This window comes from Blautia sp. DFI.9.10 (genome assembly GCF_024461705.1).
GTDB lineage: Bacteria > Bacillota > Clostridia > Lachnospirales > Lachnospiraceae > Blautia_A > Blautia_A fusiformis.
Genome location: NZ_JANGAA010000006.1, coordinates 57,672 through 115,342 on the forward strand (window position 1 = coordinate 57,672; position 57,671 = coordinate 115,342).

At 46.1% G+C, this 57,671-nt stretch carries 50 protein-coding genes (2 of these 50 cut by a window edge); 6 read left to right on the forward strand and 44 right to left on the reverse strand.

Annotated features, from left to right (window positions below; all coding sequences use genetic code 11):
- The 9 genes from NE671_RS05440 to NE671_RS05480 all read right to left on the reverse strand — a co-directional run.
- A protein-coding gene (locus tag NE671_RS05440; protein WP_256163755.1) for a glycosyltransferase crosses the window boundary here: on the reverse strand, positions 1 to 1,646 show its start. 3,994 nt of this gene lie to the left of the window's left edge; 1,646 of the gene's 5,640 nt are visible here — the first part of the coding sequence; it begins with the start codon at positions 1,644 to 1,646; its stop codon lies beyond the left edge, outside the window.
- 14 nt (positions 1,647 to 1,660) lie between these two features.
- The gene (locus NE671_RS05445; RefSeq protein WP_021651905.1) at positions 1,661 to 2,983 is read right to left on the reverse strand and encodes an ABC transporter ATP-binding protein; all 1,323 of its coding nucleotides are present in this window, start codon (positions 2,981 to 2,983) and stop codon (positions 1,661 to 1,663) included.
- Positions 2,984 to 3,115: 132 nt separating this feature from the next.
- Positions 3,116 to 3,922 (reverse strand): ABC transporter permease, encoded by an 807-nt coding sequence (locus NE671_RS05450; protein WP_015527413.1) that lies wholly within the window; start codon positions 3,920 to 3,922, stop codon positions 3,116 to 3,118.
- A gap of 11 nt (positions 3,923 to 3,933) precedes the next feature.
- Positions 3,934 to 4,491 carry a dTDP-4-dehydrorhamnose 3,5-epimerase gene (gene rfbC / locus NE671_RS05455; RefSeq protein ID WP_015527414.1) on the reverse strand — a complete coding sequence of 186 codons (558 nt, stop codon included), beginning with the start codon at positions 4,489 to 4,491 and terminating at the stop codon, positions 3,934 to 3,936.
- Between the two features lie 27 nt (positions 4,492 to 4,518).
- On the reverse strand, positions 4,519 to 5,835 hold the full coding sequence (locus NE671_RS05460) for a D-alanyl-D-alanine carboxypeptidase family protein (protein WP_161209342.1): 1,317 nt from the start codon (positions 5,833 to 5,835) through the stop codon (positions 4,519 to 4,521).
- Between the two features lie 18 nt (positions 5,836 to 5,853).
- Positions 5,854 to 6,984 (reverse strand): dTDP-4-amino-4,6-dideoxygalactose transaminase, encoded by a 1,131-nt coding sequence (rffA, locus tag NE671_RS05465; protein ID WP_015527415.1) that lies wholly within the window; start codon positions 6,982 to 6,984, stop codon positions 5,854 to 5,856.
- A gap of 88 nt (positions 6,985 to 7,072) precedes the next feature.
- Positions 7,073 to 8,365: an ATP-grasp domain-containing protein gene (locus NE671_RS05470; RefSeq protein WP_015527416.1), complete on the reverse strand. Its 1,293-nt coding sequence runs from the start codon at positions 8,363 to 8,365 to the stop codon at positions 7,073 to 7,075.
- Positions 8,362 to 9,333: a hypothetical protein gene (locus NE671_RS05475; protein WP_021651900.1), complete on the reverse strand. Its 972-nt coding sequence runs from the start codon at positions 9,331 to 9,333 to the stop codon at positions 8,362 to 8,364. Before NE671_RS05475 ends, NE671_RS05470 begins: the two co-directional genes overlap by 4 nt.
- Positions 9,333 to 10,265 (reverse strand): glycosyltransferase family 2 protein, encoded by a 933-nt coding sequence (locus NE671_RS05480; protein WP_015527419.1) that lies wholly within the window; start codon positions 10,263 to 10,265, stop codon positions 9,333 to 9,335. The genes NE671_RS05475 and NE671_RS05480 overlap by 1 nt, the downstream gene beginning before the upstream one ends.
- A 168-nt stretch (positions 10,266 to 10,433) precedes the next feature.
- Between NE671_RS05480 and NE671_RS05485 the strand changes: the two genes are divergently transcribed.
- Both NE671_RS05485 and NE671_RS05490 read left to right on the forward strand, forming a co-directional pair.
- The gene (locus NE671_RS05485; protein WP_015527420.1) at positions 10,434 to 10,784 is read left to right on the forward strand and encodes an EamA family transporter; all 351 of its coding nucleotides are present in this window, start codon (positions 10,434 to 10,436) and stop codon (positions 10,782 to 10,784) included.
- On the forward strand, positions 10,777 to 11,115 hold the full coding sequence (locus tag NE671_RS05490) for an EamA family transporter (RefSeq protein WP_015527421.1): 339 nt from the start codon (positions 10,777 to 10,779) through the stop codon (positions 11,113 to 11,115). Before NE671_RS05485 ends, NE671_RS05490 begins: the two co-directional genes overlap by 8 nt.
- A gap of 43 nt (positions 11,116 to 11,158) precedes the next feature.
- Here the strand turns inward: NE671_RS05490 and NE671_RS05495 are convergent, their stop codons facing one another.
- The 16 genes from NE671_RS05495 to gpr form a co-directional block, all read right to left on the reverse strand.
- Positions 11,159 to 12,706: a GH25 family lysozyme gene (locus NE671_RS05495; protein WP_021651897.1), complete on the reverse strand. Its 1,548-nt coding sequence runs from the start codon at positions 12,704 to 12,706 to the stop codon at positions 11,159 to 11,161.
- Between the two features lie 171 nt (positions 12,707 to 12,877).
- Entirely contained in the window at positions 12,878 to 15,799 is a 2,922-nt protein-coding gene (locus NE671_RS15920; protein WP_173740718.1) for a L,D-transpeptidase family protein, read from the reverse strand.
- Between the two features lie 52 nt (positions 15,800 to 15,851).
- Positions 15,852 to 16,115 carry an HPr family phosphocarrier protein gene (locus NE671_RS05505; protein WP_015527424.1) on the reverse strand — a complete coding sequence of 88 codons (264 nt, stop codon included), beginning with the start codon at positions 16,113 to 16,115 and terminating at the stop codon, positions 15,852 to 15,854.
- 58 nt (positions 16,116 to 16,173) lie between these two features.
- Positions 16,174 to 17,475, reverse strand: coding sequence for a CdaR family protein (locus NE671_RS05510; protein WP_015527425.1), 1,302 nt, complete (start codon positions 17,473 to 17,475; stop codon positions 16,174 to 16,176).
- Positions 17,456 to 18,340 (reverse strand): diadenylate cyclase CdaA, encoded by an 885-nt coding sequence (gene cdaA / locus NE671_RS05515; RefSeq protein ID WP_015527426.1) that lies wholly within the window; start codon positions 18,338 to 18,340, stop codon positions 17,456 to 17,458. Before cdaA ends, NE671_RS05510 begins: the two co-directional genes overlap by 20 nt.
- 42 nt (positions 18,341 to 18,382) lie before the next feature.
- On the reverse strand, positions 18,383 to 19,492 hold the full coding sequence (locus tag NE671_RS05520; RefSeq protein ID WP_092071964.1) for a hypothetical protein: 1,110 nt from the start codon (positions 19,490 to 19,492) through the stop codon (positions 18,383 to 18,385).
- A complete protein-coding gene (locus tag NE671_RS05525; protein ID WP_015527429.1) occupies positions 19,489 to 19,923 on the reverse strand; it encodes a hypothetical protein in 435 nt (144 codons plus the stop codon). The genes NE671_RS05520 and NE671_RS05525 overlap by 4 nt, the downstream gene beginning before the upstream one ends.
- Before the next feature lie 147 nt (positions 19,924 to 20,070).
- Positions 20,071 to 20,778 carry a ComF family protein gene (locus NE671_RS05530; RefSeq protein WP_021651891.1) on the reverse strand — a complete coding sequence of 236 codons (708 nt, stop codon included), beginning with the start codon at positions 20,776 to 20,778 and terminating at the stop codon, positions 20,071 to 20,073.
- Positions 20,775 to 23,048, reverse strand: coding sequence for an SF1B family DNA helicase RecD2 (recD2, locus tag NE671_RS05535; protein WP_015527431.1), 2,274 nt, complete (start codon positions 23,046 to 23,048; stop codon positions 20,775 to 20,777). The genes NE671_RS05530 and recD2 overlap by 4 nt, the downstream gene beginning before the upstream one ends.
- A 125-nt stretch (positions 23,049 to 23,173) precedes the next feature.
- Positions 23,174 to 24,157, reverse strand: a complete 984-nt coding sequence (locus NE671_RS05540) for a rod shape-determining protein (RefSeq protein WP_015527433.1) — start codon at positions 24,155 to 24,157, stop codon at positions 23,174 to 23,176.
- A 132-nt stretch (positions 24,158 to 24,289) separates the two neighbouring features.
- Positions 24,290 to 27,139 (reverse strand): excinuclease ABC subunit UvrA, encoded by a 2,850-nt coding sequence (gene uvrA / locus NE671_RS05545; protein ID WP_059086148.1) that lies wholly within the window; start codon positions 27,137 to 27,139, stop codon positions 24,290 to 24,292.
- Positions 27,140 to 27,293: 154 nt separating this feature from the next.
- Positions 27,294 to 28,430 carry a radical SAM family heme chaperone HemW gene (gene hemW, locus NE671_RS05550; RefSeq protein WP_118752912.1) on the reverse strand — a complete coding sequence of 379 codons (1,137 nt, stop codon included), beginning with the start codon at positions 28,428 to 28,430 and terminating at the stop codon, positions 27,294 to 27,296.
- On the reverse strand, positions 28,420 to 28,806 hold the full coding sequence (locus tag NE671_RS05555) for a hypothetical protein (protein WP_118752913.1): 387 nt from the start codon (positions 28,804 to 28,806) through the stop codon (positions 28,420 to 28,422). The genes hemW and NE671_RS05555 overlap by 11 nt, the downstream gene beginning before the upstream one ends.
- Positions 28,807 to 28,817: 11 nt before the next feature.
- Positions 28,818 to 30,626: a translation elongation factor 4 gene (gene lepA / locus NE671_RS05560; RefSeq protein WP_021651884.1), complete on the reverse strand. Its 1,809-nt coding sequence runs from the start codon at positions 30,624 to 30,626 to the stop codon at positions 28,818 to 28,820.
- A gap of 82 nt (positions 30,627 to 30,708) precedes the next feature.
- On the reverse strand, positions 30,709 to 32,070 hold the full coding sequence (locus NE671_RS05565) for a stage II sporulation protein P (RefSeq protein ID WP_256163758.1): 1,362 nt from the start codon (positions 32,068 to 32,070) through the stop codon (positions 30,709 to 30,711).
- 23 nt (positions 32,071 to 32,093) lie between these two features.
- Positions 32,094 to 33,023: a GPR endopeptidase gene (gpr, locus tag NE671_RS05570; RefSeq protein ID WP_015527438.1), complete on the reverse strand. Its 930-nt coding sequence runs from the start codon at positions 33,021 to 33,023 to the stop codon at positions 32,094 to 32,096.
- A gap of 292 nt (positions 33,024 to 33,315) precedes the next feature.
- Between gpr and rpsT the strand changes: the two genes are divergently transcribed.
- Positions 33,316 to 33,579 carry a 30S ribosomal protein S20 gene (rpsT, locus tag NE671_RS05575; protein ID WP_022426951.1) on the forward strand — a complete coding sequence of 88 codons (264 nt, stop codon included), beginning with the start codon at positions 33,316 to 33,318 and terminating at the stop codon, positions 33,577 to 33,579.
- 132 nt (positions 33,580 to 33,711) lie between these two features.
- Positions 33,712 to 34,284: a M48 family metallopeptidase gene (locus NE671_RS05580; RefSeq protein ID WP_256163759.1), complete on the forward strand. Its 573-nt coding sequence runs from the start codon at positions 33,712 to 33,714 to the stop codon at positions 34,282 to 34,284.
- A 3-nt stretch (positions 34,285 to 34,287) separates the two neighbouring features.
- Here the strand turns inward: NE671_RS05580 and holA are convergent, their stop codons facing one another.
- A complete protein-coding gene (holA, locus tag NE671_RS05585; RefSeq protein ID WP_022426949.1) occupies positions 34,288 to 35,283 on the reverse strand; it encodes a DNA polymerase III subunit delta in 996 nt (331 codons plus the stop codon).
- 171 nt (positions 35,284 to 35,454) lie between these two features.
- Between holA and NE671_RS05590 the strand changes: the two genes are divergently transcribed.
- Complete coding sequence (locus tag NE671_RS05590; protein WP_015527442.1) at positions 35,455 to 35,862, forward strand: DUF6465 family protein; 408 nt, start codon at positions 35,455 to 35,457, stop codon at positions 35,860 to 35,862.
- 126 nt (positions 35,863 to 35,988) lie between these two features.
- Here the strand turns inward: NE671_RS05590 and glpK are convergent, their stop codons facing one another.
- From glpK to NE671_RS05655, 13 genes are all read right to left on the reverse strand, one after another.
- Positions 35,989 to 37,488 (reverse strand): glycerol kinase GlpK, encoded by a 1,500-nt coding sequence (glpK, locus tag NE671_RS05595; RefSeq protein WP_022426947.1) that lies wholly within the window; start codon positions 37,486 to 37,488, stop codon positions 35,989 to 35,991.
- A 51-nt stretch (positions 37,489 to 37,539) separates the two neighbouring features.
- Complete coding sequence (locus NE671_RS05600) at positions 37,540 to 38,115, reverse strand: glycerol-3-phosphate responsive antiterminator (protein ID WP_015527444.1); 576 nt, start codon at positions 38,113 to 38,115, stop codon at positions 37,540 to 37,542.
- Between the two features lie 213 nt (positions 38,116 to 38,328).
- Positions 38,329 to 39,447 (reverse strand): Ldh family oxidoreductase, encoded by a 1,119-nt coding sequence (locus NE671_RS05605; protein ID WP_015527445.1) that lies wholly within the window; start codon positions 39,445 to 39,447, stop codon positions 38,329 to 38,331.
- Positions 39,448 to 39,587: 140 nt separating this feature from the next.
- Positions 39,588 to 40,319 (reverse strand): glycerophosphodiester phosphodiesterase, encoded by a 732-nt coding sequence (locus NE671_RS05610; RefSeq protein WP_021976755.1) that lies wholly within the window; start codon positions 40,317 to 40,319, stop codon positions 39,588 to 39,590.
- 296 nt (positions 40,320 to 40,615) lie between these two features.
- Positions 40,616 to 40,987: a DUF1667 domain-containing protein gene (locus tag NE671_RS05615; RefSeq protein WP_044961717.1), complete on the reverse strand. Its 372-nt coding sequence runs from the start codon at positions 40,985 to 40,987 to the stop codon at positions 40,616 to 40,618.
- A 5-nt stretch (positions 40,988 to 40,992) separates the two neighbouring features.
- The gene (locus NE671_RS05620) at positions 40,993 to 42,279 is read right to left on the reverse strand and encodes an NAD(P)/FAD-dependent oxidoreductase (RefSeq protein ID WP_118752936.1); all 1,287 of its coding nucleotides are present in this window, start codon (positions 42,277 to 42,279) and stop codon (positions 40,993 to 40,995) included.
- Between the two features lie 7 nt (positions 42,280 to 42,286).
- Entirely contained in the window at positions 42,287 to 43,744 is a 1,458-nt protein-coding gene (locus NE671_RS05625; protein WP_015527449.1) for an NAD(P)/FAD-dependent oxidoreductase, read from the reverse strand.
- A gap of 465 nt (positions 43,745 to 44,209) precedes the next feature.
- The gene (locus NE671_RS05630) at positions 44,210 to 44,926 is read right to left on the reverse strand and encodes an MgtC/SapB family protein (protein ID WP_022426944.1); all 717 of its coding nucleotides are present in this window, start codon (positions 44,924 to 44,926) and stop codon (positions 44,210 to 44,212) included.
- 288 nt (positions 44,927 to 45,214) lie between these two features.
- Positions 45,215 to 46,537 (reverse strand): ABC transporter substrate-binding protein, encoded by a 1,323-nt coding sequence (locus NE671_RS05635; protein ID WP_021651866.1) that lies wholly within the window; start codon positions 46,535 to 46,537, stop codon positions 45,215 to 45,217.
- 89 nt (positions 46,538 to 46,626) lie between these two features.
- The gene (locus tag NE671_RS05640; protein WP_021651865.1) at positions 46,627 to 47,445 is read right to left on the reverse strand and encodes a carbohydrate ABC transporter permease; all 819 of its coding nucleotides are present in this window, start codon (positions 47,443 to 47,445) and stop codon (positions 46,627 to 46,629) included.
- Entirely contained in the window at positions 47,445 to 48,311 is an 867-nt protein-coding gene (locus tag NE671_RS05645) for a carbohydrate ABC transporter permease (RefSeq protein WP_021651864.1), read from the reverse strand. The genes NE671_RS05640 and NE671_RS05645 overlap by 1 nt, the downstream gene beginning before the upstream one ends.
- Before the next feature lie 670 nt (positions 48,312 to 48,981).
- A complete protein-coding gene (locus NE671_RS05650; protein ID WP_021651862.1) occupies positions 48,982 to 49,446 on the reverse strand; it encodes a DUF1700 domain-containing protein in 465 nt (154 codons plus the stop codon).
- 283 nt (positions 49,447 to 49,729) lie between these two features.
- Positions 49,730 to 50,965: a galactokinase gene (locus tag NE671_RS05655; RefSeq protein WP_129975794.1), complete on the reverse strand. Its 1,236-nt coding sequence runs from the start codon at positions 50,963 to 50,965 to the stop codon at positions 49,730 to 49,732.
- A 345-nt stretch (positions 50,966 to 51,310) separates the two neighbouring features.
- Between NE671_RS05655 and NE671_RS05660 the strand changes: the two genes are divergently transcribed.
- The gene (locus NE671_RS05660) at positions 51,311 to 52,201 is read left to right on the forward strand and encodes an AraC family transcriptional regulator (RefSeq protein WP_173740723.1); all 891 of its coding nucleotides are present in this window, start codon (positions 51,311 to 51,313) and stop codon (positions 52,199 to 52,201) included.
- A gap of 74 nt (positions 52,202 to 52,275) precedes the next feature.
- Here the strand turns inward: NE671_RS05660 and xylB are convergent, their stop codons facing one another.
- The 5 genes from xylB to NE671_RS05685 all read right to left on the reverse strand — a co-directional run.
- Entirely contained in the window at positions 52,276 to 53,736 is a 1,461-nt protein-coding gene (xylB, locus tag NE671_RS05665) for a xylulokinase (RefSeq protein ID WP_059086154.1), read from the reverse strand.
- A gap of 198 nt (positions 53,737 to 53,934) precedes the next feature.
- Positions 53,935 to 55,419 (reverse strand): L-fucose/L-arabinose isomerase family protein, encoded by a 1,485-nt coding sequence (locus NE671_RS05670; RefSeq protein WP_015527462.1) that lies wholly within the window; start codon positions 55,417 to 55,419, stop codon positions 53,935 to 53,937.
- An 83-nt stretch (positions 55,420 to 55,502) separates the two neighbouring features.
- Positions 55,503 to 56,120, reverse strand: coding sequence for a DUF4867 family protein (locus NE671_RS05675; RefSeq protein WP_021651856.1), 618 nt, complete (start codon positions 56,118 to 56,120; stop codon positions 55,503 to 55,505).
- 112 nt (positions 56,121 to 56,232) lie between these two features.
- Entirely contained in the window at positions 56,233 to 57,084 is an 852-nt protein-coding gene (locus tag NE671_RS05680) for an AraC family transcriptional regulator (RefSeq protein ID WP_059086155.1), read from the reverse strand.
- Positions 57,068 to 57,671 carry the 3' portion of a bile acid:sodium symporter family protein gene (locus NE671_RS05685; protein WP_059086156.1) on the reverse strand. It continues 371 nt past the right edge of the window, so only the last 604 of its 975 coding nucleotides appear in the window; its start codon lies beyond the right edge, outside the window; the stop codon is at positions 57,068 to 57,070. The genes NE671_RS05680 and NE671_RS05685 overlap by 17 nt, the downstream gene beginning before the upstream one ends.

Below are 57,671 nucleotides of genomic sequence, written 5' to 3' on the forward strand. Positions count from 1 at the left end.
CTGTTCACCAGCTCTGTTACGGAAACCGGCACTTTTTTCTGTTCAAACGGGATCAGAGAACCGCAGCCCACATACTCATAGACGAAATGCATGGTCCAATCCATAAATATCTCATAGTCTGTATAGCTGATGTCAAACTCCGCCATCATCTCATCCTCATGACATAACCGCGGCAGCTCAGAAACATGTGTATACAGTTCATGGATCAGGCGCCACATGATAAAATTCACAGGCACAGGGAAATCAAACATCCACTCATAATCTATGATCTGATTTTCCTTTTCTCCCATAAAGATGTTGCTGCAGATCAGGTCCACATTGGCCGGGCAGACACATTCGTAATCCTCTCTTCCCGGATGATCACCAAATACCTCACGGAACTCTCCGGTCCTGTAATCCACAGCCTGACGAGCCCCGAAAAATTCCTGATAGAATTTTTTAAGAAGGGCCTTGATCTCTTCAAGATCTTCTTTCTGGGCAAGCTCTGCGATTTCCTGGTGAAGAGTTTTTCCAGTAAGGAGCGGATAAGAAATCTTTCCGTTTTCTGCCCTGCAGGGAAGATTCTTGTATTTATCGGATCCGGTACTCTCTGTTCCGGTTTTTTCCAGTTTTTCCACAAATTTCTCAGCCTGGGGCACCATAGCTTCTTTTTCCGCACGGACCTCTCCGTTCTCCCGGACGATCCTGGTCAGAAGACGAAACTTTTCTTTTCGCTCCTGGTTCAGCTTCACATAAAGGATTTCCTCCGGGTCCTGATTCTTGGTACGTCCTGCCTCCACAAGAAAAGAATTCACAAAGCTGTCCAGGATCTTCTCTTTTTCGAAGGCCTTTACGCCTTCACTTTCTGCAAAAAGATCTGCTGTCTTATCTGTGTATACAGGATAGCTTCTTCCGTAGGAATTGGTATAAAGGCTCTCATCTGTAAAAATCTCTGTCGGAAATTTGTAATCCGGATACGGGTAGTAAAAGCGCAGAAAAGGAAAGCCGCTGTTTTCCAGCAGCTCTCCCAGTTCATTCTTGGAAAAGGTGCGCACAGACTGATTTCCCGGATATCCATTGATCCCGAAAAAGTGAAGATCTGTGTGATCCTCCGGTGCTCCGGCAAAGTACTTCAATCCCAGTCTGTTCTCAATGGCGATCAGAAGTCTTCCCTCCGGCTTCAGATAAGCGCCCATACGCTGAAGAAATGTCTCGTAAGGAGTTTTTCCCTCGGTAAAGCTCATGGCATACTCCAGCACACCGTTTACTACCACATAGTCGAATTTTTCCGGAAAAGTCATGTCATTCAGGTTTCCAACCATGATCGTCAGATTTTCCTTATCCCTGTTTCTCGCATAATTGATATCTGCCCGACGTTTGGAAAGCTCCACGGAAGTCACATGACCGGCCTTGCGGCAAAGCATTCCGGTAATGGCTCCGCATCCGGCTCCGATCTCCAGAACGGAATCCGCCTTTTTCAGAGGATACCAGCTTAAGATATTCTCCCGCAGCCCTGAAAAATGGTAGACCATTGGAAAACTCACCTCTTCCTCCGGCAGGTCTTCAAAAGATTTGCCTTCCTGTGCCATTTTCAGAAGTGTTTCCTCGATATCCCCATCGGAATAATGATCCTTCGCCGTATAATAATCTAAATTCAACTCCGCCATAGTCGTTCCTCCACTTATTTCACAGATACTTTGGAAAACAGATCAAAATATCCCACTGCTTTCTTATCTGTGATCACGGTCAGGTTACACACATCGTAAAGACGATGAAATACGGTAAAATCGCCGTCTTTATATCCGGTGCAGCCCAGACACAGCATATATTCCCCTGCCTCCAGAGGCATCACCTGTTTGAAGGTGATCTCACGGACATCGCCTGCCTTCTGCGGTTTCAGAGGCGTATGTTCATACATGGTATTGGTTCCTGTGATCTCAGTGCCTTTCAGATCTTTCAGAGTAAATGCAAAGATCGGATCGCTGACATCTGCCTGGAACTTCACTTTCATCTGAACGGAAAATTCCTTGCCTTTTTCGATCACATTGGTGATCATACCTGTATCATCCCGGATGGCAAAATCCACGATCTCGCCAAGCTTACTGCCGTATTCCAGGACCTTGGGATTCAGGTTCAGGCTGTCCTTCATAGCTTTACCGCTTCCGGTATGTGCTTTCAGTGAAACGTCTGCTCCGGCTGCCTGGTTCTCCGTCGTCTGTCCCTCTTCTGCATCGTCTGTGTTTTCTTCCAGATCTGCATCGTCATACTGATTGACCAGCACACGACGGTAAAGATTGACCATCTCCTTGGCACCACCCTCTGCAAGCTTCTCACCTTTGTTTAGAAGTACAACACGGTCACAGTATTTTCCGATGCTGCTCAGGTCATGGCTTACAAACAGAATGGTCTTCCCCATTTCCTTGAACTCTTCGAACTTCCGGTAACATTTTGCCTGGAAAAATACATCTCCTACGGAAAGAGCCTCATCAACGATCAGGATCTCCGGATCGATATTGATAGCTACCGCAAAAGCCAGACGCACGAACATACCACTGGAATATGTTTTTACCGGCTGATAGATAAAATCACCGATATCTGCAAAATCCAGAATAGACTGCAGCTTGGCATCGATCTCTTCCCTAGAAAAACCGATCATGCTTCCGTTGAGATATACATTTTCAAGTCCGGAATATTCTCCGTTAAATCCGGCTCCCAGCTCCAGAAGCGCTGAGATCCTTCCGTTTACGGCTATTTCTCCGGCCGTAGGCGAAAGTACGCCGGTGATGATCTTCAGGATCGTGGATTTACCGGAACCATTTGTTCCGATAATTCCCACTGTTTCTCCCTTATGCACCTGAAAGGATACATGGTTGAGCGCATAATGCTCTTTATATTTCTTTTTTCTGGATAATCCCAGGGACTCCTTAAGACGATCCATAGGATTATCGTAAAGCTTGTACATCTTACTGACATCATTTACTGAAATCGCAATATCTTCTGCCATTTTCAACCTCACTTTTGTGTAAATCGTTCACTCTCACAATCTGCCGCCGTTCTGCTTTTTATCCTTACAGAGCAAATCCCCCGTGGGAACTGTCCGGTCCGGATCAAGCGGATATCCGCCATCCACATTCAATTAAAGCACATCTGCAAAATGCGGCTTCAGACGTTTGAATATCACAGATCCCAGTCCGAAAAGCAGGATCGTAACTACCCAGAAATAGATCGTCCATGAAGCATGGTTCCAGATCCCGATATGACCAAGCATGGAATCACGGTAGCCCGTAACTACATAGTACATCGGATTCAGCTTAAACAGCTTGATCAGCCATGGATGTGAAGAAAGCATATTGATATCCCACATGATCGGTGTAAGCCATACACCCACCTGAAGAAAAATACTGATGATCTGGGTCAGATCACGGAAAAAAATGACGATCGCACTTGTAGCATACACAAGTCCCAGTACAAAAAGGAAGGTGCAGACAGAGTAATAAATGATCTGCAGTGTATAAAGGCTTGGTGTATATCCGTAGCATGCACATAAGATCAGTGCAAAGGCCACAAAGAAAACATGCACGAAAAGTGCGGAGATGATCTTTACGATGGGAAGGATGCTGATCTTGAATACAACCTTCTTCACAAGATAATTGTATTCGATCAGGGCATTGGTTCCACCGTTTAATGCATCCTGGAAGAAAAACCACGGCACGATACCGGATACCAGATAGAGTACAAAAGGGTAATCCGATACCGTTCCGGCCTTCAGTCCTACGGAAAATACAAACCAGTAGACCAGGATCGTTACGATAGGCTGGATAAATGCCCAGACAATACCAAGATAGGATCCTGCATATTTTGTTTTGAAATCATTTTTTGCAAGGCTTAAAACCAGCTTTCGATTCTGGTACAGCTCCGCCGGCAAAGCTAATATTTTCTTCATTCTGCAATTCCTTATCGATTCTTATATTCCTCGAAGCTTCCCCACTTCTGGTCCTTGTCGGAGAAAATAAGCTCCATGCCTTCCGGGATCGGCCACTCAACGTTAATGTCCTTGTCATTCCAGATCAGTCCGCCCTCATCGTTTGGATGATAGAAATCAGAGCACTTGTAAGTGAACTCTGCATTCTCGGAAAGTACCAGGAAGCCATGAGCAAATCCCTTAGGAATAAAGAACTGTTTCTTGTTTTCTGCGGAAAGGACTACACCATACCATTTTCCAAAGGTCTTGGAGCCTTCACGAAGGTCAACCGCAACATCAAACACTTCTCCGTTTACCACACGTACCAGTTTATCCTGGGGATAGCTGATCTGGAAATGAAGTCCGCGGAGAACACCGTAACGGGAGCTGGACTGATTATCCTGAACGAATTCCACATCAATGCCTGCTTCCTTGAAATCGTTATAATTGTATGTTTCCATGAAATATCCTCTGGAATCACCAAATACAGTTGGCTCGATCACTTTCAGTCCTTCAATATCTCCGCACTGTGTTACTTTTATTTTTCCCATTTTTTCTTTCTCCTTTTCTGTTTTGATTTATTTGTGATGTTTCTTTTCTTTTATTCTGAGAGCCGCAAGAAGGGCGATCAGGATCAGGATCATCGCTGCCATGATCATAAGAAGGATCTTACGCAGGGCGGGAATGCTCTTTTTTTCGCTGGTGTCCTCTCCGGCTGTACTCTTCTCTGTTGTTTTGCTGTTATCTTCCTCTGCTACTTCTGTGGAAGCTTCCGATCCGGAGCTGTCCGCTTCCTGGCTGTCCTCTGCCGCAGCGGTCGGTTCCGGTACCGGTGTATCAGTTGCCTGTGCAACACTTGCGGTACCGATCAGATAATCTCCGAAATAGTAACCGGTTTCTGTTTTCCCATTGGTATTCTCTGACTTCTCGGTAAGGGAATTCAGCTCCACCCCTTTTGGAAGGAATACATAGCCGCCATTTACTTCTGTTTTTGTGAAATTCTCAAATGCGTAATTGAACATAGCTGTACTGTCCATGCAGGAATTAGAAAGCTCTGTTCCACGCATGGTCACTGCAATATATGTGGTATTATCTCTGGTCACTCCTGTGACAAGTGTATGCCCTGCCGCAACGGTAGTTCCGGTTTTTCCGCCAATGCAGCCTTCATAGTAAAATCCGCTTTCCGGTGCAAACATAGGATGATGGGTATGCAGGATTCTCTGCTGGCTGTTCATATTTGTAGGCTGGATGATATAGTCCGGTGTGCCCACAACCGTACGGAATGTTTCATTTTTCAAGCCTTCTCGGAAGATCAGCGCCATATCCCGTGCTGAAGAATAATGATTATCATCCGGAAGTCCACTGGAATTTGCAAAATGTGTATTGGTACATCCGATCTCACTGGCGCGCTGGTTCATCATATCGATAAATGCCTGCTCTGTCCCGCCGATATGCTCTGCGATCTGTGCCGCAACGTCATTGGCAGACTGGATGATCAGAGCATGAAGACAATCCTCCATAGTCAGGACTTCGCCCACCTGTGTGCCGATATTACTGGAATCTGCCGTAACATTACGCACCCCGGTCTCTGTAAAGGTCACCTTCTCATCCATGGTGGAGTTCTCCACTGCCACCAGCAAGGTCATGATCTTGGTAATGCTGGCCGGATATCTCTGTTCATCTCCGCCCTTGTTATAAAGAACAACTCCTGTGTCTGCATCCATCAGGATACCGGTATCTGAGGTAATATCCGGTCCTGCCGGCCATCCCTGGATCTGGTTGGTGCTGATATCATATTTCGCATTCAGATCCACTGCAGCCATGGTCTGTAACGGCAGCATCAGCGCCACACCGACTGCTGCGAAAACTGCCAATAATTTTTTTATTTTTTTCATAGCTCTCCCCTTCTTCTGTCAAAACCCGTCAAAGGAAGCAATCGCATCCACAACTCTCTTCGCATCCTCCATATCCAGATTATAGAACATGGGCAGTCGCATAAGACGCTCGCTTTCTTTTGTAGTATAAACATCTTCTCCGGAAAATCTTCCGAATTTTTTTCCTGCCGGTGCGGAATGAAGGGGTACATAATGGAACACACTGCAGATATCCTTTTCGCGGAGATATTTCAGAAGCCTTGTGCGTACCTGGATATCATGTACCTTAATGTAGTACATATGTGCATTATGTGTGCATTCTTCCGGTACATAAGGCTGCTGGATCTTTCCTTCCTCCGCCAGAAACCTGAGGTTCTCATTGTAAAAATCATAGATCTGCATCCGCTTATCGCTGATCTTCTTATGCTGCTCCAGCTGGGCATAAAGATATGCCGCATTCAATTCGCTCGGAAGATAGGATGATCCATAATCCATCCAGCGGTATTTATCTACCTGACCACGGAAAAACTTACTGCGGTCCGTTCCTTTTTCTCTCAGGATCTCTGCCTTCTCCAGGTACTGATCCCCGTTGAACAGGATCGCACCGCCCTCTCCCATGGTATAGTTCTTAGTCTCATGGAAGCTGTAGCAGCCAAAATCTCCAATGGTACCAAGGGCTTTTCCCTTATAGTAGGCATCCACACCCTGGGCCGCGTCTTCCACTACCTTCAGATCATGTCTTCCAGCAATCTCCATGATCGTATCCATCTCGCAGGCTACTCCTGCATAATGGACCGGAACGATTGCGCGGGTCTTATCTGTGATCGCCTGTTCGATCAGCTTCTCGTCAATATTCATGGTATCCGGCCGGATATCCACAAATACGATCCTTGCACCGCGAAGCACAAATGCATCTGCCGTTGATACAAAAGTATAAGACGGCATGATCACCTCATCGCCAGGCTGGATATCTGCCAGAAAAGCAGCCATCTCCAGTGCATGGGTACAGGAGGTTGTCAGCATCACATGACCCACATGAAAGCGCTCTTCCATCCATGCAGAACATTTCTTCGTGTAGATCCCGTCGCCGCAGAGCATTCCCCGTTCTACTGCGTCACGGATGTACTCAAATTCCTTACCTGTAAACGCAGGTCTGTTAAAATCAATCATGTATTTCCTCTTTATTTCTTATTCTTCATGGTTTTTCTACATTAACTGCACATTTCATTTTCTCACACTCATGTTGTAAATTCAATGCCTATTTTTCTGCCGGTGCATAATCCGGGATCTGATTATGGTATGCCACCTCCTGGCCGTTGGGATCCAGAATATGCATTTCCTCATAAAACTCTTCTGTGAGAAGATCCATTTCCTTACGATTCTCTGTTTTTACATAATATAATGCCAGATACGGATTAGGGCCATGCTCAATGACCTTCTCTCCTTCCTGATAAAAGATCCAGGGCTTTTCCACCTGTTCTTTCTCTCCCAGCCGGACTGCCGCAGACTGATCTTCGATGGTAAGAAGCCTTCCCTGAAAATAAATGACAGCTCCACAGCACTGTGGTTTATGAACATCGTGTTCTGCAAGCATTTTTTCCAGTTTATCCGGATCATAGAGAGATGCAAGAAGAAGCTCTTCCATATTAAAGCCATAGACCATATCGGTCAATTCATGCTCATATCCGAAAAATCGTGCGGCGATCTCGCAGACCTGGATACCTTCTCCCGGCTTCCAGAAAAACTGCATGGAAAGGGCTCCGTCTTTCTGACCGGTTCTGTCCGCATATGCCTGAAGAAGTTCTGTGGCAGGCTTTTCAACTTTTGACAATAATCTGGAAGGATACACATTTCTTGTGCTGATGGGGATCTCACCTTTGGCAACAAATGTCTTTTCACGGTCTGCAATACTGATCACATGGACTTTTCCATGCCGCACCCAGGTCATCATATTGAATTCATAGCCATCGTTATATTCTTCCACCAAAATCTCCGGCATATCAGAAAATCCTGCTGTTTTTTCTGCCCCGTTTATCAGCTCCTCCAGATCTTCGGATATATAGATCCCGCGGGAGCCGTATTTATCCAGTGGCTTGCTGACCACCGGATAGCGAAGTCCCTCAAGCAGCTCTTTCAGCTGAGTTCTTTTGGACCTGTCTTTAAAATATGCGATCGGGATTTTTCGAAAGCCCGGAGTGGGAAGTCCCAGTTCAGTAAGCAGTGCTCTGGTCGCTGATTTATCACGATACCAGGGAAGCTGCTCCGGTTTCAGATAACAGGGGATTCCTGCCCGGTCCGCGATCTTTACCATACATTCCAGAAGAAGGTCGGAAAAGGATGTGATGATCCCATCGATCTCTTTTTCTCGGCAGAGACAGGCGATCCGTTCCGTATCTGTTACCGGGATCTGAAATGCCTCATCTGCAAATTTTCTTGCCGGACCATCCGGATATCCGTCACAGACAATGGTGTAGTATCCTTTTTCGCGGGCCTTCTGCACCAGCTGCTCAAATTCTCCCAACGTTCCCAGTATCAGCAATCTGTGTTTCATGATTCCGTTTCCTCCCATTCTCTTATGGAATCCGCGATATACTGCATTTCTTCTGCCCCGTATCTCTGGTCACAGGGAAGCGGCAGCACATTGGCAGCCCAGTCATATTCCATGGTATCCCTGTCAAATTCTTCCAGGATATTGCGCCAGTTTGTCGGTACAAAAATCTTCCGGCCTGCCAGCCAGTGTCGAAGCTCCAATCCGTTCTTATGATAATACGGATAGGCAAACGGTCCCTCCGGCACCTCCCCTGTAAAAGCATTCCTTGAAGGAAGAAGCTGCGACAGCAGACGGTAGTTCTGTTCTCTTCTTGCTTTGATACCGGAATAATCCATAGTCCTGAGGAGGTTTCCGGTCAGACGGGACATTCGGCGGATCTCCATCTCATGATAATTTGCTGCATTATCCAGCATTTTCTGATAGAAGGTTCCGGCATCATATTCATAACGTCCCAGAATATGCTCCATTCTTCCCATGGAATGGTCCAGAGGCTTCTTTTCCGGTTCCAGTTCCGCATCGGTAGACAGATATGCTCCGTCACTGACTCCGAGAAATTTTCTGCAGGAGTACAGAGTGTCCACACCCGGCAGCGGCTTCTGAAAAAACGCATGCGTATGATCCACAATGATATTTCCATAGATTTTTTTATATTTCCGGATCTTATCATCGGTAAGCTGGCCATAATAATTTACCAGATACAGATATTCTCCTTCCGGAAGAGTTCTCTCCTCAAGAACCGGATGCAACCCTTCATCCATATGATAAAATTCGATTTCTGCCCCGGACCTCTCACAGGCACCGGTTACGGAATCGCAGAGAAAAAATGGCAGGTAGATCTTTTTGCACCTGCGTGCTTCCATCAGCCACAAAAGCGCTGTTCTTCCGAGATTCACGCCGCAGAGATCCGGATAGTATTCCTGTCCCGCCGGTTCTTCCAGTTCCAGATAGCCGCCGATCTCTTTTTTCATCAGTCTGTCTCCTCCTGACGGATCACATAGTGCGGCATCTTTTTGGCCTCATTGAGAATATTCATGAGATAAATACCGATGATCCCGATTGAAAGCAATGTCAGTCCGAAAAATGCCAGCATCACAAGCATCAGAGATGTCCAGCCTTCCACTGAGATCCCGCACAGAAAATATCTCACCAGATAATAGATCCCCAGTAAAAAGCTTACCAGAAAACTGGCAATGCCGATGTTTCGCACCATAAGCAACGGAAATGCCGTATGGGCAGTAATATCATAGATGAGATCCTTCACAAGACGGCGAAAAGAATATCCGCTCTTTCCATATGCACGTGCTGCATGCTGCACCGGAACATTGATGATACGGTTGGAGCTTAAAACCAGAAGATTTCCGATCTGCGGAAGATATGTATTGGTCTTCAGCATGGCTTCCACCAGAAACCGGCGGATCAGTCGATAACTGGTGATCTGAAGGTTCGGATCCTTGCCGAGCATTTTGGAAGTTGCCCATACAGACAGCTTTGTGCCCAGCTTCCGGATCAGATTATGCTTACGTCCTTCATAGCTTGCAATGATCACATCCACATCGTCACGTTCCTTCATTACATTGATCATTTTGGGGAGCTCCTCAGGCTGATGCTGAAGGTCATCATCCATAGTTACGATGAACTCTCCCTTTGCGTGGGCAAATCCGCACAGAAGCGCAGGATGCTGTCCGAAATTCCTTGCCATCTGGATGATCTTGACACGGGGATCTTTTTCCCGGAGTTCTTGCATAACCGCAAAAGACCGGTCCCTGGACCCGTCATCTACAAGGATCAGTTCAAATTCTTCTTTTATCGTTTCACGGAATACTTTTTCCAGACGGGTGTACAGTTCCTGCAGCGTATGTTCTGAATTGTATACAGGAACAACCACTGAATATAAACACATATCGTTTTTCCTCTCTTTTGTATCAATTGACACTTATCGTTTAATCTTATCATTTTCATTTCCTGTTGTAAACCGTTACATTGTTCAAACATTTTCTTGCATAAACCTGCCGGATGATATATATTGATTATCAGTCTATGATAATCGCATTTATGATATGGAGGAAACATGACAAAAATCAAAGATTATATTCAGCTTCATCTGAATATCCTGCTGTTTTCTCTTACCAGCGTTTTTTCCAAGCTTGCATCGGTTTATTACAATAAAGAAGGGCTTCATAGTCCTCTTCTCTATGTATTTCTTTTTCTTATGATCGCAAACTGTGGGATCTACGCCATTGCATGGCAGCAGGTGATCAAAAAATTTTCCCTTTCCACGGCCTACGCCAACAAAAGCGTCTATCTTCTGTGGTCCCAGGTATGGGCTGTGATCATTTTTCACGAAAATCTTTCGCTTCAGAACATCATCGGCATCCTGATCGTTCTGATCGGAGTCTGGATGGTGCAGAGATATGAATAGAACGTTTATGCTGATCATGCTGGCAGGAACCTTTTTTTCGGCAATTTCCCAGGTACTTCTGAAGCAGAGTGCCAATATGGAATACAAAAATCCCCTCCGGGAATATCTGAACTGGAGGGTGATCCTGGCCTATGGTATCTTTTTTGGAGTGTTGCTCCTGAATACCTGGTGCTACACCAAAGTGGATATGAAATTCGGACCGGTGATTGATACTGCCGCCTATGTTTTTGTCCTGCTGTTTTCCTGGCGGATCCTGAAAGAAAAGATTTCCCGCGGAAAGATCATCGGAAATCTGATCATCATCCTGGGAATCCTTGTTTATACCTTATGATCATAAAAATGCCGGCAGCTTTATGTTCGCTGCCGGCATTTTTTTATTTTTTCTTATTTGCTGCGGATACAGTTGTGTATACACCATCTTCATCGAATGTATAGCTCTTTCCGTTTTTCTCAATAGTACAGTTTTTGTACATGATTCCTGTTTCCGGATCAAAATAATATCTCTTTCCGTCCAGTTTGAGCCAGCCTCTCTGCATCTTTCCATTGGAGCCAAAATAATAGGTATGGCTTTCATTGTTTCCGCTCCATGTATAGAATACCTTTTTGACCATAACGCCGTCACCGCCAAAATAATATACATCATTCCTGCTGTTCATGTACCGCACATGTCTCATCATGTATCCGTATTTGGCCTGAAAATAATAATAGTTCTTTCCAACCTTTTTCATGCCTTTTAATGCATGTCCGTTTTTGTCAAAATAATATTTTTTCTCCTTATAGGTGATCCAAGTATTTTTCACAAGGACTCCATTTTTGTCTACATATCTGGAAATATTCTTGGAATCCCTGATCAGCTTTGAACGGCACATTCCTGCGGTCTTATGGATATAATATTTCTTATTTTTCACCTGAACCCAGCCGTATTTTTTGACACCATTGACATAATAAAATTTCTTTCCGTTCTCTGTTGCCCAGCCGGTTTTTCCTTTATAGTTGCTGGTATCCGGTCTGGTGGATGCCTTGTATCCGGTCTGTGCATGCCATCTGGATGTGATGATCTTGGTATAATCAACATAACCGAAGTCAATATCTACAGTAGAATAAGACGGGATTCCCGCAACCAGACCCTTGGTGGTATTCAGATATCCGCCACCGTCACCATCGGTGGACTGCCAGATGGTATATTTGTACTTTTTCTTGTCAGGAGCCGGAATCGTATCACCATACCGCGCAAGCCATACATCATAACCTGTCATCTTGCTCCAGTCAAGCTTGTTGTCATACCAGTCTGTATTGCAGTAGATCATTGGATGATATCCGGCTTTTTTTACCTCATTGCAGAAGGTCTTTGCCAGATCTGCGATCTGTGATGCGGAAAGATTGCGCATCTGATCATATTCAATGTCATAAACCACCGGATAGGATACTTTATATCCATCCATTTTACGGATAGCAAGCTGCGCTTCCTTCAGTGCCTGCTGTGTGTTCAGCGCAAGGCTGTACACATAGGTTCCTGTCGGAACTCCTGCCTTCTCTGCCTGTTTCATGTTGTAATCATATGTCTTATCCAGATGATTCAGACCATAGGAGATCCTGACAAAAGCAAAATCTACATTAGATTTTTTGACCTGGCTCCAGTTGATGGTATCCTGCCACTCAGAAACATCGATTCCACGTGTGACAGCACCTTCCAGCTTCTGGCCGCTTCCGTTATAGCAGACACCGTTGATCTTCTTCCAGGCCTTTGAACTTACCCTGGAATTCTGTGTTGCCTTCCCGCTGGGGACCTTTTCTTCCTCAGCAACTGCCTCGCTTCGGTCTACGCCTCCGCCGCCCATGGCCATCGCTGTAGTTCCCATTGTTCCTATTCCCAGCAGTGCTGCCATACAGCCTGCCACCAGCCATTTCTTCCAGTTTTTCATTTTAGTTTCCTTCCATAAATTATGTTGTTTATTTGTGCATGACTTTTATTATACATATGAAAAAATGGAAAGTAAAGCCATATATGGAAAAAGACCGATGTCAGCTTCATACAGCTGAACATCGGTCTTCAGTTATTCTATATATTTCTTTCTGGTACTGTTCGGTAAAGATCACGGAACTTCCGGGTCTGTAGGATCAAAGTTTCCGGCTCCACGGAAGGTTGCCAGCGGTCTGCGGCCTAACGGTCCCTTGAAGGATTCATTGTTAACGTAATTTCCGCTGCTGTAAATGTGGATCGTAGAACCGTTACAGTTCTCAAATACCCACTTCGCATCAGCCACACAGGTACGGATACATCCGTGAGATGCAGGCTGACCAAGCTTCAGGTACTCGCCTGCCGGAAGATTATAAACACTCCTGGTCGATCCGGCTACGGAATGGATAAAGATTCCTCCCTGTCCGCATCCGTCAACATGTGTTCCATACTGTCCCCAGGACGGTCCCATCAGTGGCTGCCATCTCAGACTGCGGGTCAGTCTGTATGTACCATCCCATGTAGGTGTTCCGGAGAGACCTACAGAAACACGGATTGTCTTAACAGGAATCGTCTTGCTACTATTTGTGTATACAGTCATAACACCGTTGGTCTTATCAACCTCCAGGTAATATGGTCCTCCGTAAATACTGGAAACATCATTGCGGCGGTAACCATCCTTATCAAAGTAATACAGTTTTCCATCGATCCATCTGCTTGTATTGGTCAGATACTTGGAACCGCTGTCCGGATCGATATATTTGACCTGATCATAGTAATCGCTGACGATCACCCAGCCGGTGGAAAAACGTCCCTGGCTGTCCAGATAACCATTTACGGAACCACGCTTCATGGATTTATTTGTCACAACGGTATAGTTCTGCAGATAGTACCAGTATTTACCTACCTTCTGCCAGCCTGACTTTTTCAGAACACCGTTGCCGCCTGCATAATACCACTTATTCTGGTAACGGATCAATGTACTCTTGTACATCCAGCCTCTGTGCGCATTGGCATCTGATGTTGCAAAGAAATAGTATTTTTTGCCGATCTTTGTTTTTCCTGTTGCAAGCTGTCCTGTGCTATTAAAGTAATAGCTCTTTTTGGAGGACTTGTTTGTTATCATCTGGCTCTTATAATGGTTTCCGTTTTTGTCAAAGTAAAACCATCCGAAGAACTGGCCTTTTGCGTCGGTCACCTTCTGCCAGCCATATTTTTCAACAACTTTTCCTGCTGTGCTTCCGAAATAATAAATCTTGTTGGATGCACCCGGGCAGCCATGCCAGCAGTTCTTCCAGGAAACTCTCTGGCCATTGCCTCCGAAATAATATCTGCTGCCTTTATACTTCACAAGTTTTTTTGTAATGATGCGGCCCTTGCTGTCTGAAACATAATATGCGTTATTCTGCGCCTTCGCCATTGTATTCGTCATAACATAGCCGCTGGCATTCAGCATATATCGATATTTCTTGGACATTACAGGTGATACATAAACTCCATGTTTCATGATCTGTCCACGTGTGGCAGCCTTCGGACTACAATAGATAAAACGTTTTTGATTTTTGCTGTTTAAAACATATGTCCATCCGCCATAAAAAAGCTTTCCTGGAATCTCTCCTGCCTTTGATGCCGGCTGGAAGTAATACTGATATGTTGTGGAACCGGTTGTCAGCTTCAGGATTCCTGTTCGCGGTTTTCCGTTACGCATCAGTGTATAATAAGCATTTCCGATCTTTTTGATCTTGCCTACAAGGTTCTGAGCCTCTATGGATTTGTAATCACCCTGGGAATTATAATAGCGGAAAACAGTTCCTGTCCATAACCAGTAATTTCTCTTCTGCTGGCCAAGATTGGATGTCCACGGTGTGATTGCTTTTCCGGTGGAATCCGAATACAGGGAAGCTTTGGAGTTTTCGAGGAAATACCATTCTGTCTTCTGTGTTCCGGTATAACCTGCTGCACCTGGCTCACGGGTCATACGGCCGGTTACCAGATATCCGTCTTCATTAAAAAGATAATATCCCACATGTCCGTTGGTATTGATCTTAAGAAGACCATCCTGCGCAGTAAAATAATTATCTTCGATGGAACCTGTTTCTGATACCTGAGAAGCGTTCCCTTCATCCTGGGCAAGAGTCTCTGCGTTATCTACGCTCTCTGATGTTTCGACTGCCGTCTCTGTTTCTGCGGGTGCTGTCTCTTCGGATGTCTCCTCTGCAGACACTACATCTGCGGATGCTGTCTCTGCAGAAGCTTCTGCTGCGGATACTTCCTCTGTAGAAACTTCTTCTGCTGCAGTCTCCTGCTCTCCTTCTGCTGACTCATTCTGGAGTACCTGAGCCTGCTCACTCTCTGCTGCACCTTCCGGAAGCTCTTCAGTCTGCTGTACCTCCTGTGCTGCTGCAGCTGTTTCATCAACTGTTGTTTTCTGCTCTTCTTCGCTGCTTTCTGCAGGATCCTCAGAAGCTTTTCCCTCCGGAGCTGCAGATGCAGCAACCTTCTTTTTGCGGAGTCTGTAAAAACCGTTTGCAGAAACCCAGTCACTTGTCTTGGCAACGACTACACCGTTTACCAGTGATGCTCCGGTAGCAGAAATTTCCTCTGCCTTGTTGTTCTCTACTTTGTTCTGTACTGCGGTATCTGCTGACGGTGCATCCAGCTCCTGTGCATCACCTGCACTGAAATCATCGCCCGGATCTGTACTGTCTTCTGTTGTCGCATCCGGTGCTTCTGTAGCCTCCGGTGCTTCTGTAGTTTCCGGTGTCTCTGTAATCTCCGGTGTTTCTATAACATCCGGTGTCTCTGCGGGGTTCTCCGGTGCAACAGGTGTTTCTTCTGAACTGTCTGTACTGTCAGTACTACCTGTCTGATCCTCTTCTGTCTCCGGCTGCTGTACAGTCGTTTCCGCTTCATCACTGAATACATCCTCAGCCGGATTGCCGGCTGTCTCTGCTGCCATCTGCACGTCTGTACTTCCCAAAGCCGCAGCGCCGGCTTCCAGAGTTCCGCCCATGCATAATGTCAGACTGAGAAAAATTGCCACAACTCTTCTCTTCACAATAATCCCTCCTGATCATGCTGCTGTAAATAATTATTGTATCTGTTACGTATCATTCGCCCAGTCCGCCTTCGATAAGAGCCACAAGCGCATCTATCGCAGCCTGTTCATCCTCACCCTCGCAGACCAGTGTGATCTCATCCCCGCTTTTAACACATGCACCCAGAACACTCAGAACACTTTTGGCATTCGCTGTACCTCCGGCATACTGAAATGTTATGGACGATTTGTATTTTATTGCCTCGCCGCATAAAAGCCCTGCGGGACGAAGATGAAGCCCTGACGGGTTCCTGACCGTTACCTTATAACTTAACATTGCTGCTGTCTCCCTTTATATTACTTATCCTTCAAGCCTTGTCCAAAGCTGTGATTACTTACTGACTACTGCTGTCTACATTGGAAACCTTGGAGATTTTGATCTCGGCGGTTACATCCTCCAGCAGCTTGTAGCCTTCCGGAAGGCTGATTTTGATCGGTACTTCGTAGCTGCCCTCCTCCCAGTCATCCATGGAAAGTGCTGCTCCTACCGACTTCAGATCAAATTGGGAAAGATCTCCGTCTTCCGCCTGCACCTTCAGTTCAATATCCGCAACTTCAAATGCCAGCTGCAGATCATCAGGCAGACCCTTTACTTTGATATCCTCTGTCGGGAAGCTGTATATCTTACTGCCCTCCGGCAGGATATTGACTGTGATCCAGAGGTCCGTACTGGATCCGGATGTCAGCTTAAGGCCATCCGGAAGAAGTTCTGACAGGTTTACTTTCTTTTCCACGTCATTGCTCTTTCCTGAAATATCCACATTCTCATTGTCTAGATAAATGGTATTTCCCTGAAGTTTCAGATTGTTCAGTGCTTCCTCACTTCCGGCTACGCTGAAAGTCTCCGGTACTGTTGTGACACTATCCACAACATAGCCTTCTGCTGGTTCCCCTGTATATCCCGCACTGATCCGTATATCAGAACGCACCTTCCAGAGCTTTGCCGTGACATTAACCTTTCCGTTGTTGTCAAATTTCAGATAGCTCATGGAATTTGATGAAAGAGTGTCCTGATTCTTATCTGTGATAGTCAGTTCTGCGTCCGTGATCATCGTATCCTGATCGATCCCGTCAAGTTTTGAACTTACATCCACACTCACACTATCTATTTTACCAACCAGAGATTCCGGTCCTGTAATACGGACTTTTTCCGGATTTGCGGTGAGCGAAGCAATCTCCAGCCCCTGTGCCGGCTTGCTGTCATCACTGGTAACATTGATCGCAAATTCTTTGGTCACCTTTTTTTCCAGATGGACACTCAGATTCTGCGGTGATACACTAATGTTTTCCGGCAGTATCCCGGAGCAGGTCGCTGTAATGGGAATCATTACAGGATCTGTATCGGTAGACTGGGCCTGCTGCAGATCCGCAACTGCCTTAATATCACTTGAGGTGAGACGGTTGACTGTCTTCCGATCACCTGTAATATAAACACGTACGGAATTTTCACGGTCATCCTGCATGACCATCTCACCCAGCTGATCCACATAAGCTTCGTTGATGATCTGCACATCTGAGATCACAAAGCCTTTCGTAATGATAGGGTCATCAACATTTACTACGATCAGCCACACCAGGATTCCCACAATAATCGACATGATCTTCAAAGGGATGTTCTTAGTCAGATTTTTCTTCATGTTTCACTCTCCCTTTCAGCAGATTTCTCAGCTTACCGTTGTCAACAACCTTTTTATTCTGAGCAGAAACAAGTACTTCACGAAGCTGCTTGCTGTTAAGCCCTCTGGACAGTTCTCCGCCTCTGGCCACTGAAACCTGTCCTGTCTCTTCCGAAACAATGATCGTAAGAGAATCCGTAGCTTCGCTGATACCCACACCTGCTCTGTGTCTTGTTCCCAGCTGTTTGCTCAGTTCCATATTATCTGAAAGAGGCAGATAGCAGGTTGCTGCTACTACACGGTTCCCACGCACGATCACCGCTCCGTCATGAAGAGGTGTATTATGCTCAAAAATATTGATCAGCAGCTGACTGGTAAGGATACCGTCAATATTGATACCGGTTCTCACATATTCGTCAAGCCGGATCTCTTCCTCGATCACGATCAGTGCTCCGGTCTTAACTTCACCCATATCAAAACAGGCCTTTACCAGTTCGTTGATAGTCTTGTCATTGAAACGCTCCTGCACTTCCCTGCCGGAATCAAAGGGAATAATGTTGGAAACAAACTTCTTCTGTCCCAGCTGCTCCAGCGCCTTCCTCAGCTCCGGCTGAAAGATTACGATCACACCGATCACCAGCACATTAGCCAGGTTCCGGAAGATCCAGAGGATCGTATTCATTTTGAAGATATATGCGACCAGGATAAATCCAAGGACGATCAAAATGCCCTTCAGAAGGGTATATGCACGTGTAAATTTAATCCATGCCATAAACTGATATACAAAAAAGGAAATCAGTCCGATCTCAATGATATCTATCACGCCAAATCCCGGAAGGGAAATCTTCCCCAGATATCCGGCCACAACTGTCAGCACATTCTGCATAAGTCTCCTCCTTTCTTCCTGAGCTATTCCAATCGTTCCTGTTTAAAGATCCTTCAGCGATTCCTCCAGCTGTTTTTCGAAATCGATCTTGTCCAATCCCTGCGGTTTCTCACTTACTGTATTTTCGGAAAACATATCCGGCATCTTTACTGTATGCATTTCGTTCTTCTCAGGAAATACATCATCACTGAAAGACACAACATTGTCTTCTTTTTTTTCTTCTTTTACCGGCTCCGCATTGATCTTTTTGATGCTTCTCTCAGAAGTGGCGACCGTTGCCTTCGGAACGGCTTTTACGTAGTAATAGTACTCATCATCCTCATATTCCAGACGTTCTGTTCTGCTGTAATCTCCGCCAAAAACAAAGAACTCCAGAACAAATCCTGCCAGTACGGAGATCACTGTGGACAGGATCATCGGCACCATGGCTACCGTAATACTAATGCAGAAATCTCCGGCAAGGATAACCAGGATATAGATCACGCCGCCGGCAATGACAGCGATCCTCCATGCATAATCAAACGCCCGTGTTCTCAGAAGGTTCACAAACAGGATCACTACCACAAACGCGATCACTGTGATCCACATTGCCCAGTTGTGGACAAGTCCGTCAGAGATCAGCTTCAGTTTTTCTGTGATCTCTGCGGCAGGATCACTGAGTGCCGCCGACTGTGCATGTACAAACCGTATAAAATAATAGATCACAACACCGCATCCGGCCGGAAGCGCTGACAATGCACTACCCAGCAGGCCTGCTCCGATCGGCATAAGTGCAGGAACACCAAATCCGAAGGAAAGTGGTGTAAGGATCATTGCAAGATTCTGTGACCTGCTGAATCTTAGGAACAGGATCAGCATAAACAGAATAAGAAGCAGCATAAATCCTGCCGTTTCGATCCCGACTGCATAACAGTGCCCGATCATCAACGCAAATCCCATAAACATCATCACGGAAACCGGAAGGATCGAACATACAAGCGCCAGGATCAGGACAACAAAAATATTATCCAGCTGTTTCATGTAGCCCATATTGCTGTTGATCCAGAGAAAATAGGCAAATGCCAGAACAAACTTCAGGACCGGCAGTATATATACTTCATATTGTCCGTAAAATCTTTTGATATTCTGTTTGATCTCAAGTAAAGCTGTCATTTTCTATGTCCTCCTGCATTTCTCCGGACCGGATTTCTTTTTTCCTCCCGCCCGTAGATTTTTTCCAGTCTTGTAAGATCCTGATAATATTCCCTGACACTTTTTTTTGCCCGGAAATATTTCACAGAATACTGGATGTAGGTCAGTATCGAATATACAACAAGCACGATCAGATAACCGACGATGATATAGATCCCAACCTCGACCAGATTAATCTTATTCACATTATCCATAAGATATTCGCTGAAATATGCGGCAACGCCTGCAAGTCCCAATATATATCCGATCGTTACCAGAAAAAAGTTTCTGATCAGTGCAAGTCCAATATAATCACTTCGATAATATCTGCTCACCGGAAGATACTTCCTGCCTTCTCCATGCTCATACATGGCCAGACGGTTCATGATCTTCACTTTTTCTTCATTTACCATAAAAATAACTCCTCATAAGCTTTCTTTATCAGGAAAATCCCCGATATATGATCTGCATTACGCTTTCCATACAGTTATACTGTTTAACTGCAATCAAATTTATTGTAGCATAGTTCCATACCTATGAAAAGTGTTTTTTCGGCTGTTTCATGCCCTTCCTGCGCATATTGTCAGAAAATAAACTTTCTCTGCACCGGCCTCAAGAAGACACATTGCCATGGCATCTGCCGTACTTCCTGTTGTGTATACATCATCCACCACAAGTACAGAAAAACCCGGGATCTTTTCGGTTACCTGATATGCATTTTTCAGGTTCTGACGCCTCTGTATGGCATTAAGTTTTTTCTGAGATCTTGTGCTTCGTATCTTCTTTACCAGATGCTCATTCCATGGGATCCCCGTAAGAACACTGAGCCTTTCTGCCAGATATGCTGCCTGGTTAAAACCTCTCATCCTTTTTTTTCTGGGATGCAGAGGAACGGGAACGATCAGATCAGGCTTCCACCGTTCCAGATATTTTTTTCCGAAGACGCTCATTGCCTTTGCATAAAAATCCCCATATTCCCGACATCCGTAATACTTAAATCGTACCAGAGACTGTCTCCAGACCTCTCCGTACCAGAAAATACTTCTGCCCTCCGTAAAATGATGGGCACCCTTGCGGCAATCTTCACAGTATTCCTCTTCCATTTTTACCGGTCTTCCGCATTTCATACACCTGGGACCGGATATAGGCCTGACCTTTCCGGAACACTCCGGACAGATCAGCCGGTCTTTTTCTTTCAGTATCTGATGACACAGCGGGCATTTTTTCGGGTAAAGCATGTCCAGTAAAAAATCTGCTGTTTTTTTCAAGAAAGTCCTTTCTCCCCGATGGCGCTCTCCTTCTGTTCAGATTCATCCAGCTCCCGGATCCGTCTGTCCAGAGAGCTGTATCTCTGCTGCTGTTTTTCATTACGGATCATCTCCGCAAAAGTGGTCTCGCTGCCTACTACGGTAACACATTTTCTGGCTCTGGTCACTGCTGTATACAGAAGATTCCGATTCATCAGCATCCTTGGTCCGGAAAGGATCGGAAGGATCACTGCCGGATATTCTGAGCCCTGGGACTTATGTATGGTCACTGCATAGGCAAGTTCCAGTTCCTCAAGCTGTTTGAAGGAATATTCTGCCTGTCTGCCATCCTCAAATTCCACGGTGGCCGTTTCCGCAAATTCATTGATCTCCGTCATAATACCGGTATCTCCATTAAACACGCCCACACCTTTATCCACAGGAATCTTGTATCGTCCAAGGATTTCCCACTCCAGCTGGTAATTGTTCTTCACCTGCATCACCTTATCCCCTTCACGGAAAAGGCGCTGTCCGATCTCTTTCTCCTTTTTCTTTTCATCCGGCGGGTTCAGATATCTCTGAAGTATCTGGTTCAGCCGCTCCACACCTAAAAGTCCCTTACGCATAGGCGTGAGCACCTGGATCTCATAGGGCTTTGCATCTACATAACGCGGAAGCTTCTCCTGGATCAGTGCGATCACCACACGGATAATGATGTCCGCGTCATATCTTTTCAGAAAAAAGAAATCCCGGCTCTTGTTATTGATGGTCACCTGCTCGCCCCGGTTGATCTTATGTGCATTCACCACAATATCACTTTCAGATGCCTGGCGGAAAATCTTTTTCAACTCTACTACCGGAAAACAGCCGCTGCGGATAATATCCCTCAGAACATTTCCCGGGCCTACACTGGGAAGCTGATTTTCATCACCTACCAGGATCAGTCTGGTCCCTGCTGTCACTGCAAGAAGCAATGAATGCATCAGTGCGATATCTACCATGGACATCTCATCAATGATGATCACATCCGCTTCCAGCGGATTCTCCGAATTCCTGTCAAAATGAACTGCACGGCCTTCCTGCTCTTCCTCCGGCATTCCATTCAGCTCCAGAAGTCTGTGGATCGTCTGAGCCTCGTATCCGGTAGCCTCTGTCATTCGCTTGGCTGCACGGCCGGTGGGAGCTGCAAGCCGCAGCTCAGCGCCTTCCTCTTCAAAATAACGGATAATCGCATTGATCGTTGTAGTCTTTCCGGTTCCCGGCCCGCCGGTCAGAATGAACAGACCATGACTGGCAGCTGCCGCCACTGCCTGTTTCTGCATTTCATCTAACCGGGTTCCTGTCTCCTTTTCGATCCTGTTGATCCGTTTCTCCATCATCTCCTCATCTTCCGGGCAGAGGATGTTCAGCTCACAGAGCATTCTGGCTGAATTCAGCTCAAGATAATAATATCGTGTGGGATAGACAACTGCACCGTCTTCTGTTTCTTTCAGGATCAGTTTCCGGTCTACTACCATATCCATGAGATGTTTTTCCATGTAGGAGGAATCTACTCCCAAAAGTCCGGATGCCCTGGAAAAAAGTTCCTCCTTCGGGAGATAGATATGGCCTTCTCCTGAAGCCTGTAGGAGAGTATACAACATTCCGCTTCTTATCCTGTAATCTGAATCTGTATGGATCCCGATCCGGGAAGCGATCTCATCTGCGATACGGAATCCCACACCACTGATATCCTCTGCAAGGCGATACGGATTCTCCTGCAGGACTCCATATACAGTCTGCCCATATTTCTGATAGATCTTTGCGCCGAGATTCAGTGATATCCCGTATTTCTGGAGAAAGATCATAGCGCGGCGCATATCTGCTTTCTCCGTCATCTGTTCTGCGATCTCCATGGCCTTTTTTTCGCTGATTCCCTTGATCTCAGCCAGCCGCTCCGGCTCTTCCTCTACAATACGCATAGTATCATCACCGAAACGACGTACGATCCTGGCTGCCAGTGCCGCTCCGATCCCCTTGATCGCACCGGAACCCAGATAACGCTCCATGGCCAGTGCATCCTCCGGCATTTTTTCTACGTAGGAGGCTATCTGAAACTGCTTGCCATACACCGGATGTGTTGTATAATTTCCGGAAGCTTCAATGGCAGCCCCCTGGGTGATCGCAGGAAATGTCCCCACACAGGTCAGTTCCCGTTCCTCTTCCATCCCTTTCAGTACCATGACCGTATATCCATTATCTTCATTTCGGAAGATCACATGATCTATATATCCTGTAACTGTCTCACTCATTTTTTTCTCCATCTGTAAACCTCTGATAACAGCAAAAGGCACTGCAGCTGCAGCGCCTTATCTGTATGAGTTTCCTGCGGCAGTCTCTTCTCTGACCCTGTGCCGTCCGGACGACTCATAACGGTTTACATCCTTGACATGATTTCCGCATATTTTCCTGTTCCTGCAGCCACTACAAGCATTGCATCCTGTACCGTCAGTGTGCTGACTCCTGTTTTCTGCTCGATCAATGCATCCATTCCATGCAGCATGGCACCTCCGCCTGTAAGAACGATTCCTCTGTCCATGATATCTGCCGCCAGCTCTGGCGGTGTTTTCTCAAGAACGCCATGGACTGTCTCCACAATCTGTCCGGTCGTTTCCCGCAAAGCGGTCCGGATCTCCTCAGATGTCAGTGTTGCCACCTTCGGAAGTCCTGTGATGATATTTCTGCCCTTGACCTCCATCGTGCGAAGATCCGCTTCTTCACTGGCTGTTCCGATCTTGATCTTGATATTCTCCGCTGCATCTTCCCCGATAAAGAGGCTGTGCTTCTCACGTACATAATTCATGATCGCATGATCAAAATTATCTCCTGCAACCTTCACAGAAGCGGAAACAACCACTCCCCCTACCGATATGACCGCAACATCCGTGGTCCCTGCACCGATATCCACGATCAGATTACCAAATGGCTTGGTGATATCTACACCTGCACCGATAGCAGCAGCGATGGGCTCGTCCACAAGAAAAACTTCCCTGGCTCCTGACTGATAGGCAGCTTCCTCAATTGCTTTACGCTCAATCTCCGTGATCCCACTCGGAACACTGATGCTGACTCTCGGTTTCCGGAACGCTCTCCGTCCCATAGCCTGTGAAATAAAATATTTCAGCATCTTTTCCATTACATTATAATCTACGATCACACCTCTTCGGATTGGCCAGATCACTTCCATATTGGAAGTCAGATGGCTTGCCATCTGTCTGGCTTCCTCACCGATTGCTCTGATCTTCTCTGTATCTTTATCATAAACAACCACAGAGGGCTCTCTTAAAACGATTCCCTTGCCTGTGGAAAACACCAGACTGTTTCTGGTTCCCAGATCGATTCCAATATCCTTTGCCGGCATAAATCCTCCCGCCTGCGTCATACACGTTCATATGCTGACGCATTTCTGACTTATTCTGTTCCGGTCTGTGCCGAAACGTTCCCGCACTTCATTATATACAAAACCACAGAAATTGAAAAGAACTTTTACCGGTTATTTCTGTTCCAGATATTTTTTCACATATTTACCGGTGTAGGAAACCGGATTCTCTGCTACTTCCTCCGGAGTTCCTCTGGCAATTACCGTTCCGCCTCTGTCACCGCCTTCCGGTCCGATATCAATAATATGATCCGCCGTCTTGATCACATCCAGATTGTGCTCAATGACCACAACGGTGTTTCCTCCTTCAGACAGACGGCGCAGGATCTCGATCAGCTTGTGGACATCCGCAAAGTGCAGTCCTGTGGTAGGCTCATCCAAGATATAGATCGTCTTTCCGGTACTGCGCTTGCTGAGTTCTGTGGCAAGCTTGATACGCTGTGCTTCTCCTCCGGAAAGAGTGGTGGAGGGCTGACCCAGACGGATATAGGAAAGCCCTACATCATACAGGGTCTCGATCTTTCTCCGGATCGACGGTACATTCTCAAAAAATGTCAGTGCTTCTTCCACAGTCATATTCAATACATCATAAATACTCTTGCCCTTATACTTCACTTCCAGAGTCTCACGATTGTAGCGTTTGCCCTTGCAGACTTCGCAAGGCACATATACATCCGGAAGAAAATGCATCTCGATCTTGATGATTCCGTCACCGCTGCAGGCCTCGCACCGTCCGCCCTTGACATTAAAACTGAAACGGCCTTTCTTGTAGCCCTTTGCCTTGGCATCTGCGGTGGCTGCAAAAAGATCACGGATCTGGTCAAAAACTCCGGTATATGTGGCAGGATTGGAACGGGGAGTTCTTCCGATCGGGGACTGGTCGATATTGATCACCTTATCCAGCTGATCGATACCCAGGATGTCATCATGTTTCCCGGGGATCACTCTGGCACGGTTCAGGTCTCTGGCAAGTCTCTTGTACAAGATTTCATTGATCAGAGAGCTCTTACCGGAGCCGGAAACACCTGTGATACAGGTCATCACTCCCAGAGGAATATCTACGTCGATATGCTTCAGGTTGTTCTCTGCCGCACCCTTTATATGAAGAAATCCGGTTGGTTCCTTCCTCACTTCCGGTACCGGGATCTTCAGCCTTCCGCTTAAATAAGCTCCTGTCACAGACTGCTCATTTTTCATCAGATCCTCAGCTGTCCCCATTGCGACCAGTTGTCCGCCATGTTCTCCGGCTCCGGGGCCGATATCGATGACACAGTCTGCAGCACGCATGGTATCTTCATCATGCTCCACCACGATCAGACTGTTGCCAAGATCACGGAGACGCATCAGTGCCCCCAGAAGCTTGTCATTATCTCTCTGGTGAAGCCCGATACTCGGCTCATCCAGGATATATGCAACCCCCACAAGCCCGGATCCGATCTGTGTGGCAAGACGGATCCTCTGAGCCTCTCCGCCGGAAAGGGTTCCGGTAGCTCTTCCAAGTGAAAGATACTCCAGGCCAACCTCTGCCAGAAATCCAACCCTGGCGCGGATTTCCTTCAGGATCTGCCTTCCAATAAGCTCCTGCTGCTTTGAAAGCTTCAGATCGCGGAGAAAGCCCTGCAGCTTCTGTACCGGCATATTGGTCACTTCATAAATATTCTTATCCGCCACGGTCACTGCCAGGGACTCCTTCTTCAGCCTCTGTCCCTTACATGTGGTGCACGGAGTAATCCGCATAAAGCTCTCGTATTCCTGCTTCATAGCCTCGGAACCGGTTTCACGGTATCTCTGCTCCACATTGCGGATCAGTCCCGGGAACGCCACATCGTAAACGCCCTCTCCCCGCTGTCCTTTATAATAAACCTTCACAGAATGACCGCCGGTACCATGGATGAGGATATCCTGGACCTTCTTCGGATACTCGCAGAAAGGTGTATCCAGAGAAAATTCATATTCCCTTGCCAGGGCATCCAGGATCGCTCTGGAAAAGCTTCCCTGCGTGGTACAGGACTGCCATCCGAGAACAGCGATAGCCCCTTCATTGATACTCCGTTTCTTATCCGGGATCATCAGATCGATATCAAATTCCATCTTATATCCAAGACCCAGACACTGCGGGCAGGCACCAAATGGATTATTAAAGGAAAAGCTCCTGGGTTCGATCTCATCAATGCTGATGCCGCAATCCGGACAGGAAAAACTCTGACTGAAATTCAGAAGCTTCCCGTCCATAGTGTCTACTACCAGCAGGCCATCCGCCAAATCCAGCACGGTTTCAATGGAATCGGAAAGACGCTTCTCTATTCCCGGTTTCACAATAAGTCGATCCACAACGATCTCAATGTTATGTTTGATATTCTTATCCAGCTTGATCTCCTCAGAAAGCTCATAGAGATTTCCGTCGATCTGCACTCTCACATATCCGCTTCTTCTGGCCTGATCCAGAAGTTTAACATGGGTTCCCTTGCGGCCCCGCACTACCGGTGCAAGAAGCTGGATCTTCTGGCGTTCCGGAAGCGTCATGATCTGATCCACCATCTGATCTACCGTCTGTTTGCGGATTTCCCTTCCACATTTGGGACAGTGCGGGATTCCCACACGGGCATACAGAAGTCGGAAATAATCGTAGATCTCCGTTACCGTACCCACTGTAGAACGGGGATTCCGGTTCGTTGACTTCTGATCAATGGAGATTGCCGGCGGAAGGCCCTCGATACTCTCCACATCCGGTTTCTCCATCTGTCCCAGGAACTGCCTCGCATAGGAAGAAAGTGACTCCATATAACGTCTCTGTCCCTCTGCATAAATGGTATCAAATGCAAGAGATGACTTACCGGAGCCGCTGAGTCCGGTAAGTACCACAAACTGGTCTCTGGGAATATCGACGCTAAGATTCTTAAGATTATTCTCATTGGCTCCGCGTATCCTGATAAAACGCTTCTTATCGTTTGCTTCTGCTGACATGAAAGCCTCCTACTCTGTCCGGTCATAAAAAATACTCCGGTATTCTTCTCAACAGCAGAATCTACCTCTCTTATTCCGCTGTAAAACTTCTGATTTTTTATCAGTATACTGCCAGAACATTCGTTCGTCAAGGTAAAAAAATCGACAAATTTTTCTACAGCAGAAAATCCGCCATCACTCCATTGCTCACATGGATTCCCTTTCTCGAAAGATATATCCTGTCTCCTTTTTGTTCCAGCATTCCGATCTCCAGATGTTTTTTCAGGACCTCTCCGTAAACGTTTTCCATATTTTTTCCGAAATATTCCGCAAACGCTTCCATTGAAACGCCCTCTGTCATCCGAAGCCCCAGAAACATAAACTCAGCCATCTCATCTGCCTCTGTAAGGCTTTCCATATTCTGGCGGATCTTATCCGGAAACGCACTGTTTCCAATATATTCCTTCATATCCGCAGTATTGGAAAAACGCATATGATCCAGAAGTGAAGACGCCCCAAGTCCCAGTCCCAGATAATCGATCCTCTGCCAGTATCCCTTATTATGGCGGCATTCCCGCCCGCCTTTCGCATAATTGGAGATCTCGTACTGATGAAACCCATATTCCTCCAGGATCCCTGCCGTATTCTCATACATACGGTACTCCGTATCCTCATCCGGCAATTTCAGCTTTCTCTCCCCGAAAGGAGTGCCTTCCTCAATGATCAGACTGTAGGCGGAAATATGTTCCGGCGAAAGCCCTGCCACCGTGCGGAGATTTTTTTCCCAGTCTGCATAGGTCTGTTCCGGAATGGCACTCATCAGATCGATATTGATGTTGGAAAAGCCTGCATCCCTTGCCATAAAAAAGCTCTCCTGAAACTCTTCCCACGTATGGATCCTTCCAAGGATCTTTAATTCCCGATTCTGCGGGGACTGAAGCCCCAGACTCAGTCGGTTGATCCCGTGTTCCAGATATATCTGAAGTTTTTCTTTATATAAAGTCCCCGGATTTGCTTCGATGGTGATCTCAGCATCCGGGGCCACAAAAAACTTATTTCTGATCTGATCCAGCATCTCTCCAACAAGAGACGGATCCGGCACGGAAGGTGTTCCTCCGCCGATAAAAACTGTGGTGATCTCCCTGTCCGAAAAATCCGGAACAGCGGCAATCTCCCTTTCCAGAGCCTGGAAATATTCACGCTGCCTCTCTTTTCCGGCAGGTCCGGAAAGGAAATCACAGTAATCGCATTTTTTTACACAAAACGGAATATGGATATAGAGCTCCAGCGGTTTTTTCGCCTCATTCTCCATCCATGGCTCCTTCCTCTCCACCACTACCTGATGTATCATTATCCTCATCGGAGCTTGTATCTTCACCGGCACTATCCGCATTATCCGTACTTCCGTCTGAAGCAGCCGGTGTCGGTGTCACGCCATCGATCCCCAATGCCTCGCTGCCGTTTTCTGCCAGGTACTCATTGACCATTGTCAGATTTCCATTGCTCGTCACTGCATCCGGATCTACAGTTTTCGGATCAGGAGTGGCAGTCGGTTCCGGCGCTGTACTGATTTTGATCACACTTTCCTCTTCTGCATTTTTCTTCTTTGAACCACATCCGGTAAGCAGAGCTCCTGTCATAGCCAGAAGTCCTGCTGCCAGAAACAGTTTTTTTATATTTTTTTTCAAAAAGTCATCTCCTATTTATCATCCAGCTTCAGGACACTCATAAATGCCTTCTGCGGGATCTCCACGTTACCTACCTGACGCATACGTTTCTTACCTTCCTTCTGTTTTTCCAGAAGCTTCTTCTTACGGGAGATATCTCCACCGTAACACTTGGCAAGTACGTCTTTACGCATGGCTCTTACCGTCTCTCTGGCAATAACCTTGCTTCCGATAGCTGCCTGGATTGGAATCTCAAAGAGCTGTCTCGGGATCTCGTCTTTCAGCTTCTCACACATCTTTCTTCCGCGCTCGTAAGCAGTATCTGCATGCACGATAAAGGAAAGAGCATCCACTTCTTCTTTATTCACAAGGATATCAAGCTTCACAAGCTCACTTCTCTCATATCCGTCCAGTTCGTAATCCAGGGATGCATAACCTCTGGAACGTGATTTCAGTGCATCAAAGAAATCATAAATGATCTCGTTCAGCGGCAGTCTGTATTTCAGGAGTGCACGGGTTTCTTCCATATATTCCATGCCTTCATACTGACCACGTCTCTCCTGGCAGAGATCCATGATCGCACCAATGAACTCTGTGGTTACCATGATCTCCGCCTTCACCATAGGCTCTTCCATGTATTCGATCTCTGAAGGATCCGGAAGATTGGTGGGATTGGTCAGCTCGATGATCTCACCATTGGTTTTATAGACCTTATAGATAACACTCGGTGCTGTAGTTACAAGATCCAGGTTATACTCTCTCTCCAGACGCTCCTGGATGATCTCCAGATGAAGAAGTCCCAGGAAGCCGCAGCGGAAACCAAATCCAAGGGCGACCGATGTCTCCGGTTCATAATAAAGGGAAGCATCGTTGAGCTGAAGCTTCTCCAGCGCGTCACGGAGATCGCCGTACTTGGCACCATCTGCCGGATAAAGGCCACAATAAACCATAGGGTTTACCTTCTTATATCCCGGAAGTGCCTCTGCACAGGGGTTGTCCGCATCCGTTACCGTATCACCCACGCGGGTATCACGGACATTCTTGATGCTGGCTGTGATATATCCGACCATACCTGCTGTCAGCTCGTCACACGGGATAAACTGACCCGCTCCAAAATATCCAACCTCCACAACCTCCGTGGTGAATCCGGTCGCCATCATATGGATCCTCGTGCCCTTTTTCACACGTCCGTCCTTCACTCTGCAAAATACGATAACACCCTTATAAGGGTCATAAACAGAGTCGAAGATCAGAGCCTTCAGAGGTGCATCCACATCCCCCGCCGGCGCCGGGACCTTATTGACGATCTGCTCCAGGACCTGGTCTACATTCAGTCCTGTTTTTGCGGAGATCTGCGGTGCATCCTGCGCTTCAATTCCGATCACATCCTCGATCTCATTGATAACACGCTCCGGATCCGCACTTGGAAGGTCGATCTTGTTGATCACCGGAACCACATCCAGATCATGGTCCAGTGCCATATATACATTGGCAAGTGTCTGAGCTTCGATTCCCTGTGCTGCATCCACAACAAGGATCGCTCCGTCACAGGCAGCAAGGCTTCGGGAAACTTCATAGTTAAAGTCCACATGTCCCGGGGTATCGATCAGGTTAAAAATATACTCATTTCCGTCCTTGGCTTTGTATACAATACGAACCGCCTGGGATTTGATGGTGATTCCTCGTTCTCTCTCAAGGTCCATGTTATCCAGAACCTGGGCCTGCATTTCCCTCTCGGTAAGAAGTCCCGTCATCTCGATGATACGGTCCGCAAGTGTTGACTTGCCATGGTCGATATGTGCAATGATACAAAAATTCCGAATTTTACTCTGGTCTATCATTCAGGAAGTCCTCCTTAAATTTCTCTCGTATAAAGCGTTCAGAACGCATATTTTTCCATACTGTTCTTTATCATATCATATTTCAGCCTTCTTTGTCACTGCCTTTCAGAACTCTGTTTAAGATATCTGCAAATGGTTCCATGGCATTTCGGACTTCCTCCACGGTATTTGTCTGTGCTCCGGCCTCCAGAAGCAGGGCCCGTGGCTTAAGATGCAGATTATAGCGAAGACCTGCCAGATAGATCCCCCGGTAAAGATCGGGGTAATACTGTGCCGCCTGATATTCCAGCTGAAAGGAAAATGCCAGATTCTCTTCTATGTAAGGATTGGGCAGATAACTCACTGCCCCCTGACTGACTGTATAGCTTAATCCATTATAAAAAAGCAGCTGAGCAGTAGGTTTTCCATTCACCTGCGTTACCAGATGACGCTCATCCGGCACACCATCTCTGTGAAGATCGATCACAACTTCAATGGTGGGATTTTCTTTCAGCACTTTTTCTATGGATGCCCTGGCATAATCATAAGCCTTGCTCCTGTCCAGTGTTCCTCCCATCATATCAAAGGCATCTGTTATATGAATGACCTGGTATCCATATGTTTTTTCCAGAAGTTCAGTAAGATGATCTCCCACTCCTACGATGGTGTCCTCAGTCTGTCCTTCTCTTGAATCTGCAAAAGCCTCCTGGGAATGGGTATGATAGATCAGAATCTGGGGTACCGATGAATCCTTTTTAACGGACAGATCCTCCTTCAGAAAACGGGGCGCACTGATCTGCTGCGCATTCGTTTCCGTATTGGAATCCAATATAAAAAACTGGTTCATCACATAGTCAAAATCTGCCAGTTTCGCCTGAGACAAGTCAATCTGCGGATGTGGCAGTGCCACAGTCTCCTGTTCCTTCGCAGTATTTTCACCGGATTGGTTCTCCTCTGACGCTGAAGGCTCCGGTTCTGTGTTCCCCGGCTCCGTAGCTTCCTGTTCTGAACCTCCCGGCTCTGTAATTTCTGGCTCAGCAACTTCCTGTTCTGCATTTCCCTTAACAGTTTCCTTTTCATTTTTTTTGCCGTCAGGAGATTTTTTCTCTGCCTCTTCCGCTTCTTTCTTTTGGATTTCTTTTTTCTTTTGAAGCTCTTCTTTCTTCTGAAGGGCTTCTTTCTTCTCCACTTCTTCCGCCTCGGCCATCAGTAGCGTCTCCTGCTCTTTTCGGTTCTCTGCTTCCACTTCTTCACCCAGATGCTCTGCGTTTTTTTCCTGCAAAAGCATCTCTGTTTCCCGGTCTCTGCCATTTTCCTTCTGCAGAGCTTTCTTTTCCAGAAAGCAATACAGCGGCAGCTGTCTGTAGATCTCACCATGCCTGAAAAAATCTCCCGGAAGGACAGCCACCACACCCAGGAAGATCAGGCTCAAAACCACGCAGAAAGCCCTCTGGATATTCGTCACCAACGATCACCTCTTATGGTATTTTATGACCTGTCCTCTTCGATTAGACTATCGGAAAAAGCCAGATTCAGTCCTTCGGAAATGGTAAAGCTTAAATATCGTACCGTTTCATCCACATCCTTTGGTGTTACAAACATGGTGTAAAGCTTCGGCGAGATCATTTCTTCCAGAAACTCCTTCTGCTCATCCTCCTCCAGTGCCTCCAGAAGCTCTGCCATGGAATCATGGACAATAGTAGCCGCATCCACCACAGTCGGAACACCGATCCCGATCACACGGACCGAAAGATTCTCTTCATTCAGGCCTTCCCTGTGATTCCCCACGCCGGAGCCCGGACTAATCCCGGTATCCGTGATCTGGATCGTCCGGTTAAGTCTTGTCGTACTTCTGGCCGCCAGCGCATCTACGGCGATCACCAAATCCGGCTTTGTCTCCGAAACAACACCCCGAACAATTTCCAGAGTTTCCATTCCGGTCTGTGCCATCACACCCGGAACGATACCGCTGATCTGATGCATTTTCATATGTTCATTGCTCTTCAGCCCATATTCCCGGATCACATGCCTTGTCATATGAAGATTGGAAACTGCACGAGGGCCAAGGGAATCCGCAGTAATCTCCTGATTTCCAAGGCCTACCACCAGGATCGACTGCTGCCGTCCGAGATCGATCAGCTCCCGCAAATGATGTGCCACCTCTTCCGAGATCTCCCTGTGATAATCCTCATCCGGAACGGAAAGATCCGGTGCCTCAATGGTAATATAGGTCCCCTGTGGTTTTCCCATGGTCCTGGCTCCGTTTTCCGTTGTGATCCGCACTACGGTAGTCCGAACATCCTTTTCCTCATCGTATCTTTCCCTGATCTCTACTCCACGTACTTCTACGTTTTCCGCCTGAAAGCGTTCCGTTGCTTCCAGCGCCAGGTCTGTTCTGATTCTGCTCCTTCCAGCCATACTCTCATCCTCTTTTTCTGTAAGATTGCAAAGACTTTTCCGCTGCTATCTGCAGCTTTACCGGTGTTTTCCCTTTCATTATTTCCCTTTTTCCCATAAATATGTATCATTTCCCCTTTCCCACACAGCATCTGGTATTTTTTGCATATTTTTTTGGAATTTTTGCAAAAAACATCTTGACATTCCTGTGCACGTATAATAATATATATAAGCATGTTTCATAGGAGCGCCCGTGTCTGTTCCTGTGAATGTAATTTAATATTATATTTTTAAGGAATCGGAGGTGTACGAATTGGCTAACATTAAATCCGCAAAGAAGAGAATCTTAGTTAACAGCACTAAGGCTGCAAGAAACAAAGCAATCCGTTCTGCAGTTAAGACTTCCATCAAGAAAGTTGAGACAGCAGTTGAGAATAAGGATAAGGCAGCTGCAGAGGTTGCTCTTAAGGACGCAATCTCCACAATCAGCAAAGCTACATCCAAGGGCGTTTATCACAAAAATAACTGCGCCAGAAAGATTTCCCGTCTTTCCAAAGCTGTCAACAGCATTGCGTAATAGACCACGGAATATTTTAGTTATAAGCTTATAAGTAAAAGGAAAGACAGTCGAACCGTCAGCGACTGTCTTTTTTGTATATAGATTTCTGTTTTGTATATAGATTTCTGCATTGACCAAAAGGAGTTTTTTATGATATCCCATCCCTTTCCCTACCGCATTATCCGCAGCAGCCGGAAAACCCTGGCGATCCAGGTCAGCGTTTCCGGTCAGGTAACTGTCCGCGTTCCACACACAATGCCAGATTCCACCATCCATCGTTTTCTCTCACAGAAAGAAAGCTGGATCCTGAAGCACCTCTCACACGCTGCCACTGAGCCGGCACAGCCCCAGGCTGAAAACCCGCCTCTTTCGGAATTCCGTCGCAGTTATTATATGGAATCCGCCAGAAAAATATTCAAAAGAAAAACCGCAGCCTACGCCAGAAAAATGGGCGTAACCTACGGCCGTATCACGATCCGGGAACAAAAAACCCGCTGGGGAAGCTGCACCAGCGAAGGAAACCTGAACTTCAACTGGCGGCTGATCTTCGCCCCGGAAAAAGTCCTGGATTATGTTGTGGTACACGAACTTTCACACAGAAAAGAAATGAATCATTCCCCTGCCTTTTATGCAGTGGTGGCATCTGTGATGCCGGAGTATAAAGCCTGCGAAAAATGGCTCAGGGACAACGGAGCGACCCTGTGGCAGAACCCGTCTCCGTAAAACTCAGGCTCTCACTGCTCTCGCCGAGCTGTACTTCACGATCAGAAGCTCCACGCTGAGCACATCTCCAAGTGTACCTGTCTTTACCGCCTCTTCCGCATCCACAAAATCCCGCACAGCATTCTCCAGCTCTTCCACAGTGTAGGATCTGGCACAGGATGCCAGATTCCGCACAACAAAAGAGGGTACTCCCAGTTTGGAAGCGATCTCGGTTTGAGAAAGACCCTCCTGTGACATTTTCTTGGTCAGGCAGATCTGACGAAACTGTTTCGCCAAAAGAAACAATATCCGCATCGGCGGTTCCCGAAGAGTCAGAAGGTCATAGTACAGATCCAGGGCCCGCTTCTGGTTCTTCTCCGTCACCGCACGCACCATATCAAAGATCTTATTGGTTGTCTGCGTGGTACAGACAGCCTGGATATCTGCAGCCGTCACAACATCTCTTCCGACCGTATAGGAGATCAGCTTTTCCAGCTCCATCCTTATATTTCCCATATCTGTTCCCGTCATGGTCAGCAGAAGCTCCACATCTCTCTGGGTGATCCTGCGGCCATTTTTTCCAAGGATCCCTGCTGCCCACCGCATAAGAGTCTTTTCATCCTGCTGTTTAAATTCCCCGATGCTGCCGCAGGCTTTTACCGCCTTGTACATACGGCTTCTTTTATCTACTTCAGACTCGCAGAACACCAGATACAGATAATCAGGCAGAGCTTTCATATAATCTGCCAGTTCCTCACATTTGTTCTTAAAGAATCCCGTATCCTCAAGAAGGACTACTCTTCGCTCTGCAAAAAAGGGCATGGTATCACAAAGACTCAAAAGCTCCCGGACATCGATCCCCTTCCCCTCATATCTGGTAAAATTCATGGTATCATCGTCCGGGTTCAGAGCCTTCACCAGATTTCTTTTATATTGTTGTTTCAGATAGGCTTCCTCACCGTAAAGGAGATATGCCTGCTTAAATTTTCCTGTTTTAATATCTTCCTGAATATTCTTCAATCTCTGTACCCCTGTCTGATTTTCTCTGTAATCCAGTTTATACGACAACTGCCGGAAATGCAACACCCAAGCAAAAATTTGACTTTCCACCGGATTCATGCTACTGTAAACAGGTACATATTCCGGCAGATCCGTTCTGTCAGCGAAATATGTGGAAGGGAGTGTTCCATTATGGAAAAAAGAAGAAACAGCAGAACAAGCAACCTGAAGAGCGCAACCACCAAGGCCAAAGCTACCGTGAAATCAACTGTAGAAAAGATTGAAAAAACACCTGCAGCTGAAAAAACCGTTAAAGCAGTCAAAAAGGCAACAGAGACTGTAGCAGCCAAGGCACCAGAAGTAGTAGAAGAAGTTAAGAACACTGTAAAAAATCATAAGATCAGCGGCATCACACTTGAAATTTTTGAGACATCCATCACAGTTGCCGACCTTGAGGCAGCTGTTAAGAAAGATGCAGAAGCAAAGGGCCTGAAAGGCAAAGAGCTCCACATCTATGTAAATGCAGAAGAAAGAGCAGCTTACTACACTGCTGACGGAGAGGGTTCCGACGATTACAGGATCGATCTGACCACTCTGTAAGCTCCGGCGGATCTGTTCCACGATCACTTACTATGCCGGTCTGTCTGTGACATTCCGGAAACGCAAAAAAGCCATGCACAGGACATTTTCATCCGGTCCCGTTGCATGACTTTTCTTTTTTATCTTTTACTGGATCTTTTTGATCCAGTCTCTGGAGCAGCCTACTGCAGCTCTCCAGCCTTTTACCATGGCATTTCGCTTCTCGTCATCGATCTCCGTGCGGAAAATACGTTCCACATCACGACTTTCCAGTACTGCCTCCTTGCTTTCCCAGAATCCCACAGCAAGACCTGCCAGATATGCGGCACCAAGAGCAGTTGTCTCAATACATTCCGGACGTTCTACAGCCACATTACTGATATTGGCCTGGATCTGCAGGAGAAGGTTGTTTGCACTTGCTCCGCCGTCTACACGAAGAACTGCAAGGTCACTTCCTGCATCTTCCTTCATAACCTCCAGCACATCATTGACCTGATATGCAAGTGATTCCAAAGTCGCACGCACAATATGATACTTATTTACACCACGGGTCAGCCCCACGATCGTGCCGCGGGCATACTGATCCCAGTAGGGAGCTCCAAGTCCCGTAAACGCAGGCACGACGTAGCAGCCGTTTGCATCCGGTACCTTTCCCGCAAAATACTCGGTATCCGATGCGGAATCCACCAGATGAAGCTCATCACGAAGCCACTGGATCGCAGCACCAGCCACAAATACGGATCCCTCCAGAACATAAGTGATCTCTCCGTTAAGTCCCCATCCGATGGTCGTAACCAGCCCGTTATTGGAAAATACCGGTTTATCTCCTGCATTCATCAGAAGAAAGCCACCGGTTCCATATGTATTCTTGGTTTCACCTTTCTCAAAGCAGGCCTGCCCGAACAGCGCCGCCTGCTGGTCCCCGGCAGCACCGGCTACCGGGATCCTTCCACCGAAAAAGGACGGATCTGTCTCACCATAAATCTCACTGGACTCTTTTACCTGCGGGAGCATGCATTTCGGAATATCAAGCTCCTCCAGGATCTCATCATCCCACTCCAGTGTATTGATGTTGAACATCATGGTTCTGGACGCATTGGAATAATCTGTTACATGAACAGCTCCCTTGGTCAGCTTCCAGATCAGCCAGGTCTCCACGGTACCAAACAGAAGCTCACCCTTCTCTGCTCTTTCGCGGGCACCCTCCACATTATCCAGGATCCATTTTACCTTGGTGGCAGAAAAATACGCATCAATAACAAGTCCTGTTTTCTGACGGAATTTTTCTTCCAGTCCCTTTGCTTTCAGGCTGTCGCAGTATTCTGAGGTTCTCCTGCACTGCCATACGATGGCATGATAAACCGGCTGTCCCGTATTCTTATCCCAGACAATGGTGGTCTCTCTCTGATTGGTGATACCGATCGCTGCAATATCCTCTGCCGTTGCCTCAATCTGGTTCATAGCCTCTCTGGCAACAGAAAGCTGTGTGGACCAGATCTCACCTGCATCATGCTCTACCCATCCCGGTTTTGGAAAATGCTGGATAAACTCCTTCTGTGCCACACTGCGGATCCTTCCGCTTTCATCAAAAAGAATACAGCGGTTACTGGTCGTTCCGGAATCCAGCGCCATAACATATTTTGCCATATAAAAATCCTCCAATACATTTCTTGGCTGCGGTTCAATGCCTCTGCAGCCTCATAATTCCCATACCTTCTGATTTGTAGTGGAAACCGCTGCTGCCCCCGCACCCAGGGCTCCCATCACATCCTCCTTATCGGAGATCAAACCGCCTGCGATCACAGGCACCTTGCTTGTTTTACATATCTGTTTAAGAATCTTCGGCATCAGCCCCGGCAGAACCTCTACCACATCCGGCAGCTGCTCATGCTGATTTCCCAGATTCTCAATATTCTTGATCGCCATGGAATCAATAAGGAAAAAACGCAGAACTGTATACATTCCAAGCTTCTTCGCCCTGTTGATCATGGATGCTTTTGTTGAAATGATCCCATCTGCATGGATATTTTTACAAATATAATCCACAGAAACCTCTTTTGAGCTTAAACCTGTGATCAGGTCTATATGTGCCATCGCGATCTTCCCCGCCTGGTGGATCCGCTCCACAATTCCCCCAATAGAACGGATATCTCCATACAGGATAAAGATCACGGTAAGCTCCTCCCTGCCCAAACAGTTCTGAAGTCCCTGCTCATCCTTTACAGCCGCTATGATCGGGTTCGCCTCGATCGCGTCCAGAAATTCTTTGTTCATCTTCTCTCTTCCTCCGCAATGTTCACACAATATCATTTTATCTCCGCGCATTATTTGAAGATATTATTCTTATTGTATCAGTTTATTGCTTCAAAGACCAGACGCATTTGCCAAATATATCTGTTTTATTTCCGGCTGTATTACAATTCTCAGACAATCTTCTTCTCTGGCAAAAGAAGGGAAGCCCCTATGGACTTCCCTTCTGCAGATACATCATTTCTCAAACGGGAATTTGAACTGTGTAAGTCCGAATTCATCGCGAAGTCCGATAAACTCTTTCTGAACTGCCTCTGTCACCGGAACTCCCTTATCCTTACGATACATCCATACATCATATTCCTTCTCGCCTGCTGTGTAGATACGTTCCTGTCCAGGAGCCTTCTCGGAGCCTCTCAGGTCTCGCAGGATATCACCGCATGTTTTCTTGAATGCCTCTGCACCCATAAATGCCTCTGTATCGATAGCAATAAAGAAATGTCCAAGATGATATGGACGGATCTTTCCTTCTTCATCCTTACCATCCAGAGCTTTCAGGAAGAGACCGGACTGAAGGGCTGCGGAAAGGATCTCAACAACAGTAGAGTATCCGTATCCCTTATATCCTCCGGTTGTCTCACCAAATCCACCGAGAGGAGCAAGTGCTGCCTGCTGGCTTCTGATCTTCTTAAGGATCTCTGCACTATCTGTAAGCTCCTCTCCTTCTCTGGAAATAACAAGACCCTTAGGAGTATCATGGTTGATACGTGCGTAGTATTCGATCTTGCCATTCTGGATAACAGATGTTGCACAGTCCAGTGTAAACGGGAACGGCTCATCTGTAGGCATACTAAATGTCAGTGGGTTGGTTCCAAGCATATTCTCAACACCAAATGTCGGTGCAACGGATGGTCTTGCGTTGGTACCGCTGATACCGATCATATTCTCTTTTGCTGCGAGACCTGTCCAATATCCTGCGATTCCATAATGGGAAGAGTTACGGACTGCAACCATACCCATGCCGTATTTATGTGCTTTTTCAATACACATGTCCATAGCCTTCTTGCTGGCTACCATTCCCATACCATCGTTAGCATCAAGAACTGCAGTTGTCGGTGTCTCTTTAAGAATATCGATCTTTGTTACAGGATTTAAGATTCCGGATTTGATACGGTCGATATAGATCGGTTTAAAGCGGTTGCAGCCATGGCTCTCGATTCCACGTCTGTCACTTTCCAGAAGTACATCAGCGCAAAGTCTTGCATCCTCCGTCGGAACTCCCATTTTCTCAAATACTGCAGTCATAAAATCATCTGCAAGCTGCCAGGAAATAAAAGGTCTTGTTTCTTTCTCCATTGTAAAAATCCTCCATATACATTATTATAGTTTTTTATTTTGCTTATATAGATCTGCAGCAGGACCCCCTCCTGCCGGAGATTTCAAATTTAGCCTGCCTCCTGTATGTACCTTACAGAAAGCGTCTTTGCATTACAGTTTCAATCCTCGTCTGCCACTGCTCTTCCTCTGTCCGGATAATTGGTGATGATGGAGTTTACTCCCCATTTCTTCATCCTTCTCATATCCTCTTCCTCGTTTACAGTCCAGACATTCACTCCGATCCCGTTCTGGGAACAGCTGCGTACATGCTCTTCCTTCAGGTATTCCAGATTCGGATGATAATACTGCACATCACAGGTTCTTGCATAAACCCCTGCATTATCCACGTATTTCTCTACCAGAAAGCCTCCTGCAATAGTCTCATCACTCTGTCTGCACAATACAATGGATGCGTTATTGAAAGAGGAAAGGATGATCCGATCCTCCAGACCATATTCGCAGATCATATCAATGACCTTCTCTTCCATACCACCATAATAATAAACACTGTTCTTCAGCTCGATGTTTGTAATCAGATCTTCCTCCTCTGCCATCCACTCCAAATACTCTCTCAGAGTCGGAATCTGAAGCCTGCCGAATTTTCCGGCAAACTTATCCGGATAACTGCAATCCAGTTTACACAGCTCAGCATATGTAAGATCATAGATATATCCGTTTCCATCTGTGGTACGGTCAACCTTCTCATCATGCATGATCACCGGAACCAGATCCTTGGTCAGCTGCACATCAAGCTCGATTCCCTCGCAGCCAGCCTCCACAGCCTTCTGAAACGCCAGCATTGTATTCTCCGGATATTCTCCGCTGAAACCACGATGTCCAAATACTTTCATTCTAATCATCCTCCATTCAATGCATTACATCGTTATGAGCATTTTTACTAATTCATATTTCTGATTATATCATAACGTTTATTTATTTTCAACATTTTTTATCGATTCTTATATATTTTTTTGTTATTTTTTAATTAATTATTCTTTTAAGTGCTAATATTTTTTGTGCATTTTGTATATTTTATTTCATGACAAGCAAAGCGATAAAAAAGCCTTTTCAGGTTTATTTTATTCGCTTTGTCTGCCGGAGGGCTGACATATTATAAGCATACAGATTGCCATATATCCTTTGCAGATCACTGTATGATCTGCTTCACATTTCCTGTAGCCACGATATCCACGCCTGTGCCTGCTACATTCTCCAGGATCACGTCCCCGATCTGAACCGGCGCTTCCACACATACATCCCGCAGCGTTTCCACACAGTCAAAAATCTTTCCTTTCGGAATATCCTGTGCTGTCTTTACTGACACCACCGGCATGCTTCCATTCTTCACACGCACGGTCGTTGTCACGATCCTGGTCGGATCTGTCACTTCCTTCACTGCATATTCCGCACCTTTTTTACAGGTATTTCCTGTGACGGAAATGATCTCTTTTCCATCCATTTCCACCAGAAGGGCGCATCCCATAGGACATCCGATACAAGTAAGATTTCTTTTTTCCATTTTCATCACTCCTCCACCTGGATCACAAGTTCATGTTTATCCTGTTTCTGTTTTCCTTCCAGAATGGAAAGAAGCTGCTCTTTTTTCAATTTGATCTGTTCCATCTCTCCGGGTGCTGCCACCTGTTTTTTTCTGGAAAAGATCCGTTCTCCATCCAGATATGCACGGATGTAACAATTTTTATATACATTTCCCACACGGAAACGGACCAGCTGCTCCTCCGCCATGTGACCGATACGGATCTCAGACGGCACTGTATAGCGGACTCCGTTTTGGGGCGAAAGCGTGATCTTTATCTCTTCCGGTATTTTGTCCTCTCCATTGTTGTTTATATAGAGAGCCGCATTTCTTCCTGCATTGCCGGCTTCCTCCGAAACAAAATCCACCAGATCATGAACATGAAGAACATTTCCGCAGGCAAAAATACCTTCTACATTTGTCTCCAGACTTTCGTTTACCACCGGTCCGGAAGTCACATTGCTCAGCTTCACACCTGCCTGTCCGGAAAGCTCATTCTCCGGGATCAGACCAACAGAAAGAAGAAGCGTATCGCATTCAAAAAATTCCTCTGTACCGGGAATCGGGCGTCTGTTTTCGTCTACCTCTGCAAGAGTGATTCCTTCCACACGTTCTTTTCCTTTTATGTCAACCACTGTATGGCTAAGCTTCAACGGGATTCCAAAGTCATCCAGGCACTGCACGATATTTCGCTTCAGGCCTCCGGAATATGGCATCAATTCTGCCACTGCCTTAACCTCTGCACCTTCCAGCGTCATACGTCTAGCCATGATCAGTCCGATATCACCAGATCCCAGGATCACTACTTTTTTTCCCGGCATAAATCCTTCCATGTTTACAAGGCGCTGTGCTGTTCCTGCTGAATAAATGCCTGCCGGTCGATATCCCGGAATGTTCAGTGCACCTCGCGGTCTCTCTCTGCAGCCCATGGCAAGGATCACAGCTTTTGCCCGGATCTGATACATTCCCTCCTGGCGGCTCATGGCAGTGATCACCTTATCCTGGCTGATATCCATGACCATGGTGTTCAGCCGGTACTCGATCTGCTGCTCTTTTACCATCCGGATAAAACGTGCCGCATATTCCGGTCCTGTCAGCTCCTCCTGAAATGTATGAAGGCCAAATCCATTATGGATACACTGATTCAGGATCCCGCCCAGTTCCTTATCACGTTCCAGGATCAGGATACTCTCTGCTCCCTCTTTCTTTGCAGCCAGGGCTGCTGCCAGTCCTGCAGGGCCTCCGCCTATGATCACGATATCTCTCTTCACCATAATCTTATCATTCATGGTTCTCGCCCTCCTCTGCAATTTTCTTGTTGATTCCTTCGATCAGTCTGGAAGCTCCGCCTGTTTTTGTGATCTCCTCCATGGAAATGCCAAGCTCTCGGCTGAGGATTTCCATTGTTCTGGGAGAGCAGAAGCCTGACTGACATCTTCCCATTCCTGCTCTTGTACGACGTTTTACTCCGTCCAGGGATTTCGCTCCAAGCGGTCTTCGGATCGCATCCAGGATCTCTCCCTCAGAGATCATCTCACATCTGCAGATGATATTTCCATATTCCGGTGATCTTTTGATCAGCTCATTTCTTTCTTCCAGAGAAAGCTCTGACGGATCCAGGATCCCTTTTCTCACCGGATCAAAATCCGGATTTACTTCCGGATGTAATTTTTCTTTTACGATGTCAGCAACCATACAGCCAATGGCCGGTGAGCTGGTAAGTCCCGGGGATGCGATTCCTGCACAATCGATAAATCCGGGAGCATCCTCCACCTCTTCGATCACAAAATCCATACCGTCCTCGATAGCTCGAAGCCCTGCAAAGCTTGTGATCACCTTCCGCAGTGGAATATCCTTTACTGTTTTCCGGGATTTGGCACTTACTTCCTCCATCCCCTCTGATGTAGTCGCTGTTTCCTCCCGATCCTCCAGATCCGTAGCTGTAGGCCCGATCAGAAGATTACCGTGAACAGTCTGTGTTACCAGAACTCCTTTTCCGTTCTTATTTGGAAGTGCAAAGATCGTATGATTCACATGTGTTCCTGCACTTTTATCAAGAAGCATATACTCACCCTTACGAGGAGTGATATGCAGTTTTTTCTCACTTACCATATTATGAAAAACATCCGCATAGACACCGGCAGCATTGACGATACAGCCTGTCTCAAGATCACCCTTTGAGGTTTCCACAACAAAACCTTTTTCCTGTTTTCGGATGTTCTTTACTTCTGTGTCAAATTTAAATTCCACACCATTGTTATATGCATTCTCTGCCATTGCAATGTTCAGCTCAAAGGGACAGACAATTCCGGCTGTCGGTGCATACAGCGCTGCCAGCACCTGATCAGACAGATTCGGCTCCATGGCAAGTGCCTCTTCTCTGTCAAGGATCCTCAGTCCCTCTACTCCGTTTTTCAGTCCTCTTTCACGCAGCTTATGCAGCATGGCGATTCCATTCTCAGTCGTACAGACAGTCAGTGAACCAGTCTGTTTAAAAGGAAAATCCAGTTCCTTCGAAAGCTGTCCCATCATATTGCTGCCCTTCACATTCAGTTCCGCCATAAGGCTTCCCGGTTCTGCATCATAACCGGAATGAGCGATTCCGCTGTTTGCCTTGGAAGTTCCACAGCATACATCCTCTTCTCGCTCCAGAACGCAGATTTTCAACCGATATCTTGAAAGCTCTCTCGCCGCTGCCGCTCCGGAAACTCCTGCTCCGATAATGATCACATCATACATAGATCTGTTTCTCCTTTCCTGTTTGCGGATCTTCTGAACTGTCCCCGGCTTTCTCTGCGCCGGAAACAGCAGAATATCCGTTGCAACACAAGCATTGCCGTCCGCAGGTATATATTCTGCGAGGAGTACTGCTTACGAACAGCAATCTTTCAAGTGAATATGCCATTATTTTTATGCCGTAACCCTTTGTAACCCTTGTAATCCTTTTGAAACATTAACATTTGCGCATAAAAATAGCCGGCATAAAAACACACTTATCCATGTGTCTTCATGCCGGTCTCTGTTCTCAATGGCATTCTCTGTATTCAGCAAGCTGAATCAGATTCCTTCTTCACTTTGTATTCATTGTATCAGACTATTCTTCATATTTCAAGTGCATTTTTCGTAAAATACATCGTTTTTTCTTTAACATGCTCTTAACTTTCTCAAAAACATGATAAGTTTCATTGTATTCCCGATTCCCGATCATATTTCCTCCACAGAAATAACTCCTTCCTGCTGTCTTACCTCACGAAATACAGTATGGCGTGCTTTCCATTTGGCAGCCTCCATTGTTGCCTGGATCACCACACTCTGTGTTTTGGATCTCTTTTTGATGATAACTACGTTGGAGATCATGATGTCCTCTTCCCGGAGCTTCTTTATGACCATACTCATCTTGTCTTCATTTTCAAACTCCATATATACGTCATAGGTATTGGAATGCTCTTCCACATAAACCTCTATATATTTCGCATATTTGAACACCAGAATAAGCCCCAGCGTGGTAAAGATCGCACCGCTGTAAAAGCCGATTCCCACAGCAAGTCCGATACACGCAGAAGTCCAAAGACTGGCTGCTGTTGTAAGACCGGATACATGTCTCTGTCCGGTCACAATGATAGTTCCCACTCCAAGAAAACCAATCCCGCTGACAACCTGTGCGCCAAGTCGTGCAGTATCTCCGATTCCTGCCCCATTAGAATATACATGGATAAAATCGCCCGTCATCATAACCAAAGTTGCCCCCATACAGACGATCATATGTGTTTTTACACCTGCCACACGCTTCTTCATTCCACGATCAATACCGATCAGACATCCAAGAAACATCGCAAGAATCAGCCGAAACAGCGTCGATCCCATATTTAAAGTGTGCAAATAATCCGATATTGCATTACATGCTCCGAGAATTCCGCCCATAAATTTGCTCCTTTCCTGTTGTAACATTATTTTCTGCCGGTGATAACGCCAATAGCGCATCCTTCCATTTTACCCTGCACGAACGCTGCAGGCCACACTCACTCCATTCGAAAGCTGTCTAGTCAGCCGGACTCACTCCGTCCGTCTCACTACGCAGTTTTTCATATGATCCTATACCCCGGATATACATGATCTGTAGTCTCACAGCATGTAAAACAGCAGGGATACCGGCGCCCAGCGGCGGTATCCCTATCTGTTGCTCTATCTACTGATCAGAGGGCATTCTGATTATTTAATAGACTCGTTATAGTTCTCGATCGCTTTGTTTACAGAAACTGCAAGCTGATCAACAGCGTCCTGAGTTGTAAGCTTGCCATCATATACCTGCGGCATGATCTCGTTGAATGTAAGACGGGCTTCTGTCTGTACACCTGAGAGAACACCTGCTGTATTGCAGTTTACAGGAGAATCCTTCAGCTGGTTGATAGCTGTCTCGAAGTTCGGGTTTTCTTTGAGGTAAGCCTTCATATCCTCTGTCTCATAAGCTTTCTCGTTGATCGCAAAGTATCCTGTACCCATGGACCATTTAGCCTGTACATCAGGAGTTGTGATGTACTCGATGAATTTCCATGCTGCATCTTCGTTAGCTTCGTTGCCTGTATCTGTAAGCCACAGGGATCCACCACCGATGATAACACCGCCTTCATCATTCTGCTCGATTCTCGGAAGATATCCTGTACCAACTTCGAACGGAGAAGAATCAACTGCATTTTTCAGGATAGCAGTAGACTCGATGATCATACCAACCTGTCCGGAGAAGAATGCTGTCTGAGTATCTGCTGTTGTTGTTCCGTAATCTTCGAAATATCCGGAATCATACAGCTTTTTCCACATATCAAATACTTTCAGGCCGCCGCCGTTGGAATCAAAATCAACAGCTGTAACTGCCTCTTTACGTCCATTGTCATTGTTTCCGTATGTTACACCAAGTCCTGCAAGCTGCTGCTCAAAGAACCATCCGTAAATAGCCTGTGAATAACCAACCGGAGCTGCTCCGCTCTCTACGATCTTCTTGGCATCCTCAAGAACCTCATCATAAGTTGTTGGCGGAGTTTCAGGATCAAGTCCTGCTGCCTCAAATACGTCTTTGTTGTAATACAGCATAGGTGTGGATACGTTAAATGGCATTGCATACTGCTTGCCGTCTACGGTATAGTAGCTGCTGATAACCTCCATAACAGAGCTCTTATCATAGCCTGTGCTCTCAAATTTGTCTTCTACAGGAATGACAGCACCACTGTCATACATGAACTTTGTTCCTACGTCATACATCTGGCAGACATCCGGAAGACCGGAGTCACTCTGCATAGCAGCTTTCAGTTTTGTGATGGTATCATCATAGGTTCCCTGATACTCAGCTTTAATCTCAATCTCATCCTGGGATGCGTTGAAATCATCCACGATCTGCTGAAGCACCTCACCGTTTGTGCCGCCCATTGCATGCCAGAATGTAAGTGTTGTTTTCTCAGCTGCACTTACTGAGCACGGAGCTGCCAGAGATGCAGCCATGATTCCTCCTAAAAGAATCGCCATCCATTTTTTGTTGTTCATATAGAAACCCTCCTTTTATAATGGTCCGACCCGCCCCAATACAGGTCGGACAAATTAACATTTTTGCTACTTGCTCTTATGTGATTGGATCAACCCTTAACAGCACCTGCTGTCAGACCACTGATCATCTGCTTCTGACCAATGATAAATACAAGGATCGACGGAATCAGGATAACCATAGCGCCAGCCATAACCGGTCGGAAGTCTGTTGCCTCAGCCCCCTGAAGCATACCAAGACCGATCTGAACCGTTCTCATATTTACACTGTCTGTTACAAGCAGTGGCCACAGATAGTAGTTCCAGCTCTGAAGGAATACATAGATGATCAGAGCACCCAGTGATGGTTTGATAAGCGGAACACCGATGGTATATAAGAACTTGAAATTTGTACATCCGTCAATCTCTGCCGCCTCATGGATCTCCTTCGGCAGTGTCAGGAATGCCTGACGCATGTTGAATACCGCAAAAGCTGCTGCTGCATTAGGAAGGATCAGCGCTGCGTATGTATTACGGATACCCCAGTCAGCAATAGTCAGGTAGTTTGCGATGATGATCGCCTGGCTCGGGATCATCATGGTTGCCAGCATAATATAGAACAGGACCTTTTTGCCTTTGAACTCCATCATTGCAAAAGCATATGCTGCAAGAGCACCTGTAACGACCTGAGCAAATGTGATAACACCGGATACGATCAGTGAGTTCTTAATGAAGGTAAAGAACGGTGCAAGCTGAAATGCTCTTGTGTAGTTCTCGATAGTCAGATGGGACGGCCAGAACTTTCCGCCGTAGATCTCCTTCAGATCCATCATACTAACATTGAAACAGTAGATAACAGGAACAATAATAATAATTGCAAAAATAATATTCAGCGCATACATCGCCACTTTTACATATGGTTTTTCTTTCATCAGTAGGTCACCTTCTTTTCCAGTCTAAACTGCAGTGCAGTCAGGATGATCAAAATAACAAACAGAATTACGGATTCTGAACAGGCCACACCGAAACGGCTGTTGATAAATGCCTCCTGGTAAATCTCATACACGATAACGTTGGTACTCTCTGCCGGTCCGCCCTGGGTCATCATCTTGAACTCTGCGTATGCCTGTACGGAGTTGATGACATTGATAATGAGAAGGAAGAACAGTGTCGGAGAGATTGACGGAATCGTTACATGGCGGTGCTTCTGGAAGAAATTCGCTCCATCCAGGGCAACGCTCTCATAAAGCTCAGCCGGTACACTCTGGATTGCTGCAGTAAGGTAAATGAAATTCATACCGATCGCCATCCATACACTAACGATCGTAACTGCGATCAGTGCATATTTCTTATCTGTCAGCCATCCGATATGAGTTCCGAGCGCCCTGTTCAGGATACCCAGAGAGCTGTGGAAAATAAACATGAACACTACAGATGCCGCTGCTGCGGAAATAGCCATCGGAAGTGCATATACAGTACGGAAAAATCCCTTTGCCCTGATTTTCTCTGTACTGATGATCGCCAGTATAAAACCGATCATAATAGAAAGGATAACTCGCATAACAGAGAATTTCAGTGTTGTCACCAAACTGTTAAGGAACGTTCCATCTGTAAAAATATTCGTATAGTTGTCAAGTCCTACATACTGTGCCACCTGACCAAGAGGTGTGGTTCTGGCAAAGCTCAGCTGGATCGTCTTAACGAACGGCCAGAATACAAACAGTATAAAAAGGATCATTACAGGAACCAGATAGAGATAAGGCTCCACTGTCCTGAAAAAAGATTTTTTACTTTTCATTGTATATCACCTGCTTTTCATAAATTTACGTACTACCGATCAGCTGCATCATCACGATATCTCTGTCCCCCTGACAGTGCTGATCATGTTGCTCATTACACATTCTGCTGAAAAACATTTCCGTTATATCTTCCAGCAATTACCCCAATACATTAAGCAAAACTCTCATTTACGTTCTGCTGTCAAAAATGCCCTCTCACTACCCTCCTTTGTATTTGCGTATTTGTTATCTTTACCAACTTTTTACCAAATGATAACATATTTCTTACATATAATCAACAGCTATTTCTCTATTTTTCAATATTTCTTTATTTATTTTATACAATTATCATTTAATAACAATTGTTTTTTATCTATTTTATACAATTTACCGCACCCCAATAAGGCAATCCATTCTGATCACCTTCCATAAAAAACAGATAAAAAAATCGGCAGAAAATAACACATCCTTCGATGTATATCTTCTGCCGTTCTCTCTTCTCAATGGCATCATCTGTTTTTATACAAAACAGACACAATCTCAACTTGGTAATCCAGATTATACAGTAAAATCCACTATAAATCAAGACCAAACACATATTTTTTATGCAAATCTTATAAATACTTTTTTCACAAGCAATCCATTTCATTACACGGAAATTGTCTTTAACTCACAGCTGTTGTGGAACAATTACACTTTTTTCTTCCTGTACCAGGATATTAAATACAAAACTATACCAAAAATTATCAAAAATGGAGCAACTGCCACCAAAACAGTTGTTAAAAGTATCACAATTAACGCTGCAATGGCGATCACGATCGCCTTCCCATACCATGTACTCAGATCCAGTTTAAAGCTTCTTGTCTTTCCGGCACTGCTCTCCGTCCCATTATCCGCATAATCATCTGCACCGTAGCTCTCTTCAGAATAACCGGACTCATCATAAACAGCTGCACTGTCATCTGTATCAATCAAAGTCTTGGCAATCAGCCTGGGATCCCCCAGTTCTGCCAGAACATCTGATTCACTTCGGCCGTTCCGGACCTGAGACTGAATGTAATCCTCATAATACCGCACATGAGCCGCAGCTCTCCCCTGGGTCATCTGTCCGGACAGCTGCCCCCGTAAAACCTCAAGAAACTCTCTTCTGCTCATAAATATGTCAAACCTTTCTTATGAAATATAATGAAAAAAACAAAACTCAAAACAACTCCAGAAACATCACCTTGAAAACTTCTGCAAATTCTTTTTTATTACTCTCTTAAAATTTTTCTCATTATACCATAACCCATAAATTTAAATCAGAAACAAATCATAAAATTTTGATTAAAAAATAAAAAATCATAGCACAGCGCAAAGGGCGGTTCATTTCCGGATGCCGCCAAAGCCGCATTCGGAAACGAATCGCCCTCCATGACGTTCGTTATGCCGTCAAAAATCACTCAACATGAACAGCCCCTGTACTCCTGATATTCATCGGATAGACATTTTCCCTTCCAACATACTGAGCCATATAGTCCACATACGCATCTGCGTTCTCGATTGGAAGCACGCACATGATAACGCCTGCAAAACCACCACCATGAACTCTGCAGATACCAGCACCGATCTTATTCAGAAACAGCTTAGTAAGCGCCAGACTCAACGTGATCTTCTGCTCCTTACAATTCTGCAGAGAATAACAGTTCTGCAGCCACTCCCAGGAAGAATTACCGGACTCTTCAAGAAGGCGCAGGAATCCCTCACCGTCTTTATTCTCAACAGCCTTCACAGCATCTGCAACACGTCTGTTCTCTTCATAAAAATGCATCGCACGAAGAACAGCACGGTCATTCGGAATATCCTTCACATGTGCCAGAAGATTCTCCATACTGGACTCACAGAGAAGCTCTACGCCCATAGCCTTCGCAGCCTCACGCATCTCCATAGGAATAGAAGAATATTCCTCACTGAGATCTGCATGGCCCTTACCGGTATTTACGATCACAAGTCTGCAGCCCATATCCTCAAAGGAAAATGCGATCTTCTCACAGCTGATATTCTCTTTATCAGAGAAATCCAGAAGGATCGGGCCGCCGGCAGCACAAGCCATCTGGTCCATCAGACCGGAAGCCTTTTTCCAGTAAACATTCTCAGCATACTGACCTGCTCTCGCATACTCGCCATACTCCAGCTTACCCTCATTAAAGAAATAATTGGTGATCGCACATACAAGCATCTCAAAGGAAGCAGAAGAGCTTACACCTGCAGCGGCAATAACCTTGGTGGAAACATAAGCGTCAAATCCACCGGTAGCATAGCCTTTTTTCTGCATATACTCCATAATACCTGCAACAAGAGCATCTGTACCTTTTGTATAGGTTTCTGTGCTGAGCTTGTCAAGATCAACAACTACTTCCTGTTTGTAACCCTCACTGATCATATGGATCACATTGGTTCCGTTTGGATAAGCAGCACCGATGGTATCCAGATCAATACTTGCCGCAATGATCTGACCGCCGTTATGATCAACATGGTTGCCAATGATCTCCGTACGGCCCGGAGCAGTAAAAAACTCTGCCTTGTCATGATGATATTTCTTCTCGAAATTCACAGCAAGATTGGTATAACGGGCGCTGCTCTCCTCTGTCTCGCCATAGATTTTTTTCAGCACGTCTGCTGCCGGAATTTTAATTGTTCCCATTTTTTCTTCCTCCTGTTATATAGTTTACACCCCAGATCCGGAAGAACCTGAAAAAATCTTCCGCTCTGTCACGCTTCATGGTTACTGTTCACTCCGTTCTCAGCAACACACTTCGCAATGCGCAGAATATCACCAGTGAATAGTAACGCTTCATGTACTTTTATTATAACAGTCCCGTCTTTTCTGTCCATAACAATTTTGTGTAAAAACCGTATTATTTTGTGGTGATCCTGGAATATCCCTTTGCATTTTCTGCCTTTTCTGATAAAATAAATTCCACTATGAAAAGCAGATATACACTTCAGAATCCGCGCACAGAAGGAAGGAGGTAACACCTTGCAGATCATCACAGATCCCGCCGGAAAAGAACTGAAAAAACACGGAGACAGCTCCTTCCCATTCCTGGTAAGCTACGAGCGGCTTTCCGGCTATGAGACCGGTTCCTTTCTGTGGCACTGGCATCCGGAGATCGAGCTTACCTATATCGAAAAGGGCGAAATGCTCTACAAGATCAATCAGAATACCTTTCACCTGAAAGAGGGACAGGCAATCTTTGGCAATGCCAATGCCCTTCATGCCGGATATATGTATCAGGATCAGGACTGTCAGTATATCCCCATAACCTTTGACCCCAAACTGATCTACGGATTTTCGGGAAGCCTTCTTTTCCAGAAATATACAGAACCGATCCTCCGAAGCTTTTCCCTGTCCGCCGTACCGCTTGATCTATCCTGTAAATGGCATTCCGAGGCCATAAAAGATATCCGTGACATCATCGACCTGGACAGTAGCCGGGAACCCATGTATGAATTTGAGATCATCGCCAGACTGCAGCACTTCTGGAAGAGCTTGTATGAAAATACGATCTCCCGGACAACTCTTCCATCCGGTCAGGATGAAGAAAACTACCGCCGCATCCGTCAGATCATGTCCTATATCGCAGAACACTACTCTGAAAAGATCCTCCTGAATGATGTTGCAGACCTGATCCACTTAAGTCCCAGCGAATGCAGCCGGCTTTTCAAAAAATGTATGAATATCACTCTCTTCGGATACATCCAGGAATACCGCATTGAACGCAGCCTGGAATATCTGGAAAATCCCTCCTGTTCTATTACGGAATCAGGACTGCTGTCCGGTTTTTCGGACTCTAATTATTACACAAAGGTCTTTACGAAAATCAAGGGCTGTACACCAAGACAGTACAGAAAAAATCAGGAGCTGTGACATGCTCCTGATCTTTAACCGTTCAGTGCTCCATACCTATGAAGCAGAACAATATTTATCCGTGAAAATGGCTGTTATCTGAACAACTCTTTCATTGCCGGATACAGTTTGCGGAATTTCCGGTATTTTTCTTCATATTTTGCAACCAGCTCCGGTTCCGGTTCTACCGTATCTACTACCCTGACCAGCTTATTACAGATCGTTTCCACATCCGGGTATTCACCGCAGCCTACTGCTGCCAGCATTGCACCGCCCATGGACGGACCTTCCTCATTCTCCGGCACATCCACCTTCAAGTTCATCACATTTGCAATGATCTTTTTCCAGAGAGGGCTCTTAGCTCCGCCGCCGCAGATCTTGGTGCGCTCAATATGGATCCCAAGGCTTCTTGCAACCTCAAGGGAATCTCGAAGTCCGAAAGCAACTCCCTCCAGAACTGCCTGTGTCATATCTGCTCTCGTGGTATCCATGGACATTCCGAAAAATACACCTCTTGCATCCGGGTTGTTATGCGGAGATCTCTCTCCCATCAGATATGGAAGGAAGAATACCTGATTCTCGCCAAGCTTTTGGATCGGTGCCTGCTCTGCCACAAAATCCTTTGTCTTAAGGATCTCCTCTGACCACCATTTGTTGCAGGAAGCAGCGCTTAACATGCATCCCATCAGATGATAGCTTCCATCTGCATGGTCAAAGGAATGCAGTGCATTGTTTTCATCTACTCCGAAATCTTTGCTGGAAATAAAGATCGTACCGGATGTTCCAAGGGAAATATTGCACTGGCCATCGCCAACCGTTCCTGTTCCCACAGCTGCCGCAGCATTGTCGCCTGCACCTGCTACAACCTTCACATCCTCTGAGAAGCCAAGCTCTTTTGCAACTTCCGCTTTCAGGTTTCCGACTACCTGCCAGCTCTCGTACAGCTTCGGAAGCTGTTCCTCTGTGATATGGCAAATCTCAAGCATTTCCTTTGACCAGCAGCGGTTCTTCACATCCAGAAGAAGCATACCGGAAGCATCGGATACATCTGTGCAGAAGGATCCGCTCAAACGATAGGCAAGATAATCCTTCGGAAGCATGATCTTTACCACTTTTTTAAAATTCTCAGGCTCATGCTTCTGCATCCAGAGGATCTTTGGTGCAGTGAAGCCTGCAAATGCAATGTTTGCGGTATACTGAGAAAGTTTTTCCTTTCCGATAACCGTATTAAGATATTCCGTCTCCTCACCGGTACGGCCGTCATTCCAGAGAATCGCCGGACGGATCACATTGTCATCTTTATCCAGAGTTACAAGACCGTGCATCTGGCCGCCAAAACCGATTCCTGCTACTTCTTTGCGGTCAATTCCTTCTGTGAGCTCTTTGATCCCTTCCATGCTCTGGGCGAACCAGTCCTCCGGATTCTGCTCAGACCAGCCCGGATGGGGGAAGAACAACGGATATTCTTTTGATACGATGTTGCAGATCTTTCCGGATCCTTCCATAAGAAGAAGCTTTACAGCGGAAGTTCCAAGATCAACGCCAATATAATACATAGTAATTTTTCCTCCTGTAAATACAGAAACCGCAGCTCTCAGTTCGCAGCGCCTGCACGCCTGAGAGCCCGCGGTTTCTGAATCGTATTTAACCAAATCAAGAAAGTCCCCTGCGGGGTTACGAAAAGCAATAAGCAGCGAGTGGGGACTTGCTTGTATCAGGCAGCACGTACGGATGATCTTACCTGCCTGTTTTAATTATCTCCAAGGATTCTCTGTCGGATATCTCACGCCTGCCGGCTGATTGTAACCGATCTCTTCAACCGGTACACCAATGTATTTGAACACCTCGAAGAGAGCTTTTCCGTGATGTCCGAATGCTACAGCACCGTGATGCGGGAATCCTCCCTCGATCAGCACGTGACGGTAGAAACGTCCCATCTCCGGAATTGCAAATACACCGATAGCACCGAAGGAACGTGTTGCAACCGGAAGAACCTCGCCGTGTGCGATATATGCACGAAGCTTGTTGTCCGCTGTACTCTGCAGACGATAGAAGGTGATATCTCCAGGCTTGATATCTCCCTCAAGAGTTCCGTTTGTAACCTCGATTGGAAGGGATCTTGCCATGATCATCTGATATTTCATCTCACAGAAGGACAGCTTGCTGGATGCTGTGTTTCCACAATGGAATCCCATAAAGGTATCCTGAAGCGTATAGTTGAATTTTCCTTCGATAGATTCTTTGTACATATCCTTCGGAACGGAGTTATTGATATCAAGAAGTGTAACGATATCATCACTTACTACCTGTCCGATAAATTCACTTAATGTACCATAGATATCAACCTCACAGGATACTGGAATGCCCTGTGCTGTCAGACGACTGTTTACATAACATGGAACAAATCCAAACTGTGTCTGGAATGCAGGCCAGCATTTTCCTGTCAGTGTTACATATTTACGATATCCTTTGTGATCTCTTACCCAGTCCTTCAGAGTCAGCTCGTACTGTGCAAGCTTCGGAAGGATCTCAGGTTTCTTGTTTCCCGCACCAAGCTCTTCTTCCATCTCTTTTACGATCGCCGGGATCCTTTCATCACCTTCATGCTTGTTGAATGCCTCGAAAAGATCCAGCTCTGAGTTCTCCTCGATCTCAACGCCAAGGTTGTAAAGCTGTTTGATCGGTGCATTGCAGGCAAGGAAGTTTGTAGGACGCGGTCCGAAGCTGATGATCTTCAGGTTGCTCAATCCCTCGATCGCTCTTGCGATAGGAAGGAATTCATGGATCATATCCGCGCAGTCCTCTGCATCACCTACCGGATACTCCGGAATATAGGCTTTTACATTACGAAGCTGCAGGTTGTAGCTTGCATTCAGCATACCGCAGTAAGCATCTCCACGTCCCTGGCAGAGATTATCCTGTGTTTCCTCAGCTGCTGCGATAAACATCTTCGGTCCCTCGAAATGCTTTGCAAGAAGGGTCTCAGAAATCTCCGGTCCGAAGTTTCCAAGATATACACAGAGTGCGTTACAGCCTGCTTTTTTGATATCCTCCAGAGCCTGGACCATATGGATCTCACTCTCTACGATACAGACCGGACATTCGTAGATATCCTTTGCATCGTATTTCTTTGTGTAAGCGTCTACAAGAGCTTTTCTCCTGTTTACGGAAAGGCTTTCCGGAAAACAATCTCTGCTGACTGCAACGATTCCGATCTTAACTTCTGGCATGTTGTTCATAATCTTCATTCTCCTTTTTATATCCGGCAGATTTTCCACCGGTGATATTATTGTTCGTTTGTAACTATTCACTTCACCCAAAATCAGTCAAGTGTGATATTTTCACCCTTCAATCCGTTGAATGCGCCTTCGATCTTCGCATCCTCATGAGCGATAAGCCATTTATTTCTGGCTGTCATCAGACCGTCCTCTCCGTCCCCTGACATCGGAAAATCAATCTCTGTGTTGGTTCCTCTCGGAAGAACAACTACACACTGAAATCCACTCTCATTCACATGACACGGTGCATAGTGGAGCGTTGTGGCATAAACCTCGATCCCAGTTCCTGCCGGTACCAGAAATGCCTCCACCTTTGAGGTATCGTATGTAAGATCCTCTTCTATATCCTGCTGATGTCCGATAAGCAGTACAAGATCTGTCACTGCTACATTGATCTCGGAATTCCGATGATATTCCAGGGCATTCAGCTTTTTATTGTGACCATTACAATATCCGATCTGGACAGGTAATCCACCAAACGCTCTGTTTTTCAGCTCTTTTTCCACATCGAGAGCTTCCAGCTCCTCTGCTGACGGAACATATACCACATCCTCCGGAACCGGTGTATGCTTCATCTCCTTCAGAAGCGGACCGAAATTGTATCCCTCCAGAACCTTTCCGTATCTGCGGAAAGCCGGATCTGTTACTTTCTGAATTTTCACGATTTAACCCTCCTTACAAAATTACTGTTTCACAGCTTCTCTGTATCTTCGTTTTGAACTGAAAAAAGCATACCACATCATGGTATGCTTTTCGCCGCTTTTCTTGACTCATTCATAGCACTTTTTTGACATTTTTATGATTCTGACGCTCCACTCTTCCCGGCAGGATCCCGTAACGCTTTACAAATTCCCTGGAAAAAGCCCTGCTGCTTGCAAACCCGTTGTCAAGTGCGATAGAGCTGATGGTATGATCTGTATGCAAAAGCTCCTTATAGGCGTATGCCATGCGGATATCCTGTAAATATGTCTTAAAATTGACCTTCGCATATTTCCGGAACATTCTTGACAGATATGCATCGGAATATCCGAACATGGCTGCAAGTCCGGAAAGCCTGAGATCCTCCTTGTAATGCTCCCGCATATAAGTGGTTATTTTTGACAAAGCATCCAATCTGCGGCTGATCTTCAGCGCATTCTCCTCCACCTCTGTTTCCCTGTATGCGGAAACCATAAGATAAAGGACTTCATAGAACACTGCCCTGATACGGAATTCGTACCCCGTTTCCCCGGATACGTACACCCGGTACATCTCCCGGATCAGAGAAACCATCCGCCTGTCTGTTTCCTCAGACTCTTCGTTTCTGCTCCGAAAACGGATGAACCTCTGAGCGGTAAAATAATCCGAAAACTGCTTCAGCGGGATCTGCAGTACGATGGTCTCATTACGTACTGGCGCCTGAATAGAATGTACTTCATTGGAATTAATGATCAGAAACTCCCCTGCCTTCAGAGGATACTCGTTCTCATCGATATAAAAATAAAGGCTCCCCTCCATCACCGCAAAGATCTCGATCGAAGTATGCCAGTGTTTTTCCCTTACATAATTTCCGTTTCTTCCTTCAAAAAGAAAAAGCTTAAAAGGAAATCCTTCATTGGGAATGATCAATTCATGCTGAAACTCCATGCTCCTTCTCCCTTTCCTGCTGTCCGGTCTGGACCCGGCGCATCATACTTCCATAAAAAGCCGCCAGGATCTGCTGAAATAACGTTCCGATCATAACCGGAAATAATGTTTCCGCCGGAAAATACGCTCCCGCGATCACCGCACCGGCGCTGATGTTCCGCATTCCGGAACCATAGATCATGGAAACCGTTGCCTCTTTGTTCTGTCTTGTAAGAATGGCAATGATCCAGCCGATGGCATATCCCCCTGCTGCCAGGACCAGGATCGCTGCTGCTACCTCCAGCCGTTCTCCGTTAAGATGCTTCATATAAGGAGAAACCTTGGAGGAATTGGAGGTTACCACAAAGATCAGGCACATTTTTGAAAAAGGTGCCAGCTTTTTCGGCCAGGTCTCCATAACCTTTCCATGGCTGACTTCATTAAGGCACATGGCAAGGACTGCCGGCAGAGCGATCATGAAAACCAGCTCCTTCATCATTCCCACAGTATCCATTTTTACGCTGGAGCCCACCAGGAGCTTCAATACTGCCGGGATCAGAAAGGGAGCCAGGATTGTATCGATCACAACCAGCGAAAGTGACAGCGGA

Excerpts from the sequence above, each read along its gene's own strand:
- NE671_RS05445 (WP_021651905.1), bottom strand. The coding sequence starts at position 2,983 with ATGGCAGAAGATATTGCGATTTCAGTAAATGATGTCAGTAAGATGTAC.
- NE671_RS05450 (WP_015527413.1), bottom strand. The coding sequence starts at position 3,922 with ATGAAGAAAATATTAGCTTTGCCGGCGGAGCTGTACCAGAATCGAAAG.
- rfbC (WP_015527414.1), bottom strand. The coding sequence starts at position 4,491 with ATGGGAAAAATAAAAGTAACACAGTGCGGAGATATTGAAGGACTGAAA.
- NE671_RS05460 (WP_161209342.1), bottom strand. The coding sequence starts at position 5,835 with ATGAAAAAAATAAAAAAATTATTGGCAGTTTTCGCAGCAGTCGGTGTG.
- rffA (WP_015527415.1), bottom strand. The coding sequence starts at position 6,984 with ATGATTGATTTTAACAGACCTGCGTTTACAGGTAAGGAATTTGAGTAC.
- NE671_RS05470 (WP_015527416.1), bottom strand. The coding sequence starts at position 8,365 with ATGAAACACAGATTGCTGATACTGGGAACGTTGGGAGAATTTGAGCAG.
- NE671_RS05475 (WP_021651900.1), bottom strand. The coding sequence starts at position 9,333 with ATGAAAAAAGAGATCGGCGGCTATCTGGAACTGGAAGAACCGGCGGGA.
- NE671_RS05480 (WP_015527419.1), bottom strand. The coding sequence starts at position 10,265 with ATGTGTTTATATTCAGTGGTTGTTCCTGTATACAATTCAGAACATACG.
- NE671_RS05485 (WP_015527420.1), top strand. The coding sequence starts at position 10,434 with ATGACAAAAATCAAAGATTATATTCAGCTTCATCTGAATATCCTGCTG.
- NE671_RS05490 (WP_015527421.1), top strand. The coding sequence starts at position 10,777 with ATGAATAGAACGTTTATGCTGATCATGCTGGCAGGAACCTTTTTTTCG.
- NE671_RS05495 (WP_021651897.1), bottom strand. The coding sequence starts at position 12,706 with ATGAAAAACTGGAAGAAATGGCTGGTGGCAGGCTGTATGGCAGCACTG.
- NE671_RS05505 (WP_015527424.1), bottom strand. The coding sequence starts at position 16,115 with ATGTTAAGTTATAAGGTAACGGTCAGGAACCCGTCAGGGCTTCATCTT.
- NE671_RS05510 (WP_015527425.1), bottom strand. The coding sequence starts at position 17,475 with ATGAAGAAAAATCTGACTAAGAACATCCCTTTGAAGATCATGTCGATT.
- cdaA (WP_015527426.1), bottom strand. The coding sequence starts at position 18,340 with ATGCAGAATGTGCTGACAGTTGTGGCCGGATATCTGGGGAAGATTTCC.
- NE671_RS05520 (WP_092071964.1), bottom strand. The coding sequence starts at position 19,492 with ATGACAGCTTTACTTGAGATCAAACAGAATATCAAAAGATTTTACGGA.
- NE671_RS05525 (WP_015527429.1), bottom strand. The coding sequence starts at position 19,923 with ATGGTAAATGAAGAAAAAGTGAAGATCATGAACCGTCTGGCCATGTAT.
- recD2 (WP_015527431.1), bottom strand. The coding sequence starts at position 23,048 with ATGAGTGAGACAGTTACAGGATATATAGATCATGTGATCTTCCGAAAT.
- NE671_RS05540 (WP_015527433.1), bottom strand. The coding sequence starts at position 24,157 with ATGCCGGCAAAGGATATTGGAATCGATCTGGGAACCAGAAACAGTCTG.
- uvrA (WP_059086148.1), bottom strand. The coding sequence starts at position 27,139 with ATGTCAGCAGAAGCAAACGATAAGAAGCGTTTTATCAGGATACGCGGA.
- hemW (WP_118752912.1), bottom strand. The coding sequence starts at position 28,430 with ATGGAGAATGAGGCGAAAAAACCGCTGGAGCTCTATATCCATATTCCG.
- lepA (WP_021651884.1), bottom strand. The coding sequence starts at position 30,626 with ATGATAGACCAGAGTAAAATTCGGAATTTTTGTATCATTGCACATATC.
- gpr (WP_015527438.1), bottom strand. The coding sequence starts at position 33,023 with ATGGCTGGAAGGAGCAGAATCAGAACAGACCTGGCGCTGGAAGCAACG.
- NE671_RS05580 (WP_256163759.1), top strand. The coding sequence starts at position 33,712 with ATGATATCCCATCCCTTTCCCTACCGCATTATCCGCAGCAGCCGGAAA.
- NE671_RS05590 (WP_015527442.1), top strand. The coding sequence starts at position 35,455 with ATGGAAAAAAGAAGAAACAGCAGAACAAGCAACCTGAAGAGCGCAACC.
- glpK (WP_022426947.1), bottom strand. The coding sequence starts at position 37,488 with ATGGCAAAATATGTTATGGCGCTGGATTCCGGAACGACCAGTAACCGC.
- NE671_RS05600 (WP_015527444.1), bottom strand. The coding sequence starts at position 38,115 with ATGAACAAAGAATTTCTGGACGCGATCGAGGCGAACCCGATCATAGCG.
- NE671_RS05605 (WP_015527445.1), bottom strand. The coding sequence starts at position 39,447 with ATGGAGAAAGAAACAAGACCTTTTATTTCCTGGCAGCTTGCAGATGAT.
- NE671_RS05610 (WP_021976755.1), bottom strand. The coding sequence starts at position 40,319 with ATGAAAGTATTTGGACATCGTGGTTTCAGCGGAGAATATCCGGAGAAT.
- NE671_RS05615 (WP_044961717.1), bottom strand. The coding sequence starts at position 40,987 with ATGGAAAAAAGAAATCTTACTTGTATCGGATGTCCTATGGGATGCGCC.
- NE671_RS05620 (WP_118752936.1), bottom strand. The coding sequence starts at position 42,279 with ATGGTGAAGAGAGATATCGTGATCATAGGCGGAGGCCCTGCAGGACTG.
- NE671_RS05625 (WP_015527449.1), bottom strand. The coding sequence starts at position 43,744 with ATGTATGATGTGATCATTATCGGAGCAGGAGTTTCCGGAGCGGCAGCG.
- NE671_RS05630 (WP_022426944.1), bottom strand. The coding sequence starts at position 44,926 with ATGGGCGGAATTCTCGGAGCATGTAATGCAATATCGGATTATTTGCAC.
- NE671_RS05635 (WP_021651866.1), bottom strand. The coding sequence starts at position 46,537 with ATGAACAACAAAAAATGGATGGCGATTCTTTTAGGAGGAATCATGGCT.
- NE671_RS05640 (WP_021651865.1), bottom strand. The coding sequence starts at position 47,445 with ATGAAAGAAAAACCATATGTAAAAGTGGCGATGTATGCGCTGAATATT.
- NE671_RS05645 (WP_021651864.1), bottom strand. The coding sequence starts at position 48,311 with ATGAAAAGTAAAAAATCTTTTTTCAGGACAGTGGAGCCTTATCTCTAT.
- NE671_RS05650 (WP_021651862.1), bottom strand. The coding sequence starts at position 49,446 with ATGAGCAGAAGAGAGTTTCTTGAGGTTTTACGGGGGCAGCTGTCCGGA.
- xylB (WP_059086154.1), bottom strand. The coding sequence starts at position 53,736 with ATGTATTATATTGGCGTTGATCTTGGAACTTCCGCTGTAAAGCTTCTT.
- NE671_RS05670 (WP_015527462.1), bottom strand. The coding sequence starts at position 55,419 with ATGAACAACATGCCAGAAGTTAAGATCGGAATCGTTGCAGTCAGCAGA.
- NE671_RS05680 (WP_059086155.1), bottom strand. The coding sequence starts at position 57,084 with ATGGAGTTTCAGCATGAATTGATCATTCCCAATGAAGGATTTCCTTTT.